The organism is Embleya sp. NPDC055664 (assembly GCF_053618075.1).
In genome coordinates this window covers 114,436-171,872 of record NZ_JBSHGZ010000014.1, presented here as the reverse complement: position 1 = coordinate 171,872, position 57,437 = coordinate 114,436, and the positions used below count along the sequence as shown (strand labels likewise).

At 70.8% G+C, this 57,437-nt stretch carries 52 protein-coding genes (2 of these 52 only partly in view); 37 read left to right on the top strand and 15 right to left on the bottom strand.

Translation table 11 applies throughout. From position 1 onward, the window contains the following. Nucleotides 1-2,379, top strand: partial view of a SpoIIE family protein phosphatase gene (locus ACWGR4_RS23595; protein WP_379999701.1) — the 3' portion only. Its footprint begins 75 nt before the window's first position; 2,379 of the gene's 2,454 nt are visible here — the last part of the coding sequence; its start codon lies beyond the left edge, outside the window; it ends in the stop codon at nt 2,377-2,379. A gap of 39 nt (nt 2,380-2,418) precedes the next feature. On the opposite strand, the gene ACWGR4_RS23590 is transcribed toward ACWGR4_RS23595, so the two are convergent. The 7 genes from ACWGR4_RS23590 to ACWGR4_RS23560 form a co-directional block, all read right to left on the bottom strand. Continuing rightward, nucleotides 2,419-2,679 carry a Txe/YoeB family addiction module toxin gene (locus ACWGR4_RS23590; RefSeq protein WP_452131324.1) on the bottom strand — a complete coding sequence of 87 codons (261 nt, stop codon included), beginning with the start codon at nt 2,677-2,679 and terminating at the stop codon, nt 2,419-2,421. Beyond that, nucleotides 2,676-2,933, bottom strand: a complete 258-nt coding sequence (locus ACWGR4_RS23585; RefSeq protein ID WP_452131323.1) for a type II toxin-antitoxin system Phd/YefM family antitoxin — start codon at nt 2,931-2,933, stop codon at nt 2,676-2,678. Before ACWGR4_RS23585 ends, ACWGR4_RS23590 begins: the two co-directional genes overlap by 4 nt. Nucleotides 2,934-3,110: 177 nt before the next feature. Then, the gene (locus ACWGR4_RS23580; protein ID WP_379999705.1) at nt 3,111-3,869 is read right to left on the bottom strand and encodes a succinate dehydrogenase/fumarate reductase iron-sulfur subunit; all 759 of its coding nucleotides are present in this window, start codon (nt 3,867-3,869) and stop codon (nt 3,111-3,113) included. Then, nucleotides 3,869-5,797, bottom strand: coding sequence for a fumarate reductase/succinate dehydrogenase flavoprotein subunit (locus tag ACWGR4_RS23575; protein WP_452131322.1), 1,929 nt, complete (start codon nt 5,795-5,797; stop codon nt 3,869-3,871). Before ACWGR4_RS23575 ends, ACWGR4_RS23580 begins: the two co-directional genes overlap by 1 nt. Before the next feature lie 66 nt (nt 5,798-5,863). Then, nucleotides 5,864-6,685, bottom strand: coding sequence for a hypothetical protein (locus tag ACWGR4_RS23570; protein WP_452131321.1), 822 nt, complete (start codon nt 6,683-6,685; stop codon nt 5,864-5,866). Nucleotides 6,686-6,689: 4 nt separating this feature from the next. After that, nucleotides 6,690-7,013 (bottom strand): hypothetical protein, encoded by a 324-nt coding sequence (locus tag ACWGR4_RS23565; protein ID WP_452131320.1) that lies wholly within the window; start codon nt 7,011-7,013, stop codon nt 6,690-6,692. A gap of 324 nt (nt 7,014-7,337) precedes the next feature. Further along, entirely contained in the window at nt 7,338-8,045 is a 708-nt protein-coding gene (locus tag ACWGR4_RS23560) for a hypothetical protein (RefSeq protein ID WP_452131319.1), read from the bottom strand. A gap of 302 nt (nt 8,046-8,347) precedes the next feature. On the opposite strand from ACWGR4_RS23560, the gene typA reads away from it, so the two are divergent. The 11 genes from typA (at nt 8,348) to ACWGR4_RS23505 (ending at nt 23,301) form a co-directional block, all read left to right on the top strand. Next, nucleotides 8,348-10,213: a translational GTPase TypA gene (gene typA, locus ACWGR4_RS23555; RefSeq protein ID WP_380000026.1), complete on the top strand. Its 1,866-nt coding sequence runs from the start codon at nt 8,348-8,350 to the stop codon at nt 10,211-10,213. 326 nt (nt 10,214-10,539) lie between these two features. Beyond that, nucleotides 10,540-11,583, top strand: coding sequence for an ABC transporter permease (locus ACWGR4_RS23550; protein WP_379999716.1), 1,044 nt, complete (start codon nt 10,540-10,542; stop codon nt 11,581-11,583). 128 nt (nt 11,584-11,711) lie between these two features. Beyond that, nucleotides 11,712-13,475, top strand: coding sequence for an ABC transporter substrate-binding protein (locus tag ACWGR4_RS23545; protein ID WP_379999718.1), 1,764 nt, complete (start codon nt 11,712-11,714; stop codon nt 13,473-13,475). Nucleotides 13,476-13,567: 92 nt separating this feature from the next. Next, the gene (locus tag ACWGR4_RS23540; protein ID WP_379999720.1) at nt 13,568-14,551 is read left to right on the top strand and encodes an ABC transporter permease; all 984 of its coding nucleotides are present in this window, start codon (nt 13,568-13,570) and stop codon (nt 14,549-14,551) included. 62 nt (nt 14,552-14,613) lie between these two features. Continuing rightward, a complete protein-coding gene (locus tag ACWGR4_RS23535) occupies nt 14,614-15,726 on the top strand; it encodes an ABC transporter ATP-binding protein (protein ID WP_379999722.1) in 1,113 nt (370 codons plus the stop codon). 41 nt (nt 15,727-15,767) lie between these two features. Continuing rightward, nucleotides 15,768-16,901 (top strand): ABC transporter ATP-binding protein, encoded by a 1,134-nt coding sequence (locus tag ACWGR4_RS23530; protein WP_379999724.1) that lies wholly within the window; start codon nt 15,768-15,770, stop codon nt 16,899-16,901. A 509-nt stretch (nt 16,902-17,410) separates the two neighbouring features. Continuing rightward, nucleotides 17,411-19,072 (top strand): peptide ABC transporter substrate-binding protein, encoded by a 1,662-nt coding sequence (locus ACWGR4_RS23525; protein ID WP_452133349.1) that lies wholly within the window; start codon nt 17,411-17,413, stop codon nt 19,070-19,072. Nucleotides 19,073-19,230: 158 nt separating this feature from the next. Then, nucleotides 19,231-20,160, top strand: a complete 930-nt coding sequence (locus ACWGR4_RS23520) for an ABC transporter permease (protein ID WP_452133348.1) — start codon at nt 19,231-19,233, stop codon at nt 20,158-20,160. Beyond that, the gene (locus ACWGR4_RS23515) at nt 20,153-21,166 is read left to right on the top strand and encodes an ABC transporter permease (protein ID WP_452133347.1); all 1,014 of its coding nucleotides are present in this window, start codon (nt 20,153-20,155) and stop codon (nt 21,164-21,166) included. The genes ACWGR4_RS23520 and ACWGR4_RS23515 overlap by 8 nt, the downstream gene beginning before the upstream one ends. Before the next feature lie 16 nt (nt 21,167-21,182). After that, nucleotides 21,183-22,226: an oligopeptide/dipeptide ABC transporter ATP-binding protein gene (locus ACWGR4_RS23510; protein WP_439675347.1), complete on the top strand. Its 1,044-nt coding sequence runs from the start codon at nt 21,183-21,185 to the stop codon at nt 22,224-22,226. Then, on the top strand, nt 22,219-23,301 hold the full coding sequence (locus ACWGR4_RS23505) for an ABC transporter ATP-binding protein (protein ID WP_452133346.1): 1,083 nt from the start codon (nt 22,219-22,221) through the stop codon (nt 23,299-23,301). The genes ACWGR4_RS23510 and ACWGR4_RS23505 overlap by 8 nt, the downstream gene beginning before the upstream one ends. 71 nt (nt 23,302-23,372) lie before the next feature. Here ACWGR4_RS23505 and ACWGR4_RS23500 read toward each other — a convergent pair whose 3' ends face one another. Continuing rightward, a complete protein-coding gene (locus tag ACWGR4_RS23500) occupies nt 23,373-25,505 on the bottom strand; it encodes a prolyl oligopeptidase family serine peptidase (protein ID WP_379999736.1) in 2,133 nt (710 codons plus the stop codon). A 212-nt stretch (nt 25,506-25,717) separates the two neighbouring features. Between ACWGR4_RS23500 and ACWGR4_RS23495 the strand changes: the two genes are divergently transcribed. From ACWGR4_RS23495 to ACWGR4_RS23475, 5 genes are all read left to right on the top strand, one after another. After that, a complete protein-coding gene (locus tag ACWGR4_RS23495; protein ID WP_380000028.1) occupies nt 25,718-25,912 on the top strand; it encodes a DUF2304 domain-containing protein in 195 nt (64 codons plus the stop codon). 90 nt (nt 25,913-26,002) lie between these two features. Continuing rightward, entirely contained in the window at nt 26,003-26,632 is a 630-nt protein-coding gene (locus tag ACWGR4_RS23490; protein WP_379999738.1) for a class I SAM-dependent methyltransferase, read from the top strand. A gap of 46 nt (nt 26,633-26,678) precedes the next feature. Continuing rightward, complete coding sequence (mshB, locus tag ACWGR4_RS23485; RefSeq protein WP_379999740.1) at nt 26,679-27,581, top strand: N-acetyl-1-D-myo-inositol-2-amino-2-deoxy-alpha-D-glucopyranoside deacetylase; 903 nt, start codon at nt 26,679-26,681, stop codon at nt 27,579-27,581. 10 nt (nt 27,582-27,591) lie between these two features. Continuing rightward, complete coding sequence (locus ACWGR4_RS23480; RefSeq protein ID WP_379999742.1) at nt 27,592-27,984, top strand: DUF6113 family protein; 393 nt, start codon at nt 27,592-27,594, stop codon at nt 27,982-27,984. 355 nt (nt 27,985-28,339) lie between these two features. Then, the gene (locus ACWGR4_RS23475) at nt 28,340-31,186 is read left to right on the top strand and encodes a VanW family protein (protein ID WP_452133345.1); all 2,847 of its coding nucleotides are present in this window, start codon (nt 28,340-28,342) and stop codon (nt 31,184-31,186) included. 102 nt (nt 31,187-31,288) lie between these two features. Here the strand turns inward: ACWGR4_RS23475 and ACWGR4_RS23470 are convergent, their stop codons facing one another. Then, nucleotides 31,289-32,008 carry a hypothetical protein gene (locus ACWGR4_RS23470; RefSeq protein ID WP_379999746.1) on the bottom strand — a complete coding sequence of 240 codons (720 nt, stop codon included), beginning with the start codon at nt 32,006-32,008 and terminating at the stop codon, nt 31,289-31,291. 178 nt (nt 32,009-32,186) lie between these two features. On the opposite strand from ACWGR4_RS23470, the gene ACWGR4_RS23465 reads away from it, so the two are divergent. The 5 genes from ACWGR4_RS23465 to ACWGR4_RS23445 all read left to right on the top strand — a co-directional run bounded on the left by ACWGR4_RS23465 (nt 32,187) and on the right by ACWGR4_RS23445 (nt 37,570). Beyond that, a complete protein-coding gene (locus tag ACWGR4_RS23465) occupies nt 32,187-33,137 on the top strand; it encodes an ABC transporter ATP-binding protein (protein ID WP_379999748.1) in 951 nt (316 codons plus the stop codon). An 8-nt stretch (nt 33,138-33,145) separates the two neighbouring features. Continuing rightward, nucleotides 33,146-33,862, top strand: coding sequence for an ABC transporter permease (locus tag ACWGR4_RS23460; RefSeq protein WP_379999750.1), 717 nt, complete (start codon nt 33,146-33,148; stop codon nt 33,860-33,862). A gap of 71 nt (nt 33,863-33,933) precedes the next feature. Continuing rightward, nucleotides 33,934-35,151 carry a sensor histidine kinase gene (locus tag ACWGR4_RS23455; RefSeq protein WP_379999752.1) on the top strand — a complete coding sequence of 406 codons (1,218 nt, stop codon included), beginning with the start codon at nt 33,934-33,936 and terminating at the stop codon, nt 35,149-35,151. Between the two features lie 10 nt (nt 35,152-35,161). Then, complete coding sequence (locus tag ACWGR4_RS23450; RefSeq protein WP_452133635.1) at nt 35,162-35,767, top strand: response regulator transcription factor; 606 nt, start codon at nt 35,162-35,164, stop codon at nt 35,765-35,767. Between the two features lie 210 nt (nt 35,768-35,977). Continuing rightward, a complete protein-coding gene (locus tag ACWGR4_RS23445; protein WP_452133634.1) occupies nt 35,978-37,570 on the top strand; it encodes a glycoside hydrolase family 18 protein in 1,593 nt (530 codons plus the stop codon). A gap of 225 nt (nt 37,571-37,795) precedes the next feature. Here the strand turns inward: ACWGR4_RS23445 and ACWGR4_RS23440 are convergent, their stop codons facing one another. Both ACWGR4_RS23440 and ACWGR4_RS23435 read right to left on the bottom strand, forming a co-directional pair. Continuing rightward, nucleotides 37,796-38,635 (bottom strand): SirB1 family protein, encoded by an 840-nt coding sequence (locus tag ACWGR4_RS23440; RefSeq protein ID WP_395794416.1) that lies wholly within the window; start codon nt 38,633-38,635, stop codon nt 37,796-37,798. After that, on the bottom strand, nt 38,632-39,567 hold the full coding sequence (locus ACWGR4_RS23435) for a GNAT family N-acetyltransferase (RefSeq protein WP_452133633.1): 936 nt from the start codon (nt 39,565-39,567) through the stop codon (nt 38,632-38,634). Before ACWGR4_RS23435 ends, ACWGR4_RS23440 begins: the two co-directional genes overlap by 4 nt. Nucleotides 39,568-39,771: 204 nt before the next feature. Here ACWGR4_RS23435 and fdxA point away from each other — a divergent pair, with 204 nt between their 5' ends. The 5 genes from fdxA to ACWGR4_RS23410 all read left to right on the top strand — a co-directional run bounded on the left by fdxA (nt 39,772) and on the right by ACWGR4_RS23410 (nt 44,735). Further along, nucleotides 39,772-40,098 (top strand): ferredoxin, encoded by a 327-nt coding sequence (gene fdxA / locus ACWGR4_RS23430; RefSeq protein ID WP_020556628.1) that lies wholly within the window; start codon nt 39,772-39,774, stop codon nt 40,096-40,098. A gap of 87 nt (nt 40,099-40,185) precedes the next feature. Next, nucleotides 40,186-41,268 (top strand): succinyldiaminopimelate transaminase, encoded by a 1,083-nt coding sequence (gene dapC, locus ACWGR4_RS23425; RefSeq protein WP_452133636.1) that lies wholly within the window; start codon nt 40,186-40,188, stop codon nt 41,266-41,268. 62 nt (nt 41,269-41,330) lie between these two features. Beyond that, entirely contained in the window at nt 41,331-42,392 is a 1,062-nt protein-coding gene (gene dapE, locus ACWGR4_RS23420) for a succinyl-diaminopimelate desuccinylase (RefSeq protein ID WP_379999762.1), read from the top strand. A gap of 54 nt (nt 42,393-42,446) precedes the next feature. Further along, nucleotides 42,447-43,229 (top strand): LOG family protein, encoded by a 783-nt coding sequence (locus tag ACWGR4_RS23415; protein ID WP_379999764.1) that lies wholly within the window; start codon nt 42,447-42,449, stop codon nt 43,227-43,229. A gap of 99 nt (nt 43,230-43,328) precedes the next feature. Continuing rightward, the gene (locus ACWGR4_RS23410) at nt 43,329-44,735 is read left to right on the top strand and encodes an alkaline phosphatase PhoX (protein WP_379999767.1); all 1,407 of its coding nucleotides are present in this window, start codon (nt 43,329-43,331) and stop codon (nt 44,733-44,735) included. Between the two features lie 154 nt (nt 44,736-44,889). Here ACWGR4_RS23410 and folP read toward each other — a convergent pair whose 3' ends face one another. Beyond that, entirely contained in the window at nt 44,890-45,702 is an 813-nt protein-coding gene (gene folP / locus ACWGR4_RS23405; protein ID WP_452132895.1) for a dihydropteroate synthase, read from the bottom strand. A gap of 202 nt (nt 45,703-45,904) precedes the next feature. Between folP and ACWGR4_RS23400 the strand changes: the two genes are divergently transcribed. Next, nucleotides 45,905-46,555, top strand: coding sequence for a DivIVA domain-containing protein (locus ACWGR4_RS23400; protein WP_452132887.1), 651 nt, complete (start codon nt 45,905-45,907; stop codon nt 46,553-46,555). Beyond that, nucleotides 46,552-47,145 carry a DNA-3-methyladenine glycosylase I gene (locus ACWGR4_RS23395; protein WP_379999771.1) on the top strand — a complete coding sequence of 198 codons (594 nt, stop codon included), beginning with the start codon at nt 46,552-46,554 and terminating at the stop codon, nt 47,143-47,145. The genes ACWGR4_RS23400 and ACWGR4_RS23395 overlap by 4 nt, the downstream gene beginning before the upstream one ends. A gap of 48 nt (nt 47,146-47,193) precedes the next feature. Here the strand turns inward: ACWGR4_RS23395 and ACWGR4_RS23390 are convergent, their stop codons facing one another. Continuing rightward, complete coding sequence (locus ACWGR4_RS23390; RefSeq protein WP_379999773.1) at nt 47,194-47,991, bottom strand: enoyl-CoA hydratase/isomerase family protein; 798 nt, start codon at nt 47,989-47,991, stop codon at nt 47,194-47,196. A gap of 282 nt (nt 47,992-48,273) precedes the next feature. Between ACWGR4_RS23390 and ACWGR4_RS23385 the strand changes: the two genes are divergently transcribed. Continuing rightward, on the top strand, nt 48,274-48,441 hold the full coding sequence (locus tag ACWGR4_RS23385) for a DUF3117 domain-containing protein (RefSeq protein ID WP_078976897.1): 168 nt from the start codon (nt 48,274-48,276) through the stop codon (nt 48,439-48,441). Between the two features lie 125 nt (nt 48,442-48,566). On the opposite strand, the gene ACWGR4_RS23380 is transcribed toward ACWGR4_RS23385, so the two are convergent. Further along, nucleotides 48,567-49,202 (bottom strand): O-methyltransferase, encoded by a 636-nt coding sequence (locus tag ACWGR4_RS23380; RefSeq protein WP_078979442.1) that lies wholly within the window; start codon nt 49,200-49,202, stop codon nt 48,567-48,569. A gap of 496 nt (nt 49,203-49,698) precedes the next feature. On the opposite strand from ACWGR4_RS23380, the gene sigE reads away from it, so the two are divergent. The 5 genes from sigE (at nt 49,699) to ACWGR4_RS23355 (ending at nt 54,773) form a co-directional block, all read left to right on the top strand. Next, a complete protein-coding gene (sigE, locus tag ACWGR4_RS23375; RefSeq protein ID WP_101897113.1) occupies nt 49,699-50,316 on the top strand; it encodes an RNA polymerase sigma factor SigE in 618 nt (205 codons plus the stop codon). 104 nt (nt 50,317-50,420) lie between these two features. After that, nucleotides 50,421-51,041: an anti-sigma factor family protein gene (locus tag ACWGR4_RS23370; protein WP_452132888.1), complete on the top strand. Its 621-nt coding sequence runs from the start codon at nt 50,421-50,423 to the stop codon at nt 51,039-51,041. Nucleotides 51,042-51,265: 224 nt separating this feature from the next. Continuing rightward, nucleotides 51,266-53,188, top strand: coding sequence for a trypsin-like peptidase domain-containing protein (locus ACWGR4_RS23365; RefSeq protein ID WP_452132889.1), 1,923 nt, complete (start codon nt 51,266-51,268; stop codon nt 53,186-53,188). A 238-nt stretch (nt 53,189-53,426) separates the two neighbouring features. Then, entirely contained in the window at nt 53,427-53,867 is a 441-nt protein-coding gene (locus tag ACWGR4_RS23360; protein WP_380000034.1) for a Sec-independent protein translocase subunit TatB, read from the top strand. Between the two features lie 261 nt (nt 53,868-54,128). Continuing rightward, a complete protein-coding gene (locus tag ACWGR4_RS23355; RefSeq protein WP_379999780.1) occupies nt 54,129-54,773 on the top strand; it encodes a hypothetical protein in 645 nt (214 codons plus the stop codon). Between the two features lie 103 nt (nt 54,774-54,876). On the opposite strand, the gene ACWGR4_RS23350 is transcribed toward ACWGR4_RS23355, so the two are convergent. Beyond that, nucleotides 54,877-56,025: an Mrp/NBP35 family ATP-binding protein gene (locus ACWGR4_RS23350; protein ID WP_379999782.1), complete on the bottom strand. Its 1,149-nt coding sequence runs from the start codon at nt 56,023-56,025 to the stop codon at nt 54,877-54,879. 92 nt (nt 56,026-56,117) lie between these two features. On the opposite strand from ACWGR4_RS23350, the gene ACWGR4_RS23345 reads away from it, so the two are divergent. Further along, nucleotides 56,118-57,035, top strand: coding sequence for an amidohydrolase family protein (locus tag ACWGR4_RS23345; protein WP_452132890.1), 918 nt, complete (start codon nt 56,118-56,120; stop codon nt 57,033-57,035). 42 nt (nt 57,036-57,077) lie between these two features. Beyond that, a protein-coding gene (locus tag ACWGR4_RS23340) for a macro domain-containing protein (RefSeq protein ID WP_379999787.1) crosses the window boundary here: on the top strand, nt 57,078-57,437 show its 5' portion. It continues 117 nt past the right edge of the window; the window shows 360 of its 477 coding nt (coding positions 1-360); the start codon lies at nt 57,078-57,080; its stop codon lies off the right edge, out of view.

The following is a 57,437-nucleotide window of genomic DNA, read 5'->3' as shown; positions in this document are numbered from 1 at the left end:
GATCTCGTCCCGTCGGCCACCTGGGTGCTCGACGCCGAGGGCCGGATCGTGATGTGGAGCGCCGCCGCCGAGCAGCTGTTCGGCTACCGGCGCGAGGACATCCTCGGCGCCCGCGCGGTCGACCTGGTGCATCCGCCGTTCACCCCCGAGCAGCAGGCGGCCACGACCGACGCGGTGGCCGGCGTCGACGTGTTCGCCGGGCTGTACACGATGCGTCGCGGCGACGGCACGCTGTGCACGGTCGAGTCGCGGGCCGCCTTCGCCGAGGACCTGGACGGCAACCGGTTCGTGCTGATCACCTCGATGGACTCGGCGGTGGTGCACAAGGTCGAGGCCGACCTCGCGATCCGCGAGGCGCTGTTCGACCAGTCGCCGATCGGGGTCGGCATCTTCGACGCCGACCTGCGCTACGTCGCGGTCAACGACGCGCTCGCCGCGATCAACCGCACGCCGGTCGAGGCGCACATCGGGCGCCGGCTCGAAGAGGTCCGCCCCGGGATGGACACCGAGCGGGTGCGCACCATCCAGCAGCGTGTCCTGGAGACCGGCGAGCCCGTGGTCGACTCGCGCATCTTCGGCCCGATCCCCGTCGACGGCAGCCCGCGCACGGTGTGGTCGATGTCGTACAACCGCCTGGAGGCGCCCGGCGGCCGGATCCTGGGCATCAGCTGCTCGCTGATCGACGTGACCGAGCGGCACTACGCGATGGTCAAGGTCGACGCCGCGCGCAAGCGGCTCGCGCTGCTGAACGAGGCCGGCACCCGGCTCGGCGCCACCCTCGACATCCCCCGGATCGCGGAGGAGCTGACCGCGTCGGTGGTGCCCGGATTCGCCGACCTGGCCGCGGTGGACCTGCTGGAGGCCATCGTGCAGGGCGAGGAGATCCCGCCCGGCGCGCACGCCGAGAAGGCCCGCCTGCAGCGCGTCGCCTCACGCGGCGCGCGCCCGGGGCGGTACACCGACGAACTGCTGCGCCAGGGCAGCACGTTGGTCTACGCGGCCGACTCCACCTTCGGCCGCTGCCTGCGCACGGGCGGCTCGTACCTGATGCGCAACGTGCAGGACGAGATGTACGACGAGCTGATCCACGACCCGACCCGGGCCGAGGCGGCGCGGGCCCTCGGGCTGCACACGATGATCGTGGTTCCGCTCAGCGCCCGGGGCGTGGTGCTGGGCACGCTGCTGCTCGGGCGCGGCGAGGGCCGACCCGCCTTCGACCCCGACGACCTGACCCTGGCCACCGAACTGGGCTCGCGCGCGGCGGTGTCGGTGGACAACGCGCGGCTGTACCACCACCAGCGCGAGACCGCGGTGATGTTGCAGCGCAGCCTGCTCCCGCAGAACCTCCCGGATCTGCCGGGCATCGCGGTCGCGCACCGCTACCTGCCGGGCAGTTCCGTCACCGAGGTCGGCGGCGACTGGTACGACGTGATCCCGCTGTCCGGCGGCCGGATCGGGCTCGTGGTCGGCGACGTGATGGGCCACGGGGTGCACGCGGCGGCGGTCATGGGCCAGTTGCGCACCGCCGTGCGCACCCTCGCGGGGCTGGAACTGCCGCCCGCCGAGGTGCTGGGGCATCTGGACGACATCGTGGTGGGGCTCGGGGAACTGCACTACGCGACGTGTGTCTACGTGGTCTACGATCCCGTGGCGCGTACCTGCGAGTTCGCCAGCGCGGGCCACATGCCGCCGATCCTGGTGCCGCCGACGGGTCGGCCCAGGGTGGTCGACAATCCGCCGGGCACCGTGCTCGGCGTGGGCGGACTGGGCTTCGAACAGGGCGACTTCGCGGTCGAGTCGGGCAGCACGCTGGTGCTGTACACCGACGGCCTGGTGGAGACCCGGGATCGTTCGCTCGACGTCGGCATCGGCCTGCTGTGCGACGCCCTGGCGGGCCCGCCGGGGCCCCTGGAGCGCACCGCCGACCGGATCGTCGCGGACGTGCACGAGGAGCCCGGATTCGACGACGTGGCCCTCCTGGTGGCCCGCCTGGACGCCCTCGCCGAGGACTCGGTCGCCTCGTGGTGGTTGCCCGCCGAACCCGCCGTGGTCTCCCGGGCCCGCGAGCTGAGCCGCAAGACGCTCACCGAGTGGGGCCTGGACGCCCTGGTCGACATCACCGAGCTGCTGGTCAGCGAACTCGTCACCAACGCGCTGCGCTACGGCGCGGGCCCGATCCGACTGCGCCTGCTGCGTGGTCGGGCGCTGCTGTGCGAGGTCGCCGACGCGGGCACCACCCTGCCGCGCATGCGCGAGGCCGACGACACCGACGAGGGCGGCCGGGGCCTGCAACTGGTCAACCAGCTCGCCGAACGCTGGGGCAGCCGAAAATCCGGCCACGGCAAGACGGTCTGGTTCGAACTCCCTTTGCCGGAATAGCCTCCGACCCCTACGCGGTGGGCGTCTCGTGCCGCCCGCTCAGTTCTCGTAGTGGTAGCGGCACTGGGCAATCAGCACCGAGTCGTCGGTGACCTTGTAAATCAGGCGGTGCTCGTCATTGATCCGGCGTGACCAGTAGCCGTGGAACCCGTGCTTGAGTGGCTCCGGCTTGCCGATGCCCTCGTTGCCATTGCGCGCGATGTCGGCGACGAGGGTGTTGATCCGCTTGAGGATCCTGCGGTCCTGGACCTGCCACCACAGATATTCCTCCCAGGCTCGGGAGGCGAAGACGATCTTCACTCCGGGTCCACCAGCGCCCGTACCGTTCCGCCGCCGTTTTCCAGTTCCTCGATGGAGGCCAGGAGCCGGCGGGCGTTCGCGGGGCTGCGCAGCAGGTAAGCGGTTTCCTTGAGGGACTCGTAGTCCTCCAGCGAGACTATGACCACCGGTTCGTGTCCCGCGCGAGTGATCACGATCTCCTCGCGGTCGTCCACCACCGCGTTCAGCACCTCGGCGTAGCGAGCGCGGGACTCCGAGTAGGTCATCGTCTTCATGAGCTCGACTCCTCCATTAGGTACAAGAAATTGTACGTCCTGGATCGTGTCGCGGCAACGACACCGGGTGCGGGTGCCGTTGCCGACCCGGTCGGCTCGCGTAGTGGCGGTCGGCGAGGCCGGCGGGCCGACCGGGCCGGGGGCGGTGGCCCCGGGGGTCGGCCGCCCCGCCCCGTCTCAGTCCCCGGACCCCCGCCGGCGGATCTTGTTGCCCAGCCAGACCAGCGGGTCGTACTTGCGGTCGGCGACCCGTTCCTTCATCGGGATCAGCGCGTTGTCGGTGATGTGGATGTGCTCCGGACACACGTCCGTGCAGCACTTGGTGATGTTGCACAGGCCGAGCCCGTGCTCCTCCTGCGCGGCCTTTTGCCGGTCCGCCACGTCCAGGGGGTGCATGTCCAACTCGGCGATCCGCATCAGGAAGCGCGGGCCGGAGAACGCCGCCTTGTTGTCCTCGAAGTCGCGGATGACGTGGCACGTGTTCTGGCACAGGAAACACTCGATGCACTTGCGGAACTCCTGCGAGCGCTCCACGTCGACCTGCTGCATCCGGTACTCGCCAGGCTTCAGCCCCTCCGGAGGCGTGAACGAGGGCACCTGCCGGGCCTTCGCGTAGTTGAACGACACGTCGGTGACCAGGTCGCGGATCACCGGGAAGGTGCGCATCGGGGTGACCGTGACCACCTCGTCCGGCGCGAATGTGCTCATCCGGGTCATACACAACAACCGCGGCCGGCCGTTGATCTCCGCGCTGCACGAACCGCACTTGCCCGCCTTGCAGTTCCACCGCACGGCCAGGTCCGGGGCCTGGGTGGCCTGGAGCCGGTGGATGATGTCGAGGACCACCTCGCCCTCGTTCACCTCGACCTTGAAGTCGCGCAGCTCGCCGCCGTCGGTGTCGCCGCGCCAGATGCGGAAGTCCGCCTTGTGGGTCATCAGCCGTCCTTCCCGGGAAGCTCCGCGTCGGTCAGGTACTTCGTCAGCTCGTCCCGCTCGAACAGCTCCAACAGGTCGGCGCGCATCGGCACGGCCTCGCTCCTGGTCAGTCGCACGGACAGGGTCTCTGCGTCGGGGTCGACGATCGAGCACGCCAGCACCACCCGACGCCACTCGGCGGACATCGCCGGGAAGTCGTCGCGGGTGTGCCCGCCGCGGCTCTCCTGCCGCTCCAGGGCCGAGCGCGCCACGCACTCGCAGACCAGGAGCATGTTGCGCAGGTCCAGGGCCAGGTGCCAGCCCGGGTTGTACTGCCGGTGGCCCTCCACGCCCGCCTTGGCCGCGCGCGCCTTGAGCTCCTCCAGGCGGGTCAGCGCCTCGGCCATCTCGCCCTCCCGGCGGATGATGCCGACCAGGTCGTTCATGGTCTGCTGGAGCTCCTGGTGGACCGTGTACGGGTTCTCCGCGCTCTCCACGGCGAACGGTGCCAGTGCCTCGGCCTCGGCCGCCTCCAGCTGCTCCTGCGGGGCCTCGCGCCGTGCCTCGCCGATCTCCTCGGCGTAGCGCGCCGCGTGTTCGCCCGCCCGGCGGCCGAACACCAGCAGATCGGACAGCGAGTTGCCGCCGAGCCGATTGCTGCCGTGCATGCCGCCGGCGACCTCGCCGGCCGCGTACAGGCCGAGCACGCTCGGGGTGGCCGCGGTGTCCGGGTCCACCGCGATCCCGCCCATCACGTAGTGGCAGGTCGGACCCACCTCCATCGCCTCGGCGGTGATGTCCACGTCGGCCAGTTCCTTGAACTGGTGGTACATCGACGGCAGTTTGCGGCGGATCTCCTCGGTGCCGCCGGCCATCCGGCCGACCACGGTCAGGAACACCCCGCCGTGCGGCGAGCCCCGACCGGCCTTGACCTCGGAGTTGATCGCCCGCGCCACCTCGTCCCGGGGCAGCAGTTCGGGCGGGCGCCTGTTGTTCTCCTGGTCGGTGTACCAGCGGTCGCCCTCGTCCGGGGTCCTGGCGTACTTCTCCTTGAACACGGCCGGGATGTAGTCGAACATGAAGCGTTCGCCCTCGGAGTTGAGCAGCACCCCGCCGTCGCCGCGCACCGACTCGGTGACCAGGATCCCCTTCACCGACGGTGGCCAGACCATCCCCGTCGGGTGGAACTGGACGAACTCCATGTTGATCAGAGGCGCGCCCGCGAGCAGCGCGAGCGCCTGCCCGTCGCCCGTGTACTCCCACGAGTTCGAGGTGACTTTGAAACCCTTGCCGATCCCGCCGGTGGCCAGCACCACCGCCGGCGCGTCGAAGACGGTGAAGCGGCCCGACTCGCGCCAATAACCGAACGCGCCGGCGATCCGGTTGCCCGCCTCGGAGCCGGCGTCGGGCACGGTCAGCAGCCGGGTGATCGTGCACTCCTGGAAGACCTTCAGCCGCGCCTCGGGGTCGCCGAACTCGCGTTCGTCCTCCTGCTGGAGCGCGACGATGCGCTGCTGGAGGGTGCGGATCAACTCCAGTCCGGTGCGGTCGCCGACGTGCGCGAGGCGCGGATACTCGTGGCCGCCGAAGTTGCGCTGGCTGATCCGGCCGTCGGCGGTGCGGTCGAACAGCGCGCCCCAGGACTCCAACTCCCAGACGCGGTCCGGGGCTTCCTTGGCGTGCAGCTCGGCCATCCGCCAGTGGTTGAGGAACTTGCCGCCGCGCATGGTGTCGCGGAAGTGCACCTTCCAGCCGTCCTGCGAGTTCACGTTGCCCATCGAGGCGGCGATGCCGCCCTCGGCCATCACGGTGTGGGCCTTGCCGAACAGCGACTTGCAGACCACGGCGGTGCGCAGGCCGCGCGTGCGGGCCTCGATGGCGGCCCGCAATCCGGCGCCGCCCGCGCCGATCACGACCACGTCGTACGAATGACGTTCCACTTCGGACACGAGTGCCACTCCTGTACTGGGCTGGGACGTTGGTGCCGGGGGCGAACAACCGTGCGGGGAGATCGCTCAGAAGAAGCGGGGATCGTCGAAGGCCCCGCTCGCGACCAGGTACACGTACAGGTCGGCGAGCGCGACGCCGAACAGCGAGGCCCAGGCCAGTTCCATGTGCCGGCCGTTGAGCCGGCTGACGAAGCCCCAGAGGCGATACCGCACGGGGTGCTTGGAGAAGTGCTTGAGCTTGCCGCCGACGATGTGCCGACACGAGTGGCAGGACAGCGTGTATGCCCAGATCAGCAGCACGTTCGCGAGCAGCACCAGGGTGCCGAGCCCCATGTGCCCCCAGGCGCCGTGCTCGTCGCGGAACGCGATCAGCACGTCCCAGGTCAGGATCACCGCCACCACCGCCGCGAACCAGAAGAAGTAGCGGTGGATGTTCTGCAGGATCAGCGGGAACCGGGTCTCGCCCGAGTACGAGCCGCGCGGCTCGGGGACCGCGCACGCCGACGGCGACGCCCAGAACCCCCGGTAGTACGCCTTGCGGTAGTAGTAGCAGGTCAGCCGGAAGCCGAGCGGGAAGATCAGGATCAGCAGCGCCGGGGACAGGCTCCACCAGTCGCCGAACAGCGGCGCGTTGGCGCTCATCGGCATGCTGTCGCACTTGGACGCCAGACAGGGCGAGTAGAACGGCGACACATACGGCTCGGCGAAGTAGTCGTCGTTCGCGAACGCCCGCCAGGTCGAGTAGACGATGAACGCGGACAGGATGGTCACGGTCACCGCGGGCGAGAGCCACCAGCGGTCCGTGCGCAGATGTCGCGCCGGGATTTGTGCGCGGCCCGGCGCGTTGGTGCCGGTGCTGCCCGCCGGCCCCGTCGTCCCTGTAGCCAAGACGTCACCTTCCTGTCCGGCGCTGCGGTCGCATGCCGCCCACGCCTTCGTCGTCCGCGTCCGCGAAGATGACCGGGTCGTACGGCAGATCGGACATCACTTCGGTCGGCGTCGGGACGGGCACGACCACGGGTTCGGCCTCGGCGATCGCCTCGCCCACGAAGCCGAGACTGCTCCGAGCCCGCTCCACGTCGTCGCAGAGCCGACGGACGCCGTACGTATCGCCGAGAGTGCGGCGCAGAGCGCGCACCGCGCGTGCCAGTTCGTCGAGCCTGCGCCGGGCAAGGGCCAGGTCCTCGTGCGCCCGAGTCGTCAAGATCGCGCTCACCTCCTGCTTTTCCGGCGCCACGTCGTCGGGGGCCGGGGGATGGGGATGGTGTTGCGGACTTGCCATGGATTCCCGAGGTGGGAACGTCGGCAGTCTGGCGCGAACGATCAATCGAAGGAAAGTGTTTCGCGGATCTCGTCGGTCACAGATCGGGAAAACATGATCGGGAACGGAAAGATCACCGGAATTCGATCTTCGGGAAACAAGATCGAATTCCGGTGATCAGGGGGGATGGGCGATAAAGATCTTCGATCGGGCGAGCCGATCGAGGTTTAACGATCTTGTCGATGTCCGCCGATTGCCGGGTTCGGCGATCGGGCCGACTCAGCGATCGTCGAGGCGCATCGTGGCGGCCGGGCTGGATTCCACCCGGGCGCGGGTCGCGGCGATCCGGGGTCGGCCGGGAAGAATACGTTCCGCCTCGGCCAGCGCCTCCCGGGCGGAGACGATGTCGCCTTCGGCGCATACACACAGCGCGAATGTGCACAATGCGTCGGCATGCCCGGCGCGGGATGCCCGCTTTTCGGTGTCCACCAGGCGTTTGGCGGCGCGTACCGCTTTCGCGGCGTTTCCGTGCAACACCATCAGCAGCGGTTCGTCGTCCTCGGCCTCGAAGCGGATCGTCGCGCCCGAGGGGTGCCGGTACGAATCGCCCGGCTTGCGCAGCGCCTCCTCGGCGGCGGCCAGGTTGTCCGCGAGCGGCACCGTGCCCATGATCAGCGCCTGCACCATGACCTCGCCGAACAACGCGCGGGCGGTGTCCCAGGCCGGATGGCTGGGGCCGATCCGGTCCAGATAGGCCCGGGCGACCGCGGCCGCCGCGGCGTCGTCCGCGTGCGCCTCCAAGGACTGGACACGCGCGAAAGTGCGATAGGGCTCACTTTCCGGCCCGTCGGGGATCAGATCCGCCAATTGTTCGACCAGGGCGACATCTCCGTCGCGATAGGCCTCGGTGGCCCGCTCGTACAGCACCCGCGCCCGCCCCTCGGGGGTGCCCTGATCCGACGGGGCGGGCGTTTCGTCCGCCCCCATATCGGCTGGAACGGGCCCAAAGGTTCCGTCCCGCCGTTCCGCGGCCCGCCGGGACCACCGCTTGCGGATGCGTTCGTTGAAGGACTCGCCAGACTCGCTCACACCTACGGATTGTGCCCTGTACGCCCCCCGAACGGCTTCTCGCGGGCGCCGGCACCGAGCGGCGCGCGTTACTCCCCGTACGATTGACCTTGGCGCCGAGGAGGCAGGCCGGTTCGCGCGATGCCCATCGCACGACCGAGGAGGCCCGCGGTCGCCGGCCGTCCGTAGCATCCCCGACCGAAGCCGAGAGACACGCAGCCGTGCCCACGCGCCATGACATCCGCAACGTCGCCATCGTCGCCCACGTCGACCACGGCAAGACCACCCTCGTCGACGCCATGCTGAAGCAGGCGGGCACGTTCAGTGCCCACCACCAGATGGACGACCGGGTGATGGACTCCAATGACCTGGAGCGCGAGAAGGGCATCACCATTCTCGCGAAGAACACCGCCGTCGCCTATCACCCCAAGGACGGTGGCCCCACGGTCACCATCAACATCATCGACACGCCCGGCCACGCCGACTTCGGCGGAGAGGTGGAGCGCGGCCTGTCGATGGTGGACGGTGTCGTGCTGCTCGTCGACGCGTCGGAGGGACCGCTCCCGCAGACGCGCTTCGTGCTCCGCAAGGCGCTCGCGGCGAAGATGCCGGTCATCCTGTGCATCAACAAGGTCGACCGTCCCGACTCGCGCATCTCCGAGGTCGTCGACGAGACCTACGAGCTGTTCATGGACCTGGACGCCACCGAGGAGCAGATCGAGTTCCCCATCGTCTACGCGTGCGCGCGAGACGGTGTGGCCACGCTCGTGCGCCCCGCCGACGGCACCGTGCCGACCGACAGCGACAGCCTGGAGCCGTTCTTCCAGGCCATCCTCGACTCCATCCCCGCCCCGGAGTACGAGGAGGGCGCGCCGCTCCAGGCCCACGTGACCAACCTGGACGCGTCCAACTTCCTCGGCCGCATCGCGCTGTGCCGCGTGCACCAGGGCACCATCCGCAAGGGCCAGCAGGCCGCGTGGTGCCGGCACGACGGCACCATCGAGCGGGTGAAGATCACCGAGCTGCTGATGACCGACCAGCTCGAGCGCAAGCCCGCCGAGGAGGCCGGCCCCGGAGACATCATCGCCATCGCCGGCATCCCGGACATCATGATCGGCGACACCATCGCCGACCCCGAGGACCCGCGTCCGCTGCCGTTGATCACGGTGGACGAGCCCGCGATCTCGATGACCATCGGCACCAACACCTCGCCGCTGGTCGGCAAGGGGGGCAAGGGCCACAAGGTCACCGCCCGCCTGGTGAAGGACCGCCTGGAGCGCGAGCTGGTCGGCAACGTGTCGCTGCGCGTGCTGCCCACCGAGCGCCCCGACACGTGGGAGGTCCAGGGCCGCGGCGAGCTGGCGCTGGCGATCCTGGTGGAGACCATGCGCCGGGAGGGCTTCGAGCTCACCGTCGGCAAGCCGCAGGTGGTCACCCGCGAGGTGGGCGGCAAGGTCCACGAGCCGGTCGAGCGGCTGACCATCGACTCGCCCGAGGAGTACCTCGGCGCGATCACCCAGCTCCTGGCGTCCCGCAAGGGCCGCATGGAGACGATGACCAACCACGGCACCGGCTGGATCCGGATGGAGTTCGTGGTGCCCGCCCGCGGCCTGATCGGGTTCCGTACCGAGTTCCTCACGGACACCCGCGGCACCGGCATCGCGCACAGCGTGCACGAGGGCTACGAGCCCTGGTTCGGCGAGATCCGGACCCGCAACAACGGCTCCCTGGTGGCCGACCGCGCCGGTGTCGCGACGCCGTTCGCGATGATGAACCTGCAAGAACGCGGCCAGATGTTCGTCGAGCCGACCACCGAGGTGTACGAGGGCATGATCGTCGGCGAGAACTCGCGCGCCGACGACATGGACGTCAACATCACCAAGGAGAAGAAGCTCACGAACATGCGCTCGTCGACCTCCGACGAGACCGAGAAGCTGATCCCGCCGCGCAAGCTGTCGCTGGAGCAGGCCCTCGAGTTCTGCCGTGAGGACGAGTGCATCGAGGTGACCCCGGAGACCGTGCGCATCCGCAAGGTCGTCCTCGATCAGAAGGAGCGGGGCCGCTCGGCCTCGCGTGCCAAGCGCTGATCACACGAAGGACGCCGTTCGGCGACCCGAAACGAGCCGGTGACCTGCGGTCGAACCCGCAGGTCACCGGCTTTTCGCATGCTGAGACCAACTCGATATCTTTGCCCGGTTATATTCGTTATGTTTCCAATGCGATTAACATTTTCGAGCAAAAATCGATCAGATTCGAAACTTCTAACAAACCTAAATGGCGAATATCTTTCGCTCTCGGGTTTAGTATGACTGTCCTCTTGACGACACGGTAATTGGGTTGCGAGAGTCCGTGCGGCCACCAAACCAAACGGAATCCGGTCGCACTCGACCGCGACTCGGGGGTATTTGCAGTCATGACCATGCAACCCCAGCTGGTCCCGGAGGCGGGAGGATCCCCGAATCCGGGAACGCCCGACTCACCGCTCTCCGAAGCGGGGGTCGCGGCGGCACCGCAAGAGGTGGTCGGGCGATCGCCCGGCCAGCTCGCCTGGCGGCGTTTCCGCAAGGATCGCAGCGGCGTCATATCCGCGTCGATCGTGATTTTCTTTTTCTTGATCGCTTTCGCTGCGCCATTGATCGAAAAGCTGTACGGAAAGGACCCGTACACACGTTACGGGCAGATCCACCCGGGCCTGCTCAACGAGGTCGGCGCGCCCATCGCGCCCAACGGCGGCATCTCGGGCGAGCACTGGTTCGGCATCGAACCCGCGGTCGGTCGGGACGTGCTGATGCAGCTCGTGTACGGGATCCGTACCTCGCTGCTGCTCGCCGTGGTCGTGGTGATCATCGTGACGGTGGTCGGCACCGTCCTGGGCATCACCGCCGGATACCTCGGCGGCAAGGTGGACTACGTGATCAGCCGGGTGATCGACACCCTGCTGGCGATGCCCTCGCAGTTGTTCTTCATCGCGTTCACCCCGATCGTGCTCGCGCTGTTCGTCAGCGAGCGCGAGACGACACCGACGATGCTCCGGGCGACGGCCCTGATCATCGTGCTGTCGTTGTTCGGCTGGACCCGGATCGCCCGCATCCTGCGGGGCCAGGTCCTGTCGATGCGCGAACGCGAGTACATCGAGGCGGCGAAGGTCAGCGGGGCGGGATCCGGGCGGATCATCTTCAAGGAACTCCTGCCCAACCTGTGGACCCCGATCCTGATCGTCGCCACGCTCGACCTGCCGACATACGTGACCACCGAGGCGGCGCTGTCCTTCCTCGGGGTCGGCATGACCGAACCCACCCCGGACTGGGGTCGGATGATCAACAAGGGTTTCGAAGGCATGCAGAGCGACGTCACCTACCTGGCCTTCCCGGCCATCGCGATGGTGATCTTCGTCCTCGCCTTCAACCTCCTCGGCGATTCGGTACGCGACGCGCTCGACCCCAAGTCGAACCGATGACCGGCCGGGGTCCACGCGCGGGCCGATCGTGCCCGTCGTGACCCCGGAGCCTGCGCAACCGCTCCTGCGTACGTCCCACCGCCGCGGCACCTGGGCCCGGTGAACGGTTTCTTGGATGAGGGGATCACATGACATCGACGGGGAAGCGCCGATTCGTCGCGCTGTTCGCGGTAGGGGCCCTCGCGGCCTCGGCCTCCGCGTGCAGCAGCGGCGGCGGAGACAAGAAGGACAACACGGCGAAACCCTCCGCCAAGACGGCGTCCGTCGTGATCGGCACCGCAGCCGACTCGAAGGGCCCGGCGGCCGAGGTACCGGGCGCCAAGAAGGGCGGCGTGGCCGGCGTCCTCAACCGCACCGGCTTCTCGCACCTGGACCCGGGTCGCGCCTACGTCAGCAACCTGATGACGGTGTCCGAGCTGATCTCGCGCCGGCTGACCACCTACAAGCGCGAGGGTGACAAGACCACCCTCGTCGGTGACCTGGCGACCGACACCGGCACCACCACCGACGGTGGCAAGACCTGGAAGTACACGCTCAAGGACAACCTGAAGTACGAGGACGGCACGCCGATCGTGGCCGCCGACGTCAAGTACGGCGTCGAGCGCATGTTCAACAAGGCGTGGAACGAGGGTCCGGTCTGGATCCAGGGCTGGCTGACCGGCTCGGACAAGTACTGGGAGACCTACCCCGGTCCGTACGACGGCGCCGAGCTGCCGAACGACAAGATCGAGGTTCCGGACGCGAAGACGATCATCTTCCATCTGGCCTCGCCGCAGGGCGACTTCCCCTTCGCCGCCGCGATGGGCACCACCGCTCCGATGCCCAAGTCGAAGGACACCAAGGAGCAGATCGACACCAAGCCGTTCGCCAGCGGCCCGTACAAGATCACCACGCACGAGCCGGACAAGCAGCTGATCCTGGACAAGAACCCGAACTGGGACCCGGCCAGCGACTCGGTGCGCCACCAGTACGTGGACCAGTTCAAGTTCGAGATGGGCATCCCGGGCGCGACGCAGTTCCAGCGGCTGACCGCCGCGGCCGGCAGCGACGCCGCCGCGTTCACCCTGAACGAGCGTCCCGACGCCAACTTCGCCCAGCAGATCGCCACCGACCCGGCGCTGAAGAACCGGGTCACGGACGGCATCGGCCCGTACGCGAACCGGTTCGACATCAACAACCTGCGGATCACCGACGTCAACGTCCGCAAGGCGATGGCGATCGCGTTCCCGCGCCAGTCCGCGCGACTGGCCGAGGGTGGCCCGACCGCGGGCGACTTCTCCACCACCATCGCCTCGCCCACCCAGCTGGGCTACGCGCCGTACAAGAGCCTGTTCGACGGTCTGCCGCCGGACGGCGACCAGGCCAAGGCCAAGCAGATGCTGGAGGCCGCGGGCAAGGTCGGCCAGAAGGTCGTGCTGTGCATCAACACGACCAAGGTCCAGCAGGAGCGCGCGCTGCCGATCATGGACATGCTCGGCAAGGCCGGCTTCCAGATGGAGCGCAAGGAGATCTCCGACAAGGAGTACTACGACGTCATCGGCAAGCTCGACACGCCGTGTGACCTCTACTGGGCGGGCTGGGGAGCGGACTGGCCGACCGGCTCGACCGTCTACACCCCGGTGTACGACAGCCGCCAGGTGCTCGACAACGGCCAGAACTACGCCAAGTACAAGAACCCGGCCGTGGACGCGGAGATCGACCGCATCCTGAAGATCACCGACACCAACGCGCAGGCCGTCGAGTGGATGAAGCTCGACGAGAAGATCATGCAGGACGTGCCGTCCATCCCGTACATCTACCAGCGTCACCGCCTGGTGTACGGCCCGCAGATCGGCGGCGCCGCGCTCAACTCCAAGGGCGCGATCGACCTGAACAACATCTTCATCAAGTAGCCGTCAGGCCCGTCGGCGGTCGATCCGCCCGTCGGTCGGTCGGTCCGACCGGATCGATCGCCGGGGGCACATCGCGGAGGAAGACCGGCCTCATGCTTCGATTCCTGGTCCGGCGGCTGCTCGGCGTAGCGGCGATCCTGCTTGTCGTCAGCCTCATCACGTTCTACCTGTTCTTCGCCGCCTCCGGCGAGGACTCGGTCGTGCGCCTGTCGTGTGGCAAGAACTGCACGCCAGAGATGCGCGAGACGGTCCGGCACAACCTCGGCCTGACCAAACCGCTCCTGGAGCAGTATTGGATCTTCATATCCGGGATCTTCGCCGGCCGTAACATCGGTGAGAAAACCTGCAACTTCCCGTGTCTGGGCTACTCGTTCGCCAACAACCAGAACGTCGCGCACACGGTGGCGGACCGCTTCCCGACCACGGTGTCGCTGGCCATCGGCGCGGTCGTGCTGTTCATGACGCTGGGTATCGGTCTGGGCATCCTGGCCGCGATGCGACGGGGCAAGAAGACCGACAAGGTCGCCACGGGCTTTGCGTTGCTCAGCGGTTCGGCACCGATCTACGTGCTCGGGCCCCTGTTCATCTATCTCTTCGTCCAGCAGTTGGGCTGGATGGATCGACCGCAGTATCACCAGTTCACCGACGATCCGTTCGAATGGGCATCGGGACTGCTGTTGCCGTGGATCTGTCTGATGACCATCCACATGGCCATGTACGTCCGCCTCACCAGATCCACGATGGTGGACGTGTTGTCCGAGGACTACGTACGAACACTCAAGGCCAAGGGCCTGTCCGGACGCAGCGTGTACATCAAACACGCCTTCCGGGGCGCGCTCAGCCCGATCGTCACCGTGCTCGGCGTGGACATCGGCGTGCTGATGAGCGGCACGATCATCACCGAGAGCACCTTCAGCCTGCACGGCATCGGCATGCTCGCGGTCACCTCGGTGACCGACTCCGACCTGCCGATGATGATGGGCGTGGTGGTCATCGCGGCCAGCTTCACGATGCTCGCGAATCTCGTGGTGGACCTGTTGTACGCCGTCATCGATCCACGGGTCCGGCTCTCGTGAGAGGGCGGCGTCCGATGAGTCAGCGTCACCGTCCACCAGCCGCAGGGGCCGAGGAGCAGGGCATGGCCGCGAGTACCGATACCACCGCCGATCAGCCGACCGGCAAGGCCGAGACCGCCGGGAAGGCGGGGGCGTCCGCCCGCGCCGACGGCACCGACGCGTTCTTGTCGGTGCGCGATCTGCGGGTGCACTTCTCCACCGACGACGGCGTGGTCAAGGCCGTGGACGGGTTGTCCTTCGACGTCGAGAAGGGCCGCACGCTCGGCATCGTCGGCGAGTCCGGCTCGGGCAAGTCGGTGTCCTCGTTGACCATCCTGGGGCTGCACAACCGGGAGAAGACGAAGATCGAGGGCGAGATCCGGTTCGACGGCCGCGAGCTGATCACCATGCCGGAGCGCAAGCTGCGCGACCTGCGCGGGCGGCGGATCTCGATGATCTTCCAGGACCCGCTCACCGCGCTGTCGCCGTTCTACACGGTGGGCGAGCAGATCGCCGAGTCCTATCGGCGGCACCTGGGTGCCAATCGCAGCGACGCGCACGCGCGGGCGATCGAGATGCTGGACCGCGTCGGCATCCCGAATCCCAAGACCCGGGTGAACGACTACCCGCACCACTTCTCCGGCGGCATGCGCCAGCGCGCGATGATCGCGATGTCGCTGGTGTGCGACCCGGACCTGCTGATCGCCGACGAGCCGACGACCGCGCTCGACGTGACGGTCCAGGCGCAGATCCTGGATCTGCTCCGCGACCTCCAGGACGAGTTCGGCACCGCGATCCTGTTCATCACCCACGACCTCGGCGTGATTGCCCAGATGGCGCACGACGTGCTGGTGATGTACGCGGGACGCAGCGTGGAGAAGGGCACCGTGCGCGAGGTGCTGAAGAATCCGCGGCACCCGTACACGTGGGGGCTGCTGTCCTCGATGCCCAATCTCTCCGGTGACGTCGACATTCCGCTGCGGCCGGTGCGCGGTACGCCGCCGAGCCTGCTGGCGCCGCCGTCGGGTTGTCCCTTCCATCCGCGGTGCGACTACGCCGACGTGGTGGGGGGCGAGCGGTGCCGGACCGAGCCGCCGGTCCTGGCGCTGTCCGAGGGGCGCGGGTCGGCCTGTCACCTGAGCGCCGAGGACAAGCAGCGGATCTTCATCGACGACGTCCGCCCGCTGCTCGGTTGATCGCCGAGGCTCGGCCGACGGCAGAAAGCAGGAGAACGACGATGACCGAGACGATCAGCGAGACCCCGGCGCCGGCTCCGGACCCCGCGCCGAAGTCGCCCGGCGAACCGCTGCTCGACGTACGGGGGCTGGTCAAGTACTTCCCCGTCAAGGGCGGCGGCCTGGTCCGTCGCAAGATGCTCAACGTGCGTGCGGTGGACGGGATCGACCTGTCCGTGGCGGCGGGGGAGAGCGTGGGCCTGGTCGGCGAGTCCGGGTGTGGCAAGTCCACCACCGGTCGGCTGATCAGCCGGTTGCTCGAGCCCACCGGCGGCACGATCCACTACGACGGCAACGACATCACGCACGCGACCCGCAAGCAGATCGCCCCGATCCGCAGCCAGATCCAGATGATCTTCCAGGACCCGTACTCGTCGCTGAACCCGCGTCAGACGGTCGGCGCGATCGTGAGTTCGCCGATGGAGGTCAACGGGATCAACCCCGAGGGTGGCCGGAAAAAGCGGGTGCAGGAGCTGTTGGAACGTGTCGGTCTCAACCCCGAGCACTACAACCGTTTCCCGCACGAGTTCTCCGGTGGCCAGCGGCAGCGGATCGGGATCGCCCGCGCGCTCGCGCTCCAGCCGCGGTTGATCGTGGCCGACGAGCCGGTGTCCGCGCTCGACGTGTCCATCCAGGCGCAGGTGGTCAACCTGCTCCAAGGCCTGCAGCGGGACATGGGCATCGCGTTCGTGTTCATCGCGCACGACCTCGCGGTGGTCCGGCACTTCTCCCAGCGGGTGGCGGTGATGTACCTCGGCAAGATCGTCGAGATTGCCGACCGCACGTCGCTGTACGCGAACCCGCACCACCCGTACACGCACACGCTGCTCGCCGCGGTGCCGGAGACGGACCCGGACAAGAGCGGAAACCGGACACGGGTGCACGCCTTCGGCGACATGCCCAGTCCGATCAACCCGCCGTCCGGCTGCCGCTTCCGGACCCGCTGCCCCAAGGCGCAGGACGTGTGCGCGAACGAGGAGCCCCCGCTGATCGGGATCGACACGTTGCTCGCGGGCCACCGGGTGGCGTGCCACTTCCCCGGTCCGCTGGAGGCGACCGCCAAGGCGGAGGAGACGATGCCCGAGGAGCGGATCGAGGCGGCGCTGGAGGCCGGCATCACGACCGACCCGGAGTAACGACGCATCGCCGTGACGGCGAATCGTCATACCGCACCCGAGAACGGGATGCCACCGATTTGGTGACATCCCGTTTTTCGTGCTTTCCTGCAGGTCAGCTACGCGCGTTGAACCCGATACGACCAGTCGGTCCGCGCCGTCTCGGCCGAGCGAGTACCGTCACGCTCCGTAGCGTTTCTCGCTTTGTGAGACGAGGTAGGGGCGTCTTATGGGTGTTCGTTCATCGGACTGTATGCTCCGGGCAGCGGTACATGGTGTCCGTTTGATACGGCTTCGTTACTGGTCTCATATGTCTGGGTTTCGAGATTGATCACGGATTTACGTGATCAAACTGAAACCTGCAGGGGATTGGTCACGGCCAATCGGTGACGGATAGTGGATCCGCTTGTGCTCGGAACCTGGTCACGCGCTCGGGGGCGCCGACTCTACGAGCAGCTGTGACGGATGCTTCCCGCTCGGGTGGCCCCGTTGCACTTCACTTCGGTAGTGATTCCATGAGGAGGCAACCCATGCGCGGAACAACGCGCGTGAAGTGGGTCGTCGGTGTGGCCGTTCTGGGCCTGGCCGCGACTGCGTGTGGCAGCAGCAGCGACGACAAGAAGGACGACAAGGGCGGCGGCGGTGGCGGCAACAACGGCCTGCCCGCCGGCTACTACTCGGCCTACAGCACCGAGCCGCAGAACCCTCTCCAGCCCGCGAACTCGAACGAGAACGGCGGCTTCTACCCGCTTCAGCTCATGTTCCGCGGTCTGTACACGTACGACTCCAAGACCGGCCAGCCCGTGCCGGCCATGGCGGAGTCGGTGGAGTCCACGGACTCGATCAACTACACGGTGAAGATCAAGTCCGGGTGGACCTTCCACAACGGCGAGCCGGTCACCGCGAAGTCCTACGTGGACGCCTGGAACTGGGGCGCCGTCTCCACGAACAAGCAGATCAACGCGAGCCCCTGGTTCGAGAAGATCGAGGGCTACGAAGCGACTCACCCCAAGGAGGGTGAGCCCACCAGCAAGGAGCTGAGCGGCCTCAAGGTCGTGGACGACAAGACGTTCACGATCAAGCTGGTCCAGGCGTACTCGTCCTTCAAGGCGAGCCTCGGCTACGTGGTCTACTCGCCGCTGCCGCAAGAGTTCTTCAAGGACCCGGCGAAGTACGGCGAGGCACCGATCGGCAACGGCCCGTTCCAGCTCGACACCGCCAACGGCGGCTGGAACCACAAGAAGTCGCTGACCGTGAAGAAGTACGACAAGTACGCCGGTACGGACAAGCCGAAGTCGAACGGCGTGCAGCTCCAGTTCTACACGTCCTACGACGCCGGTTACACCGCGCTGCGTGACAACAAGCTCGACGTGATCGACCAGATTCCGACGTCGGCGATCGGCAGCTTCAAGAAGGACCTGGGCGAGCGCGCGATCGAGGCCCCGCAGTTCTCGATCCAGAAGATCGGCTTCCCGCTGTACGACGCCGGCTGGGGCGCGCCGGGCAAGGAGAAGGTCCGTCAGGGCCTCTCCATGGCGATCGACCGGGCGAGCATCGTCAAGGCGATCTACAAGGGCGCCGAGCAGCCGGCGACCGACTGGCTGGCCCCGAACATCCCGGGTTACAGCAAGGACATCACCGGCGAGCTGACCAAGTACGACCCGGTCAAGGCCAAGCAGCTGGTCAAGGACGGCGGCGGCATCCCCGGTGGCAAGCTCACCATCGCCACCAACGCGGACGGCCCGCACAAGGAATGGGTCACCGCGGTCTGCAACAGCATCAACGAGGTCATCGGGCAGGGCTCCTGCGAGCCGAAGCTCTACCCCGAGTTCGGTGTCGCGCGCAAGGACATCTCGGGTAAGAAGATGACCGGCGCGTACCGTACCGGCTGGCGCGGCGACTACCCGTTCCCGGACAACTTCCTCGCCGACATCTACCAGACCGGTGCCGCGTCCAACGACGCGGGCTACTCCAGCCCGATCTTCGACGACCTGGCCAAGCGCGCGAGCGCCGCTTCCGACCAGACCGAGGCCATCAAGCTCTGGCAGGACGCCGAGCGGCAGTTGGCGAAGGACGTCCCGTCGATCCCGCTGTGGTACTACGTGACCAAGGGCGGCTCCTCGACCAAGGTCTCCAACGTTCAAATCGACCCGTACGGCAACCCGGTCTGGACCGAGGTCACCGTCAAGTAGCGATCCGGATATGACCCGGCACCGACCACGGTCCGGCCGCACCGCAATCGGTGCGGCCGGATCTTGGCGGTGACGGGCCGGGCCGGCGACGTGCGATCCACGACGCCGGCCTGGGTCCGATCCTCGCTTCGGGCCGACGACGACAGCAGGAGGCTGGCATGGGGCGTTATGTCGTACGGCGACTGCTCCAGATGATCCCGGTGTTCATCGGGACCACGTTCTTGATCTATTACATGGTGTACCAGCTGGGTGGCGACCCCATCTCGGCCATGTTCGGCGACAAGGGTGCCGACCCTGTCTTCGTGCGCCTGAAGCGGGAAGAGTTCCACCTGAACGACCCGCTGATCGTGCAGTACTGGTACTACATCACCGACCTGCTCCAGGGTAATTTCGGGACCAGCTTCAACGGTCGTCCCGTGTCCGAGGAGCTGAAGCGCGCCTTCCCGGTGTCGATCCGGCTCGCCATGATCGCCTTCGCGATCGAGGTCGTCATCGGTGTCGGCCTCGGCCTGTTGTCCGGCCTGCGCCGCGGCAAGCTGGCGGACACCGTGGTCCTCGCGGGCACCCTGGTGGTCATCTCGATCCCGGTGTTCGTGCTCGGTACCGTCGCGCAGTTCTGGCTCGGCAGCGAGTGGGGCATCTTCGAAGCCACCGCGAGTGTGGGCGACCCGACCTGGAGTCAGTTGGTCCTGCCCGGCATCGTGCTCGGTTCGCTTTCGCTGGCCTTCGTCGCCCGATTGACCCGAACCAGCGTCGCGGAGAACATGCGCGCGGACTACGTGCGTACGGCCACGGCCAAGGGTCTCCCGCGCCGCCGCGTGGTCACCCGCCACCTGCTGCGCAACTCGCTCATTCCCGTGGTGACGTTCCTGGGCGCCGACCTCGGCGCGCTGATGGCCGGCGCGATCGTGACCGAGGGCATCTTCAACGTCGACGGTGTCGGCCGCCTGATCTACCTCGCGGTCACCAAGCACGAGAGCTCGACAGTGGTCGGCGCGGTGGCGGCACTGGTGATGATCTATCTGGTCATGAACCTGATCGTCGACCTGCTGTACGCCGTCCTGGACCCGAGGATCCGGTATGCCTGACATGAACAAGCAGCAGCGCGAACAGCTGCCGACGGCGAGCGACGAGCAGCCCCAGTTCGGCTCGATCGAGAACCCCGGTCTGATGTTGGCGGACGAAGAGGGCACGACGCTGGAGAAGCGCGGCGCCTACGCGGCCCCCGATGTCCAGGGCCCGCAGAGCAAGCCCCGCGGCGCGTGGGGCGAGGCGTGGCGCGAGCTGCGGCACAACCCGAGTTTCTACGTCTCCGGCGTGCTGCTGGTGTTCCTGATCTTCATGGCGTTCTTCCCGGGCGTGTTCACCGACATCGATCCGCGGCACTGTCCGATTTTGGACACCAACAAGGATCCGTCGGGAGACCACTGGTTCGGCACCAACGTCCAGGGTTGCGACGTCTATGCCCGCACCGTGTTCGGTGCTCGCGCGTCGATCATCGTCGGTGTCGCCACGACCGCGCTGATCGTGGTCATAGGCGGTCTCATCGGCGCGTTGTCCGGCTACTTCGGCGGGTGGCTGGACACCATTCTGGCCCGCGTGACGGACATCTTCTTCGGCATCCCGCTGCTGCTCGCGGCGCTGGTGTTCATGAGCGCGTTCAAGGACCGCACCGTGTGGACCGTGGTGATGGCGCTCGGCATCTTCGGTTGGATGCAGATCGCGCGCATCATGCGTGGTTCGGTGATCACCGTGAAGAAGTCCGACTACGTGGTGGCCGCCAAGGCGCTCGGCGCCGGCACCGGCCGCATCCTGAGTCGGCACGTGCTGCCCAACGCGGTCGCCCCGGTGATCGTGGTCGCGACCATCTCGCTCGGCACCTTCATCGCCACCGAGGCGACGCTGTCGTTCCTCGGTATCGGGCTGCCGCCCACCGAGATCTCGTGGGGTGCGGACATCAGCTCGGCGACCACCGCGCTGCGCGACTCGCCGTACCAGCTGATCTTCCCGTCGATCTTCCTGTCGGTCACGGTGTTCAGCTTCATCCTGCTCGGCGACGCGGTGCGCGACGCCCTCGACCCGAAGCTCCGCTGAGGGAGGGGACAGACAAGTGACGACGATCGACACGAAGAACAAGCCCGAGGGACCGGGCTCGGCAGCCACCGCGCCGCTGCTCGAAGTGGACAACCTGCATGTCGAGTTCCGCACCCGCGAGGGTGTGGCCAAGGCGATCAACGGTGTCTCGTACGACGTCAGCGCCGGCGAGACGCTCGCCGTGCTCGGCGAGTCCGGTTCGGGCAAGTCGGTGACCGCGCAGACGATCATGGGCATCCTGGACATGCCGCCGGGGCACATCACCGGCGGCGAGATCCGGTTCCACGGCAAGGACATGCTCAAGATGTCCAAGGAGGAGCGCCGGAAGATCCGCGGCCAGAAGATCTCGATGATCTTCCAGGACGCGCTCTCCGCGCTCAACCCGGTGTACTCGGTCGGCTTCCAGCTGGCCGAGATGTTCACCGTGCACCGCGGCATGTCGCGCAAGGACGCCAAGCTCAAGGCGATCGACCTGATGGACCAGGTGCGCATCCCGGCGGCCAAGGATCGGGTGAACGACTACCCGCACCAGTTCTCCGGCGGTATGCGCCAGCGCATCATGATCGCCATGGCGCTTGCGCTCGACCCCGAGCTGATCATCGCGGACGAGCCGACCACCGCGCTCGACGTGACCGTCCAGGCGCAGGTCATGGACCTGCTCGCGGAGTTGCAGCGCGAGCGGAACATGGGTCTGATCCTGATCACCCACGACCTCGGCGTGGTCGCCGACGTCGCGGACAAGATCGCGGTCATGTACGCGGGTCGGATCGTCGAGCAGGCGCCGGTGCGGGAGCTGTACCGCCAGCCCACGCACCCGTACACCAAGGGTCTGCTGGAGTCGATCCCGCGCCTGGACCACAAGGGTCGCGAGCTGTACGCGATCAAGGGTCTGCCGCCGAACCTGATGCGTATCCCGTCCGGCTGCGCGTTCAACCCGCGCTGCCCGTACGCGCAGGACATCTGTCGCAGCGACGTTCCGCCGCTGCACGAGATCTCGGTCGGTCGGGGCAGCGCGTGCCACTTCTGGGAGACCGTGATGGAGGGAGAAGTCCGTGGCTGAGTCCCCGAACGGCGCGACCGCCGCCGATGTGCGCAAGGCCGTTCAGCCGGTGGCGAGTGGCGAGCCGATCCTTCAGGTGCGGGGGCTGGTCAAGCACTTCCCGATCACCCAGGGCATCCTCTTCCAGAAGAAGATCGGCGCGGTCAAGGCCGTCGACGGCGTCACCTTCGACCTGATGAAGGGCGAGACGCTGGGCCTGGTCGGCGAGTCGGGTTGTGGCAAGTCCACGGTGGCCCGACTGCTGATGAACCTGGAGTCGATCACCAAGGGCAGCGTCCTGTACAAGGGCGAGGACCTGGCGAAGTTGTCGGGGCGCGCGCTCAAGGCGGTGCGCCGCAACATCCAGATGGTCTTCCAGGACCCGTACACCTCGCTGAACCCGAGGATGACGGTCGCCGACATCGTCGGCGAGCCGTACGACATCCACCCGGAGGTCGCCCCCCGCGGCGACCGCAAGCGGCGGGTGCAGGAACTGCTCGACCTGGTCGGGCTGAACCCGGAGCACATCAACCGGTATCCGCACCAGTTCTCCGGCGGCCAGCGCCAGCGCATCGGGATCGCCCGGGGCCTCGCGCTCAACCCGGAGATCATCATCGCGGACGAGCCGGTCTCCGCGCTGGACGTGTCGGTGCAGGCGCAGGTGGTCAACCTGCTGGAGAAGCTGCAGAACGAACTGGGTCTGTCGTACCTGTTCATCGCGCACGACCTGTCCGTGGTGCGGCACATCTCGGACCGGGTCGCGGTGATGTACCTGGGCCGGATCGCCGAGATCGGCACCGACGCGCAGATCTACGACCACCCGACACACCCGTACACCCAGGCGCTGCTGTCGGCGGTGCCGGTGCCGGACCCGGACGGGCGCGAGCACCGCGAGCGGATCATCCTCACCGGTGACGTGCCGTCGCCGGCGAACCCGCCGTCGGGCTGCCGGTTCCGCACCCGGTGCTGGAAGGCGCAGGACATCTGCGCCGAGCAGGAGCCGCTGCTGCAGATCCGCACCGGCCTGGACGGACTGGCCGCGCACGACAGCGCGTGCCACTTCGCCGAGGAGAAGGACATCGTCGGCGCGGCCTGAACCGCGCGCCGACCCACGACGCCCGCCGTTCCCGATTCGGGGACGGCGGGCGTCGTCGTGTGCGGCGGGTGTCAGTCGCTCGCGGGGTGGGCGAGCGAGCGGTGCAGGAACTCGACCTGGAACAGCAGCAGGTTCTCCGCGACCTGCTCCTGCGGGGTCATGTGGGTGACCCCGGACAGCGGCAGCACCTCGTGCGGATAGCCGGCCGCGAGCAGCGCGCTGCTCAGCCGCAGCGTGTGCGCGGCGACCACGTTGTCGTCGGCGAGGCCGTGCACCAGCATCAGCGCCCGTCGGGTCGACGCCACCTCGCCCAGCTCGGAGCCGGACACCAGTGAACTGCGCCGGTACGCCTCGACCTGCTCGGCGGGCATGCCGTAGTAGCGCTCGGTGTAGTGCGTGTCGTAGAGCGCCATGTCGGTCACCGGCGCGCCGGCGACCGCCGCGTGGAACACGTCGGGGCGGCGCAGCACGGCGAGCGCGGCCAGGTAGCCGCCGTAGGACCAGCCGCGGATGCCCACCCGCGTGGTGTCCAGCCACGGCCGCTCGGCGGCGACCGCCTCCAGGGCGTCCACCTGGTCCTGGAGGCTGATCGGGCCGAGGTCGAGGTGGACCGACTTCTCCCACTCGGGGGAGTGGCCCGGGGTGCCCCGGCCGTCGGCGACCAGCACCGCGAAGCCCTGGTCGGCGAACCACTGCGAGGTCAGGTGCGGGTTGCGCGCGGCGAGCACGCGCGGGCCGTGCGGGCCGCCGTACGGGTCCATCAGGATCGGCAGCCGCTCGCCGGAGGCGGGGTCGAACCCGGTCGGCAGGATCAGCGCGCACGGGATACCGCGGGCGCCGGCGCGGAGCAGTTCGACCCGGGGGGTGAGCACCGGGGTGGCCGCGTGCGAGGTGACCGTGGCGATCTCGGCGCCGCCGCGCAGCACCGCGACCCGGGTGCCGAAGCGCTCCGGCGTGGCGGAGACCAGGACCGTGGTGTCGCCGGCGCGCACCGCGGTGTGCACGCCGGGTTCGGCGCTCACCCGGGTGACCCCGTCGGGGGCGACCCGGTAGACGTGGATCTCGCCGATCTCGGGCGCGCTCGCGTCGGTGCCGGCCGACGCGGTGATCAGCACGTCCTCGTCGGCCACGTCCAGGATCGAGCGCACGAACAGGCGCCGGTCGGTCAGCTCCTTGTCGGCGACCACCACACGCCGCGCACCGTCGGCGTCGACCAGGCGGACCAGTCGGCCGTCGGGCGTCCACGCGGGCACGCCCGGAACCAGGTCGATCCACACGTCGTCGTGCTCGCGGTGCAGCTCGCGGGTGGTCCCGGCGGCGACGTCGACGGCGAGGGTGAGCAGCACCTTCTGGTCGCGCGGTTGCAGGCTCAGGAGCGGGTCGCCGCCGGCCGACCAGTGCACGCTCGCCAGGTAGGGGTAGGCGTCGTGGTCCCAGGTCAGCTCGGTCCGGGCACCGTCGAGGCCGATCAGCCACGCGGTGACCTCGGCGTTGGCGGTGCCGGCCGCCGGGTAGGCCACCTCGCTCGGCGCCGCGGCCGGGTTGGCCGGGTCGCTGATCCACCAGCGGTCCACGGGCGCGTTGTCCACGCGTGCGGCGATCAGCGCGGAGCCGTCGGGGGCCCACCAGTAGCCCCGGAAGCGGTTCATCTCCTCGGCGGCGATGAACTCGGCGAGGCCCCAGGTGACGTCGTCGCCGTCGGGCTCGGCGAGCGCACGATCGCCCGAGCCGTCGGCGGCCACCACCCGCAGCGTGCCGGCGGACACGTAGGCGATCCACTCGCCGGTGGGCGAGGGGCGCGGGTCGATCACCGGACCGGGCACGGCCAGCTCGCGCGGCGCCTCGCCGGCGGACAGGGACACGGCGAACAGCCGGCCCGAAAGGGTGAATACCGCCAGATCCCCGGCATTGTCGAGCGCGTAGCCGACGATGCCGGCCGCCCCCTCGCGACTGCGCTCGCGCCGGGCCCGCTCCTCGGCGGACAGGTCCTCGGCCGCGCCGCCGAGCAGCGTCGCGGGGTCGGCCACCAGGCGCTCGTCGCCGGTGTCCGGATCCAGGATCCACAGACAGGTGGTGGAGTCGTCGGCGGCTTTGGACCGCAGGAATGTGATCCGGCCGTCGGCGAAGCCGAAGCTGCGTGGAGCGCCTTGGGTGAAGCGCTGCGTGCGGGCGTATTGCCGGGGAAATGTGATCTCCGAGCTCATGTGCCACAGCGTACGGGGACGTACGCACACGGGGAGGGGAGACCGGGGAGAGTGCGGACAGCCGTACGAACACCACCTCGCGCCCGCTGAACGAGTGAACGCGACTCGTGACCGTTGGCTTACAGTCTGTGTGTAGACATGTCCCTTTGGGCCCACAGGCCGGCTTCCCCGAGCACGAACTGCGGGTCCCTGCGCACAGGAGGTGCGTGACTGTGGTGGTGTCTGTCTCCGCCGTGCTGCTGCTCGGTGTCACCGTCGTCTTCTTCGTCCGGAAGTCGTCGCTCAAGCCGATGCACGCGATCATCTGCGCCCTGCTCGGCTTCTATCTCTCCGCGACGTCGATGGCCCCCTCGATCCGCGACGCGGGCACGAGCTTCGCGGGAGTGGTGAACGGGATTCATTTCTGAGGGTGCCCTTCGAGCGGGAGCCGCGTCGGCGTGGGGCCGTGAGGTCGCTGCCGGGTCGGCTGTGGGCCGGGGTTTGTAGGCTGGTCTGTCATGACCAATCGATGGCTGGCCAATACCGGTGGCACCCGAGGGCCCGAATACGCCGAGCGGTTTCGCCGGCTCGCGGCCGAGGGGCGTGACCTGCACGGCGAGGCCCGGTTCTGCCACGACCTGCTCCCCGAGCCCGCCCGCGTCCTCGACGCGGGATGCGGCACCGGGCGGGTGGCGATCGAGCTGGCCCGGCAGGGCCACGAGGTGGTCGGCGTCGACCTGGACGCGTCGATGCTGGCCGAGGCCGAGGCGGCGGCGCCCGGTCTGACCTGGGTGCTCGACGATCTGGCCGACCTGGACCCGCTGCAGCTCGGCGGGCGCGGCAGCTTCGACCTGGTCGTGGCCGCGGGCAACGTGATGATCTTCCTGACCCCCGGCAGCGAGGCCGAGGTGGTGCGCGCGCTGGCCGCGATGTTGCGCCCGGGCGGGATCCTGGTCAGCGGATTCAGCCTCGCGGGCGGCCCGGACGGGGTCGGGGCCACGATCACCGCCGCCGAGTACGAGGACGCGTGCGCGGCGGCCGGCCTGGTGCGCCGCACCCGCTACGCCGGATGGGACCGCGAGCCCTGGGTGCCCGGCGGCGACTACCTGGTCGCGGTGCACGCGGCGCCGCCCGGGCGCGGGACCTGAACGGGCGGTCCCGGGGGTGTCCGCGGGCGCGCGTAGGCTGTCGCGCATGACCGAACGCACTACCGAGAGCCCGCTGCGACTGCTGCTCGTCCATGCCCACCCGGACGACGAAGTGATCAACAACGGCGCGTCCATGGCGCGGTACGCGGCCGAGGGTGTGCACGTCACGCTCGTTACCTGCACCCTCGGCGAGGAGGGCGAGATCCTGGTGCCCGAGCTGGCCCATCTGGCGGCCGACCGCGAGGACGGTCTCGGGGCGCACCGGATGACCGAGATCGCCGACTCGATGAAGGCGCTGGGCATTTCCGACCAGCGGTTCCTCGGCGGTCCGGGTCGCTACCGCGACTCCGGGATGATGGGTGTGCCGAGCAACGCGCGGCCCGACTGCTTCTGGCAGGCCGACGTGGAGGAGGCCGCCGCGCACCTGGTGCCGGTGATCCGCGAGGTGCGGCCGCAGGTGCTCGCCACCTACGACGAGCGCGGCGGCTACGGCCACCCCGACCACATCCAGGCCCACCGGGTGGCGCTGCGCGCGGCCGAGTTGGCTGCCGACCCGACCCACGCCGAGGGCGAGGGCGAGTCGTGGACGATCGCGAAGATCTACTACAACGTGATGCCCCGGTCGATCCTCAAGGCCGGCATCGAGCGCATGATCGAGGCCGGGCAGGACGTACCGTTCACCGCGGTCGAGGTGGACGAGTTGCCGTTCGCGGTCGACGACGACCAGGTCACCACGGCGGTGGACGCGGGTGCCCACCTGGAGGCCAAGTTCGAGGCGCTGCGCGCCTATCCCACCCAGGTCTCGGTGGAGGACGGCTTCTTCGCGCTGTCCAACAACATCGGCCAGAGCATCATGGCGGTCGAGCACTATCGACTGGTCCGCGGCGACCTCGGGCCCACCGGCCCGGACGGCCGCGAGGACGACCTGTTCGCCGGACTGCGCCCGTAAGGTAGCCCTCGTGCCAGAGAAAGCCGGCCGCGTCGCGGCATACGTCGTGCTGTTCCTGCTCGGCGTGGTGATCGCCTTCATCGGGGCGTTCACCCAGGCGGCCTACCCGCCCGCCGGGTTGATCGTCGCGCTCGCGGGCAGCGGCGGCCTGTTCGTTGCCGGCGGCTCGCTGCTGAAGGCCAAGGCCGGGGCCGCGGTGCCGGTCGGCGCCTGGATGCTCACCGTGTTGTGGCTGGCGAGTTGGACCAAGCCGGAGGGCGACTGGATCTTCGTCAGCGGCTTCCTCTCGTACATCTACCTCCTGGGTGGCACCATCTTCGGTGTCGCCGCCGCCACTTACCCCTGGGGCGGTATCAAACCCGTCCTTCTTTCGGGTGAATCGGTGAAGACGCGGACGAGGTGAACCCCTTGCGCAGCCATGCTTGCCGACGGCGCGTGCCGGGAGGCACGCGACGGTGCGGGGTAACGGTGTGGCAGGAGCGCAGTATTGTGTGTGCCGAGGTGCGGTACGTGTCATGCCCTGTCCATGGGGCCGTCGCGACCGACTCCTCCGGCCCGTCGTACCGGGCAACCTCGGTGGCCGAGTTCGCCCACGTGCCTTCGGCGGGGAGCACCAGATCCCTCGAAGGCCGTGTCACGACCCGCACGCGGCGGGTGTCAACGCACCGCCGTCGCACTTTCCCGGATACCGTCCGATCCCGGGCGGGGGCGGCCGTGCGCCGCCACGCAACCTTCAGCTGTCGGAGAGCTCGTTCTTCGTGAGTAACGACCAGCCCCCCACGCCCGACGACCCGGGCGCGCAGCCGCGCCGCGACGATCACGATGGTGATCCGCATCCGTTCTTCGGACGCGGGCGGCCGTCGTCGGCGGCGCCCGCCGCCCGCGAGCGATCCGCCGCGCCCGCGTCGTCTCCGCATCCGTCTCCCGATCCGTTCGGGGACGACGACGAGTTCGCGTCGTGGTTCGACGACGAACCGCCCCGGCCCGCGCCCGTCGCGGGGCCGCCGGGAGGTTCGTCGTGGCCCAGCGCGGACGACGATGTGCCGCCCGTCGCGCAGCCGCCCCGGCAGCCGGCCGCGCCGCCGCCGGGACCGGGCGGCCTGCCGCAGCGGGTTCCCGGCGCCTCCGGAGCCAGGAGCCTGACCACCGAGGGCACCGGTGCGCCCGGACCCGTGCCGTTCGCGGACGCGCCGGCCACGCCGTATGTGCCGGGACAGCCCGGACCGGCGCCGGCGCACGAGCCACAACGGCCGCTACCGCCGAACACCGGCTACGGCGTCGCGGGCGAACACGGCGCGGGAGCGTCGGGGCCGGGCCCGGACGAGGTCGGCCGCACCGGCGGCCGGCCGGTCGTACACCCGATCGATCCGGGCGCCTCGGATGCGGCCCGGTCGGCGCCCGAGGGCGGCGCGCTGCCGAACCGGGTGGGTCGGCGTCGGTTGATCGCCGGCTTCGGCACGCCGGAGGCCGGCCCCGCGCCGACCCCGCCGGCCGAGGCCGGCACGGACGCGGAAATGCCCGCAGACGCGGGCGATTCCGGCGACCAGACGATGACCACCCGGGTCAGCATCAAGATCCCGGGATCGCGGCCGATCCCGCCGGTGGTGCTGCGCGGTCAGGCCCCGCTGCCCTCGCAGGAGGCACCGCGGTGGACCCTGGACGGCGACTCGGACGGGCCGTACGAATACCGCACGATGCAGGAACAGGACGCCGCCGACCACGGGTTCCCGCAGTACGGCACGACCGACGCGGCCGGGACCGCCGCGGAGCACCCGGTCGGCGCCGAGGAGCGGACCGACGAGGCGCGCCCGGCCCCGGCCCCGCCCCGGCGGCGCAGGCCGAAGGCGCTGATCGCGTGCGCGGCCGGGATCGCGGTCCTCGGCGGGGTGTACGGCGTGTCGCTGGCCTACGCCGGCGGCGGGGTGCCGCGCGGCACCTCGGTGCTCGGCGTCAACATCGGCGGCCAGTCCCGTGACGAGGCGGTGCGTACGCTCGAACAAAAGCTCGGCGACCGCACCACCAAGCCGATAATGCTCGACCTCGGCGGCAAGGAACTGCGGCTGGAACCGGCCGCGTCCGGGCTGCTCCTGGACGCGCGCGCGACCGTCAGCGAGGCGAGCAAGGGCGGGATGAACCCGCTCACCTCGGTGCCCGCGATGTTCGGCAAGACCCGGGAGACGCAGCCGCGCACCGTGGTGGACCCGGTCAAGCTGGGCGCCGCGCTGGAGGCGCTGGCCGCCGAGGCCGGCGGTGCGCAGGTCGACGGCGGGATCTCGTTCGCGAGCGGCCAGGCCACCGCGGTGCCGCCGGCCAAGGGCAAGGTGTTGGACACCCCCGCCGCGATCAAGCTGGTCGAGGCGGCCTTCCTGCACGGCGGCGGTCCGGTCGCGTTGCCGACCAAGGCCGCCGATCCCAAGGTCACCCAGGCCGAAGTGGACCGGGCGATGCGCGAGTTCGCGGTGCCCGCGATGTCGGGGCCGGTGACCCTGACGGCCGGTACCAAGTCCTTCAAGCTGAACCCGCCGGCGCTGGCCAAGTACCTGACCATGGTCCCGGACGCCGCCGGGAAGTTGCAGCCCAGGATCGACGCGAACGGTCTCCAGGAGGAGTTGGGCCAGACCTTCTCCTCGGTCGGCGAGAAGCCGAAGAACGCCACGTTCAAGGTGGAGGGCAAGCTCACGGCCGGCGCCAAGGTCACCGTCGTGCCGTCCGTGTCCGGCAAGGGCGTCTCCGGCGCCACGGCGGCCGACGCGGTGTTGTCCGTGCTGACCAAGTCCGGCGCGGCGCGCACCGCGAAGGTCAACCTCGGCCCGGTCGAGCCCGCGCTGACCACGGAGGCGGCGAACAAGCTGGGCATCACCGAGGTGATGTCGACCTACACCACGAACTACCCGTACGCCGCGTACCGGTTGACCAACATCCACCGGGCCGCCGATCTGATCACCGGATCGGTGATCAAGCCGGGCGACACCTGGAGCCTGAACAAGACGGTCGGCGAGCGCACCGCGGAGAACGGCTTCGCCAAGGGCACGATCATCAACAACGGGCGCTTCCAGACCGACTTCGGCGGCGGCGTCTCGCAGGTGGCCACGACCACGTTCAACGCGGTGTTCTTCGCCGGGCTCAAGGACGTGATGCACCGCCCGCACAGCTTCTGGATCGACCGCTACCCGCCCGGTCGCGAGGCCACGGTGGCCTGGCCGTCGCTGGACCTGAAGTTCCAGAACGACTCCGGGAAGAACGTCTACCTGGAGTCCACGTACACCGATTCCACGGTGACCGTGACGCTGTTCGGCACCCGCAAGTACGACGACATCAAGGCCGAGCCCGGCACCAAGTACGACGTGGTCAAGCCCAAGTCGGTGGTGGACAAGTCGGCGGGCTGCGTGGAGCAGGCCGCGTCGGACGGGTTCAAGATCGACGTGACCCGGGTGTTCATCCAGGGCGGCAAGGAAACCGCCCGGGAGAAGTTCCACACCAAGTACGACCCGGCCGACAAGATCACCTGTGACAAGTCCGGCGGCGCGGGCGAGGGCGAGGGTCAGGGCCGCACGGCCGACTCACCCCCGCCGGGCGCACTGCCGGTACGGATGTCGGACGACTAGCGGCTGCCGAGGCGGCGGACGCACGAGGCGGGGCCGGATCGCACCTACGGGCGATCCGGCCCCGCCTTCGCCGTGTCGGCCCGGCCCCGCGAAGCCCTCGCCTCACGGCCCGGCGCGGCCCACGTCCCGTGACAGGTCGAGGGCCAGGAACCGGTCGACGTGTGCCAACGCCTCGAAGCGTGCCCCCGGCGCCACCTTCTCGTCGCGGGCCAGCTCGACCAGGAGCCGGATCGCCGTGCGGGTGTCCAGGTCGGCGTCGAGCGCGGCGTGGATCGGCCCGATCGCCGCGGCCGGCATCGGCGCGGACGGGGACTCGGCGCACGTGGCGGTCCGGGCGCGCAGTTCGGCGAGGACGGCCGTCGCGTCGGCCGCCCCGTGATACCCGGCGTGGTCCGCGCGCAGCGGCTCGTCGGCGGCCAGCGAGAGCAGGATCAGCCGCAGCACGAGCGGATCCTCGGGGTGCGGGACCGGCCGGCGAGGCGCGGCGTCGACCACCGCCGCCGGATGCAACACGTGCACCCGGGCGCGCGGCCCCTCGTCCCCGTCCTCGCCGAAGTACAGGTCGATCGCGCCGTCGGGCTGCCCCGTGGCGGGCAGCGGCATGTTGTACCGGCCGTAGCCCGCGGCGTCCGCCACCTGCGCGCGATAGGGCAGGTGGTGGACGGTCACGGTCAGGTGGTGTCGGCCGGCGACCCGGCGGAAGGTGTCGGCGATGATCGCCGCGCGCAGCGAACGGCTCGGGTAGGCCACCCGCACCCGCCTGCCGATCGAGGTGGTCACGAGTTCGGACTTGCCGGTCTGGGAGTCGGTCAGTCGCACCATGGCGGCCACGCTAGTCCCGGGAGCGGGCGGGGGCGGCGGTTCGCGGGGGTTGGACACGGTGAGGTCCGGACGGGCGCGCCGGTTCCGCGGCCGGGGTGCGGCGCCCATGACATCTGTCATGCCCTGATCAGGAGGTTTCCCACTTCGCCGGCCGCGGGCGGTCGGCCAGGCTGGGGGCATGACGATCACGGCTGGGAAACAGACGACCGCGCCGGCCGTCGCGCTCGGCGGGGTGAGCAAGTGCTTCGGTGAATTGCGCGCCGTGGACGGGCTCGACCTCGAACTGCGCCAAGGGGAGACCGTCGCGCTGCTCGGGCCCAACGGTGCCGGCAAGTCGACCACGCTCGACCTGTTGCTCGGGCTGAGCCGGCCCACCGAGGGCACGGTCGCGCTGTTCGGCGGCGATCCGCGCGACGCGATCCGGCGCGGTCAAGTCGGCGCGATGTTGCAGACCGGTGGCCTGATGCCGGACGTGACCGTCGGCGAGATGATCGGCCTGGCCCGCGACCTGCATCCGCGCCCGCTGCCGCGTGCGGACGTGCTGCGTCGCGCCGGCATCGAGGACCTGGTCGACAAGAACGTCGACAAGCTCTCCGGCGGCCAGGCCCAGCGGGTGCGCTTCGCGATGGCGATCGCGGGTGAGGTGGACCTGATCGTCCTGGACGAGCCCACCACCGGGATGGACGTGGACAGCCGGCAGCGGTTTTGGGTCAGCATGCGCGAGCAGGCCGAACTGGGCCGCACCGTGTTGTTCGCGACGCACTACCTGGAGGAGGCGGACAACGTCGCCGACCGGGTGCTCGTGCTGCACCGGGGGCGGTTGCTCGCCGACGCCAGCGCCGCGCAGATCAAGGCCCGGGCCGGGCTGCGCCGGATCGCGTTCGACCTGGACCGGGCGGTCGAGCAGGACGAGGCCGTGCTGCGCGCGCTGCCCGGCATCGCGCACATCGAACTGAGCGGCCACACCGTGCGCATCCGCAGCGGCGACGCCGACGAGACGGTGGCCGCGATCTACGCCGCCGGCCTGCGTCCGCGCGGCCTGGAGGTCGCCGGTCTCGGTCTGGAGCAGGCGTTCCTGGCGATCACCCAGCAGGCGGACGAGGCGGAAGGAAAGGGCATCCCGGCATGAGGACGTTGATGAGACTCGAAGTGCTGAGGATGTTGCGCAACCGGCGCTACCTGCTCTTCACGCTGGCGTATCCGGTCGCGATGTACCTGATCTTCGGCAGCCAGTCGGGAGACGTGGACGGCACCGACGTGTCCGCGTACGTGATGGTGTCGATGGCCTCGTTCGGCGCGGTCGGCGCGGTGCTCAGCGCCGGTGTGCAGCGGATCGCGGCGGAGCGGCAGAGCGGCTGGACCCGGCAGTTGCGGCTGACCACGCTCACCGGGCGGCAGTACGTGATCTCCAAGCTCGTCTCGGCGGCGGTGGTCGGCCTGCCCGCGATCGTGCTCGTGCTGGGCACCGGCTTCCTGCGCGGGGTGCGGCTGGACGCGTGGCAGTGGGGCGTGATCGTGATCGCGCTGTGGTTCGGCTCGTTCGTGTTCGCCGTGCTCGGGATCGGGCTCGGCTACCTCGTCGCCCCCGACTCCGCGCAGCCGCTGTTCATGCTGGTCTACCTGGGCATGGCGGTGCTGGGTGGCATGTGGGTCCCGCTGAGCGGGTTTCCGCAGGTCCTCCAGGACATCGGCCACGTGATGCCGACGTATCGCTACGGGCAACTGGGCTGGGAGGTACTGGCCGGGCATCGGCCCCGCGTCGCCGACGTGGTGGTGCTCGCCGTGTACCTGGTCGCGTTCACCGCGCTGGCCGCCTGGCGCTACCGTCGCGACGAGCAGAAGGTGGCGGCCTGATCCGGGGCCGCTCGCCCGACGGGACGGTCCCGAGGCGTGGTGGGACCTGTTCCCGAGAAGGAGCGCGTGACATGCGGTGGTCGGACGCGACACGGCAGGACTCGACGCGTGGGCGGGCCATCCGGATGTCGTGGTCGTTGCTCTGGTTGTTCTTCCTGACCCCGGTGGTGCACGACCTGGCCACCGGGGGGTACGGGCCGGTGCGCCTGACGGTGGGCTCGATCGGGCTGCTCGTGGTGGTGGTCTGCTACGTCGCGCTGGTGTTCGGCGGGGTCGGCTGGTTCGGCCTGTTCGGTCGGGTGGAGGCGGTGCTGCGCCGGGCGCTCGACACCGAGCGGGCCCAGTCGGGGGCCTGTCTGCTGCTGTGGGCGGTCGCGGTCGGGCTGATCCTGACCTTCGACGACGCCTGGCTCGGCCTGATGGTCTACGTCGCGGTGTCGGTGGGGGCCGGGCTGCGCTTCCCATGGTCGATGTGGGGGATCCTGGGTTGCGCGGCCTCCGGGCTCGGGCTCGGGGTGCTGCTCGGCGCTGCCGGCAACGACCTGCTGGTCCTGGCGTTCGTCACGGTGCTCACCGGCGGGGTGATGATCGGGGTGCGCCGACTCCTGGAGACCCTGGTCGAACTGCGCGAGGCCCGGGAGATCGTGGCCCGGCTCTCGGCCAACGAGGAACGCCTGCGGATGGCCCGCGACCTGCACGACGTGCTCGGCCACTCGTTGTCGCTGATCACCCTCAAGAGCGAACTCGCCGGCCGCTTCCTGCCCGAGCACGTGGACCGCGCGGCCGAACAGGTCGCCGACATCGAGCGGGTCGGCCGGCAGGCGCTGGTGGACGTGCGCGAGGCGGTGAGCGGCTACCGGCGGCCGACCTTCGCGGTCGAGCTGGCGGGCGCCCGGATCGCGGCGCGCGCGGTGGGCATCGAGCTGACCGTGGTGCCCGAGCAGTGGCCGCAGTGCCCGGACCCGGAGGCGGAGGCGGTGCTCGCCTGGGCGCTGCGCGAGGCGGTCACCAACACGATGCGGCACAGCGGCGCGCGGCGCTGCACGGTGCGCCTGGACACCGGCGCGATCTGGCGACTGGACATCCGCGACGACGGGCGCGGTGCGACGGGTGGTGAGGGCAACGGGCTGACCGGGCTGCGCGAGCGATTCGCCCTGGCCCACGGCACCATCGAGGTCGGCGGCGGGGAGCACGGGCGCGGGTTCGGGTTGACCGCTTCGGTCCCGGTGCTTCCCGGAAAGACCGCCGAGCGCCGGATTGCCCCCGGAGCACCGGAAGCGACCCGCTAACGTTCGGGCCGTGATCAACGTACTGCTCGCCGAGGACCAGGCCATGGTGCGCGAGGCGCTGGCCGCGTTGCTCGGCCTGGAGGAGGACATCCGGGTTGTCGCCCAGGTCGCGCGCGGGGACGAGGTGGTCGATGCGGTGCGGGCGAGCGGCGCCGACGTGGCGCTGCTCGACATCGAGATGCCGGGACGCGACGGTCTGGCCGCCGCCGCCGAGTTGCGCCGCGCACTGCCCGGTTGCCGGATCGTCATCCTGACCACGTTCGGCCGCCCCGGCTATCTGCGCCGGGCGATGGAGGCGGGCGCGGACGCGTTCCTGGTCAAGGACGCACCCGCCGCGCAACTGGCCGACGCCGTACGCCGGGTGCTGCGCGGCGAGCGGGTGATCGACCCCACGCTCGCGGCCACCGCGCTCTCCGTCGGCGCCGACCCGCTGACCGAGCGCGAGCGCGACGTGCTGCGCGCGGCGTCGGGCGGCTCGACGGTGTCCGAGATCGCGACCCTGCTGCGCCTGTCCGAGGGCACCGTGCGCAACCACCTGTCCTCGTGCATCGGCAAGACGCACGCCCGCAACCGGGCGGACGCGGTGCGCATCGCGCACGACAACGGCTGGCTCTGACCGGCGCCGGTACGGGTGTCCGGATCGCGCGGTTGCCCCGGTGGCGTACGGGTCGCCGACGGAATGTGGGACCGGCATCCCCCGTTGTGGGACAACGGATCTTTCCCGCCGGCGCCCCGGGAGGATCGATGGGACCGGGGCCCGAAGGCCGGTAGAGTCCTCGTGCCCGGCGGCCCGAGTGCCGTCGGAGAGGATGTCGGAGGAATGGGCATGGGGTCGCACCGGGCAGGCGGTCCCGAACCGGGCACCCGTCGTCCCCGTCGGGAACGCATCCGCTGGGCCGTCGCGAGTGCCGTGCTCGCCGCGTTGCCGGCCGCCTTGGTGGTGGCGCTGTCCGGGGACTCGTCCGACGCCGATCACCTGCTCAGCGCCGACTACGTGCGCACCGGATCCTGGCCCAGCGGCTACAGCGGCCAGTACGTGCTGCGCAACGCCGGCTCCGACACGGTCGAGGGCTGGACCCTGCGCTTCGACCTGCCGGCGGGCACGCGGATCGCCACCGTATGGAACGGCCGGCTCGAACCGGCGGCCGGCCGCTACACCGTGCGCAACGAGAACTGGAACCGGGCGCTGCGGCCGGGTGAGAGCATCGTGGTCGGCTTCGAGGTCCGCCGGGACGGAGTCGGCGTGCCGACCGCGACCGAGCCGGTCCGCGCCGACGGGCCGACCGCCTGCACGATCAACGACAAGCCGTGCGGCGGGTCGGCCGGGCCCGGACCGGACGAGCGGACCGGCCCGCCCGGGTCGACGCCGGCCGCGAGCCCGTCCGCCGGCCTCGACCGGCACACCGGGACCCCGACCCCGACCGGCACCGGCCGGGGCGGCGCGACGACGTCGCCCCCCGCGGCCCCGCCGGTGACCGCGTCCCCGACCGATGCCACGCCGCGCTCGGGCACGATCGAACACCTCGCGCCCTACCTGGACATGACGCTTGACCCCACCCGGGCCGGATCGTCGGGCGTGCGCGACCGCACCCTCGCCTATGTCGTGGACGGCGGTGGTTGCCGGCCGATGTGGGGCGGGGTGACCCGCCTCGACGACCCCGCGACCACCGCCCGAATCGCCGCGCTGCGCGAGACCGGCGGATCGATCAGGGTCGCCTTCGGCGGCGCCGGCGGCACCGACCTCGCGGTGTCCTGCGGCAGCCCGGAGGAGCTGGTGGCCGCCTATCGGCAGGTTTTGGACGCCACCGGGACCGACGCGATGGATCTGGACATCGAGGGCCGCGCGCTGGTCCGCCCCGATGTGGTGCAGCGGCGCAACGCGGCGCTGCGGTTGCTCCAGGAGGACGCGCGGCGGGCGGACCGGCGGGTGGACGTCGGCTACTCGCTGCCGGTGCATCCGCTCCAGGGCTTGGGCGACGAGGCCAAGGCGCTGCTGCGGGACGCCGCTGCGCGGCAGGTCGAGGTCTCCTACGTGAACATCAAGGCGATGAACTACGGCGCCGGGGTCGCGCCCCGGCCGCAGGGACGGATGGGCCGCTTCGCCGCCGACGCCGCGCACGCGCTCCAGGCGCAGATCCGCGAGGTGTGGCCGCATCTGACCCAGGAACAGGCCTGGCGGCGGGTGTCGGTGACGGTGATGATCGGCCGCAACGACGTGCCGGGTGAGGTGTTCACCCTGGAGGACGCGCGCCGGTTCGCCGACTTCGCCCGGCAGAACCACCTGGGACGGGTCGCGTGGTGGTCCGCCGCGCGGGACCGACCGTGCGCCGACGGCACCGCGACCGAGACCGGCGCCGACCCCACGTGCAGCGGGATGGCCCAGGAGCCGGAGGCGTTCCTGCGCGCACTCGGCGGCTGAGCGCGGGCGGACCCGGGCGTGGCGCCGGCCACCGGCCCGGTGCGGTCGCACGGCACTCGGGGCGGCCCCGCGCCGGGCGGGGTGTGGCCGGTTCCGGTGGGTCGGGTGGAGGACTGGGTTGGTCGCTGCCGGGTGCGTGCGAACCGAAGAGGCAACCTTATGGTTGTTCGGTTCGAGTGCTTTCTCGATGCGGCGAGCGCGGCGAGGAGTCCCGCCGGACAGGGCCTAGTTCAGCCGGGCCCGGGCCGCCTTCGCCTCGGTGAGCATGCCCTCCGCGGCCTTGGGGTCGATGTGCTTGACCAGTTCGGCGTACTCCTCCAGCTGCCGCGCGCCCGCCGCGAATTGGCCGGTCCTGGCGAGCAGTGTGCCGCGCTCGTGGCGCAGCGCCGCCGGGTGGCGCGGCAGCAGCAGGGACAGCTCGACGGCCCACAGCCGGGTCCAGGCACCCTCGATCCCGCGCTCGGGCTGCGCCGCCCAGGCGCGGATGTTGTTCAACATCCGGAGCAGGATCGCGGTCGGCCGCGCCGGTTGCAGCAGCGTCGGATCGCCGGGCCGGCCACCCGCCTCCGCGGCCAGTCGGCGGGCCCGGGACACCGACAGCGGTACCCCGCCGTGGAACGGGTCGGCCAGCTCGAACTCGCCGTCGGGATCCCCGATCCCGACCACGAAATGTCCCGGCAACGCGACGCCGTACACCGGCAGCCCGGCCCGGCGGCCGACGTCGATCCACACCACCGACAGCAGGATCGGCAATCCGCGGCGGCGGCGCAGCACCTCGTGCAGCAGCGACGAGCGCAGGTCGGCGTAGTCGGACTGCTGCCCGAGGAATCGGGCCCGCCCGCCGAGCACCCGCGCCAGCGCCGCGGCGGCCCCCGGCGGGTCGAAGCCGGGCCCCGCCTCGGCCCGCACTGCCGCCGCGAGCCGCTCCAACTCGGCGATTCCCACGGCCGGATCGAACGCCGGATCGACCTCGACGCCCATCAGCAGCGCGGCCTCGGCCAGATCCACCTCGTCGGCCCGCACGACCGCCGCGAACCGGTCGCGGGGATTCCCGGGAGCGCTCACGTGGCGGCCGGGGAGCGGCGGTAGTGGTAGCCGTGGTGGTCGGTGTAGCCGAGCGCGTCGTAGAGCTCGCGCGCCGCCCGGTTGTCCGACTCCACCTGGAGCCAGCCGGTGACCGCGCCGCCCGCGAGCGCCCGGTCGGTCAGCGCCTTGACGATCGCCCGCGCGTGGCCGCGTCTGCGGTGCGCCGGGTCCACCTCCAGGCCGGCGAAGCCCGCGTAGCGGCCGAGTACGCACACCCGGCCGATGGCGACCGGCCGGCCCGACTCGGGGTCGGACACGGTCGCGAACAGCGTCCCCGGGGGCCCCTGGAGCACGTGCCGCTCGGCGCCGCCGGCGTGTCGCGCGACCCGGTGGTAGAGCGAGACCCACCCGTCGGTGAGGGTGGTCCCGACCTCGACCCGGCTCGCGTCCACGTCGCGCAGCACGTCGGCCGCGCGCACCAGGCGCCCGGTGCGCATCAGCGCGTCGCCCTCGGCCGGCCACCCGGCGGCGTCGAGGAAACGGTCGAACGGGTCCTCGTGCGCGACCTGGAACAGCGTCGGCAGGTCGCGTGCCGAATACCAGGCATTCACTCGATCGAGTGCCTCCGGGAAGGGCATGTCGGGCTCGCCGAGGACCAGCACCGAGTTGGCCCGCCGGGTGAATCCGCCGGCCGCGCGCAGCAGCCACTCGCCGAAGGCGGCGACCTCGGGGGCGGGCCAGGACCGACTGGCCACGTCCTGCAGGCGGGCCGGGGTGAGCCGCCGTACGGGTGGCGGGACCACCTTGGCGGCGACGATGCTCGCTTCCGCCACCCGGGCGATACTGCCGTCCCTGCGGGTGATTGTCAGCACACCGTCGCGCCAGTCCACGAGGTCGCCCACGACGTCGGAATAGCTCGCCTCGGCGTCCTCGGGCGGCAGTTCGCGGCGCACCGACACGCGTCTGCCCACATCCCGCGGTGTGATCCTCTTCACCTGTCCGGCATCCCCGATCCGTGCTGACCTCGTCCGCCCACGTCTGCTGACATGTTCCCGGCCCACAGGTAAGGGCCACCTGCTAGGAGTAGGCCCCGGCCCACCGCGATACTAGTTGTGGGCACCGACGTTGCCGCGCTCCCGCGCACCCTGTACCGCCCGCATGAGGAGGAACCCGACGTGACCTACGTCATCGCGCAGCCCTGCGTCGACCTGAAGGACAAGGCATGCATCGAGGAGTGCCCCGTCGACTGCATCTACGAGGGTGAGCGTGCGCTGTACATCCACCCCGACGAATGCGTCGACTGTGGAGCCTGCGAGCCGGTCTGCCCGGTCGAGGCGATTTTCTACGAGGACGACACCCCGGAGCAGTGGAAGGACTACTACAAGGCGAACGTGGAGTTCTTCGACGACCTCGGCTCCCCGGGCGGCGCCTCGAAGATGGGTCTGATCGCCAAGGACCACCCGCTCATCGCCGCGTTGCCGCCGCAGGCGACCGGCGAGTAGAGCGTCGTGACCGCTTCGCACAACGGTGCGCGGCCGCTTCCCGACCCCGCCGACGCGCGGGGCCGGGAAGCACGTCGCGTCACCGACCTGCTCCCCGTTTTCCCCTGGGACCGGCTCGAGCCGTTCGGCGCGAGCGCGCGGGCCCATCCCGACGGCGTGGTCGACCTGTCGGTGGGCACCCCCGTCGACCCCACGCCGGAGCTGATTCGCGCCGCGCTGTGCGCCGCCGCCGACGCGCCGGGCTACCCGACCGTGTTCGGCAAGCCGGAGCTGCGCGAGTCGATCGCCGGGTGGTTGCGCCGCCGGCTCGGCGTCACCGGGGCGAGTGCGGACGCCGTGCTCCCGGTGATGGGTACGAAGGAACTGGTCGCGGCACTGCCCAACCAGCTCGGGCTCGGCCCGGGCGACACCGTCGCGCACCCGGCGCTGGCGTACCCCACCTACGACGTGGGCGCGCGGCTGGCCGGGGCCACCCCGCTGCCGGTGGTGGACGGCACCCTGCCCGATCCCGCCGGGGTGCGGATGATCTGGCTGAACTCGCCGGGCAACCCGCACGGTGCGGTGCGCACGCTCGAGGAGACCCGCGCGATCGTGGCGTGGGCCCGTGAGCACGACGTGCTGGTCGTCTCCGACGAGTGCTACATCGAGCTGTGCTGGGACACCCAGGCGGTGTCCGTACTGCACCCCGACGTCTGCGGCGACTCGCACCGGGGTCTGCTCGCGGTGCACTCGTTGTCCAAGCGCAGCAACCTGGCCGGCTATCGCGCCGGGTTCGTCACCGGCGACCCCGCGGTGATCCGCGAGCTGCTCGCGGTGCGTAAACACTCGGGACACATCGTGCCCGGCCCGGTACAGGCGGCGATGACCGTCGCCTTCGCCGACGACGAGCACGTGGCCGCGCAGAAGGCGCGCTACGCGGCCCGGCGCGCGGCGCTGCGCGGCGCCCTGGAGTCGGCGGGCTTCCGGATCGAGCACTCGCAGGCGAGCCTGTACCTGTGGGCCACGCGCGACGAGGACTGCTGGGAGACCGTGGCCTGGTTCGCCGAGCGCGGCATCCTGGTCGCGCCGGGCGACTTCTACGGGCCGCTGGGCGATCGGCACGTGCGGCTCGCGTTCACCGCGACCGACGAGCGGATCGCGGCGGGCGTGAAGCGGCTGCACGAGGTCTGAGCGAGCGGTCGCGGACGCTCGGAGCCGAGGGTCGCGTTCGGGGACGGCGATAGGCTTCCGGCATGACCGTGAAGCTCGATCTGTCCCAGGACGCGGCATCGCTCACCGCGCAACTCGTCGACATCCCGTCGGTCAGCGGCGACGAGCGGGTGCTCGCCGACGCGGTGGAGGAGGCGCTGCGCGCCTTCCCGCACCTGACCGTGTACCGGGACGGCGACTCGGTCGTCGCCCGCACCGAACTCGGGCGCGCCGAGCGCATCCTGATCGCGGGTCACCTGGACACCGTGCCGATCGCGGACAACGTGCCGTCCCGGATCGAGGGTCCGCTGATGTACGGGTGCGGCACCTCCGACATGAAGAGCGGCGTCGCGGTGCAACTGCGACTCGCCGCGCACCTGCCCGAGCCCAATCGCGACGTGACCTACGTGTTCTACGACTGCGAGGAGGTCGAGGCCGCCCGCAACGGGCTGCTGCGGCTGGCGAACAACCACCCCGAGTGGCTGGTCGCCGACTTCGCGGTGCTGATGGAGCCCACCGGCGGCGCGGTCGAGGGCGGCTGCCAGGGCACGTTGCGGGTCAAGGTGACCACCACCGGCACCCGCGCCCACTCGGCCCGCTCGTGGCTGGGCGACAACGCGATCCACGCCGCGGCGCCGATCCTGGCCCGGTTGCAGGCGTACGAGGGCGCGCGGGTGGAGATCGACGGCCTCGAATACCGCGAGGGATTGAACGCGGTGAAGATCGAGGGCGGGGTCGCGGGCAACGTGATCCCGGACGTGTGCGCGGTGACGGTCAACTTCCGCTTCGCGCCCAATCGCAGTGTCGAGCAGGCGCTGGCGCACGTGTGCGACGTGTTCGCCGGGTACGACGTGGTGCTCACCGACGAGGCCGCCGGCGCCCTGCCCGGTCTGGACCGGCCCGCCGCGGCGGCGTTCGTGGCGGCGATCGGGACCCCGCCGCGGGCCAAGTTCGGCTGGACCGACGTCGCGCGCTTCTCCGCCCTCGGCATTCCGGCGGTGAACTACGGGCCGGGCGATCCGAACCTGGCGCACAAGCGGGACGAGCACGTGGAGATCGCGCTGATCGGAGCCGGCGAGGAGCGGCTGCGGCGCTGGCTGGGCTGACCCGGGCGGGCGGAAATGCGATCGGGCCCCGGCTCGGCGTGACAGGGTGGCCGGATGGACGCGCGATTCGCTCCGGAGGAGCCACCCGAGTTCGCCTCGCCCAGCGAGGTGGAGGAACAACATCCCGGCATGGGGCACCTCGGCACCGAGGCGTGGCGGGTGTTGCGGATCCAGACCGAGTTCGTGGACGGGTTCGGCATGCTCGCCGACCTCGGCCGCGCGGTCAGCGTGTTCGGCTCGGCCCGGACCAAACCGGGCTCGGCCGAGTACCGCATCGGCGAGCGGGTCGGGCGGGCCCTGGCGGAGGCCGGCTACGCGGTGATCACCGGCGGCGGCCCCGGCGCGATGGAGGCGGCCAACAAGGGCGCCCGGGACGCCGGCGGACAGTCGGTGGGCGTCGGCATCAAGCTGCCGTTCGAGTCCGGGCTGAACCCGTACGTGGACCGCGGCATCACCTTCCGCTACTTCTTCGCGCGCAAGACGATGTTCGTCAAGTACGCGCAGGGCTTCATCGTGCTGCCGGGCGGGATCGGCACGCTGGACGAGTTGTTCGAGGCGCTCACCCTGGTGCAGACCGGCAAGGTCACACACTTCCCGGTGGTGCTGATCGGCCGCGACTACTGGACCGGACTGGTCGACTGGGTGCGCGACGTGGTGATCGCCCAGGGCAAGGCGTCGCCCGCCGACCTGGACCTGATCCGGATCACCGACGACGTGGACGAGGCGGTGCGGATCATCCGCGACGCCGATCTGGAGTGCTCGAAACTGGAGGCCGAGGCACGCGCGGACAAGGCCGCCGCCGAAGGACGCGCCGCCGGCGGGGCGATTGCCACCTGACGGGCATGCGGGAGCCCCGTCGTGTTCACTCGGGCGACACCGACGGGCGAAAGCGTAGGGGCGTCCCGATATCTCCCGCCTGTCACAGGAGAAAACCAGATGTCGCTGTCCCGTAGGGGTTTCCTCGGTCGCACCGCCACCACCGGTGCCGGTGTCGCCCTCATCGGCAGCACCGGCATGCTGCTGGCGCCGAATGCCTCGGCCTCGTCCCGCCCCGGCGACCGCCGCCCGCCGGCCCAGGTCGGCTACGGCCCGCTGGTGGACGACCCCGCCGGGCGCCTGGCGCTGCCCAAGGGTTTCTCGTACCAGATAGTCACCGAGGCCGGTGTCACCAAGCTGGAGTCGGGCGAGGCCACCCCGAGCAACCACGACGGCACCGGCGCGTTCAAGCTGCGCGGCGGCGGCACGGTCCTGGTGAACAACCACGAGCTCGGCGGTTCGTTCAAGGACACCCCGCTGCCGGTGCCGCACCTCGCGGGCCTGGTCTACGACGAGGGCCTGCCCGGCGGTTGCACCGTGGTCGAGGTGAACCGTTACGGCAGGCGCATCCGCGAGTACGTCGGCGTGGCCGGCACCGCGACCAACTGCGCGGGCGGGGTGACCCCCTGGGACACCTGGCTGACCTGCGAGGAGACCGAGCAGCTGGCCGGTCAGGGCACCGCCACCAAGGACCACGGCTACGTCTTCGAGGTCGACCCGTACGACCGCCGCGCCAACCGCGACCCGAAGCCGATCAAGGCGCTCGGCCGGTTCGCCCACGAGGCGGTCGCGGTGGACCCGCGCCGCGGCCACCTGTACCTGACCGAGGACGCGAGCAACCCGAACGGACTGCTCTACCGCTGGGAGCCGCCGCGCCACTGGGACGGCGGGCGGGGCCGGCTGCGCAAGCTGGCCGACGACGCGGGCACCCTCGCGGCGATGCGCTGCGTGGACGCGAGCGGCAAGCACGTGGACGACCTCTCCCGGGCGACCGAGGTGGGTACCACCTACGCGGTGAACTGGGTGACCGTGCCGGAGCGCGACGCGCGCACCACCTCGATCCGCAAGCAGTTCCAGAACACCGACATCACCCGCGGCCGCAAGATCGAGGGCATCTGGTGGGGCGACGGCGGCGCGTACGTGGTCACCAGCTTCGCCCGCAAGGAGAGCCCGGGCACCCCGCACGACGGGCAGATCTGGTTCTACGACCCGCGCCGCGGGCGGCTGACCCTGAAGCTGCGCTTCGGCGTCAACACCACGCCGGACGTGGACGGTCCGTTCGACGGCCCGGACAACATCAGCGTGTCGCCGCACGGCGGCGTGATCATCGCCGAGGACGGCGAGGGCGTGCAGCACCTGCTCGGCGCGACCGACGACGGCAAGACCTACCCGGTCGCCCGCAACGACGTGGACGGCGACAGCGAGTTCACCGGCCCGGTCTTCTCCGAGGACGGCCGCACGCTGTTCGCGAACGTGCAGACCCCGGGCACCATGTACGCCATCCAGGGTCCCTGGAAGCGCTGCTGAGGCACCGAGTCGGCGGCCGTCGCCGTCGTCGAAGCCCACTTTTCGGCGCCCGCGCCCACCTTCGCGGTGGGGGCGGGCGCCGAAAGGCGTTCTCCGGGAAGCGCGCTGGGGGCGGGGTCTTCGATCGGGGGCTCGAAGACCCGCCCCGGGCCCGTCAGGCCAGGGCGCGACGGGCCACGGCGGGCTGCCGGGTGCCGTGGATCGAGGACACCATGTCGAGCACCTGGCGGGTCTCCGCCACCTGGTGCGCGCGGTACACCCGGGCCCCGAGCCACGCGCTGACCGCGGTGGTGGCCAGGGTGCCGAGCAGCCGTTCGTTCACCGGCTTGTCCAGCGTCTCGCCGACGAAGTCCTTGTTGGACAGCGAGACCAGGACCGGCCACCCGGTGTCGACCATCTCGCCGAGCCGGCGGGTGGCCTCCAACGAGTGCCGGGTGTTCTTGCCGAAGTCGTGCCCCGGGTCGATCAGGATCGCGTCTCTACGCACGCCGAGCCGCGCGGCGCGCTCGGCCAGGCCCACCGTGACGTCCAGGATGTCGGCCATCACGTCGACGTAGCCGATCCGGTGCGGCCGGGTGCGCGGCTGCGCCCGGCCGGCGTGCGTGCACACGATGCCCGCGTCGAATTTCGCGGCCACCTCGGCCAGCTTGGGATCCACCCCGCCCCACGCGTCGTTGAGCAGGTCGGCGCCCGCGTCGCAGACCGCCTCGGCGACCTCGTGGCGCCACGTGTCCACGCTGATCACCACGTCGGGGTGGCGGCGGCGCACCTCGGCCACGAAGGACACCGTCCGGCGGATCTCCTCCGTGACGTCCACCTCGGCCCCCGGACCGGCCTTCACGCCCCCGATGTCCACGATTCCCGCGCCCTCGTCGATCGCGCGGGCGACCGCGTCCAGGGCCGGCCGATCGTCGAACGTCGCGCCCTTGTCGAAAAACGAGTCCGGTGTCCGATTGATGATCGCCATGATCACCAACTCGTCCCCCTCGAACTCCCGTCGTCCCAGCCTCAGCGTCGTCACCCCGTCGACCTCCGCCCACACCCTGCACGTGCCACCTGACCCCCTGATCGTGGCACGATCGTCCCGTGCGACGAGCCGGGGGCTTCCCGAAACGGCCCGGAGCCGACACCGTTCCAGCGCCTGCACCACCGTCGAAGGGGAGCCGTCCGTGTTCTGGATCCAGCTTGTCGTGGTGATCGGGGTGGTCCTCGTCATCGCCGCGGTCGTGCTCGGGGCGGGTGGCTCCCTTCCCGACGCCTACCGCGAACAGCCCGAGCTGCGGATGCCCGGCGACCGCCCGCTCACGAGCGCCGACGTCGACCACATCCGCTTCCCGGTGGTCTTCCGGGGCTACCGGATGAGCGAGGTGGACCTGGTCCTGGATCGGCTCACCGGCGAACTCGCGGCTCGCGACGCGCGCATCCTGGAGTTGGAGTACAGGATCGCCGGCACCACGCCGGTCGGTGTCGCCTCGGCGACGCCGGGCGTGGCCGCCGCCGGGGCGAGCGCGTTCGGCGCGAGCGGGCACGCCCCCTCCCCGCGCGGCTCGGGCACCACGCTGTCGCTGGAGAAGCCGGAGCGGGCCGAGGCCGCGGGCTCGACGCGGGTCGACACCGAGGCCGCCGAACCGGGGGTCGAACCGGCCGCCGACGCGGACGAGACTCCGGAGTCGAACGTGGACGCGTCGGCTGGGGAGGCGGCGCCCGAGGCCGTTGTGGACGAGGCGAAGGACGAGGCCGAGGACGTGCCGAAGGGCGACGAGCCGAAGGACGACGAGGCGAGCAAGGGCGACGAGGCGAAGGGCGAGCCGAAGTCATGACCGCCGCCACCGCCCCCGTCGTCGGTGGTCCGGTTCCGGGGCCGGACGGACTGCTGCGCTGCCCGTGGGGCGCCACCGGTCCCGAGGACTACCGGGAGTACCACGACACCGAATGGGGCGTCGCGGTGCACGGTGACGACCGGCTGTTCGAGCGGCTGTGTCTGGAGGCGTTCCAGTCCGGTCTGTCGTGGTTGACGATCCTGCGTCGGCGCGAGGGTTTCCGGGCCGCCTTCGCCGACTTCTCCATCGCGCGGGTGGCGGCCTTCGACGACACGGACCGCGCGCGGCTGCTCGCCGACGAGGGCATCATCCGCAATCGGGCCAAGATCGACGCCGCGATCGCCAACGCACACGCGGCACAGGCCCTCCAGGGCGGCCTGGACGCCCTCGTGTGGTCCTTCGCACCTTCCGGCCGCCGGAAGGCCCCCGAGGCCCTCTCGGACGTCCCGGCGGTCACCGACGAGTCCACCGCCCTGGCCAAGGAACTCAAGCGCAAGGGTTTTCGCTTCGTCGGCCCGACCACGGCCTACGCGATGATGCAGGCCTGCGGCCTGGTCAACGACCACCTCAGGACCTGCATCTCCCGCTGACCCGTGCCCACCCCGGCGGGCCGCGTGCGCCCCGCCGGGCGGTGGGGGTCAGCGGCCGAGGAAGGTGGGCTTCTCCTTGGCGACGAAGGCCGCCACCGCGATCCGGTGGTCCTCGGAGGAGCCCGCTCGCAGTTGCAGTTCGTCCTCCTTGGCCAGGGTGTCGATCAGGGAGTGGGAGGCGCCGTAGGCGACCGATTCCTTCAGGGCCGCCAGGGCCACGGTCGGGCCTTCGGCCAGGCGATGGGCCAGGTCGCGGGCGGTGTCGAGGACCTCCTCGGCCGGGACCACCCGGTGGGCCAGGCCCAGCTCCAGTGCCTCGGCGGCCTTGATCGTGCGGGGCAGCATCAGCAGCTCGATCGCCCGGGCCTGGCCGACCAGGCGCGGCAGGGTCCAGGACGCGCCCGAGTCGGCGGTCAGCGCGACCCCCGCGAAGGCGGTGTTGAAGCCGGCCGTGTCCGCCATGATCCGGAAGTCGCAGGCCCAGGCGATCGCCGCGCCGGCCCCGGCGGCCACCCCGTTGACCGCCGCGATCACCGGCTTGGCCATCGTCGCCAGCGCCGTCACGAGCGGGTTGTAGTGCTCGCGCACGGTCGCGAAGGTGGCGTCGGGGCCGGTCTCCAGCTGCCGGATGTGCGCCTTCAGGTCCTGGCCGGCGCAAAACGCCCGACCGCTTCCGGTCAACAGCACCGCCCGGACGGCCGGATCCTCGGCGGCGCGCAGGACCGCGTCGCGCAACGCGATCTTGGTCGGCTCGTCGAGCGAGTTCATCGCCTCGGGCCGGTTCAGGGTGACGGTCGCGACTCCGTCGGCGAGGTCGTACCGCACAATCTCGGCCTTGTCGGTCATGACTTGCCTCCACATCACATACATCGCCGCAGGTGGGATGTGCACAGCATGCCGGAAGCCGGATCCGGCCCCCGCCCCGCCCCTGACGGACCGTCAGCCGCATTTCCGAGCCGGGACGGACCATCCCATTCCGCGCCGTACGGACGGGGTTGGAGAGGTCGACGGGACCCGATGTTGCTCACCCCACCGTTCGATGCGGGATAATGGTCCCTGATCAATGCTCTCGAAGACCGGTGGCCGGTTTGAGCACCGGTGCGTCGATATGCAGGAAGGGGAACGAGCATGGCGGCCATGAAGCCGCGGACGGGCGACGGCCCGCTCGAGGTGACCAAGGAAGGGCGGGGCATCGTCATGCGCGTTCCGCTTGAGGGCGGTGGACGGCTCGTGGTCGAGCTGTCGGCCGATGAGGCCGGCGCCCTGAGCGAGGCGCTGAAGAACGCCGTGGGCTGACCCCCTGGGGCGACGCCCTCGACGAAAGTCGTGATGCGACGGCCCCGGCACGGACATGGAGACTCATGTTCGTACCGGGGCCGTCGGCATGTGCGTGGGCGGGTCGCATGTCGGCCCGGTCGGGCTCAGCCCCGACGGGCCGCACACAGCAGGCCGTCGCCGACCGGGAGCAGCGCCGGCACCAGCGACTCGTGCTCGCGGATCACCCGCAACACGTCGCGCACGGCGGCGGTCTCCGCGTCGCGGTGCGCCGGATCGGCCACCCGGTCGCGCAGCAGCGCGTTGTCGAAACAGACCACGCCGCCGGGCCGCAACAACCGCAGCGCCTCGGCGAGGTAGTCCAGGTATTCGAGCTTGTCCCCGTCGCAGAACACCAGGTCGTAGCCGCCGTCGGCGAGCCGGGGCAGCACCTCCAGGGCCCGGCCCGGGATGAACCTGGCGCGCCCGCTGGGAAAGCCCGCCTCGGTGAAGGTCTCCTTGGCGAGCCGCTGGTTCTCGGGATCGGCGTCGACCGTGGTGAGCACCCCGTCGGAGCGCATGCCGCGCAGCAGGTAGAGGCCGGACACCCCGGTCCCGGTCCCGATCTCGGCGACCGCCTTGGCCTCGACCGCGGCGGCGAGGAAGCGCAGCGCGGCGCCGCCGCCGGGACCTATCGGGAGCACGCCGACTTCCCGGGCGCGGGCGCGGGCGCCCGCGAGGACGGCGTCCTCGCCGACGTACTCTTCCGCGAACGCCCAGCTCGCCTGGCGATTGCCGGAAATGGCTTCCTCCTCTGTCCCGGCCGCCCGTTCGCGCTCGAGACGGGTCGGCCACCTGAGCGCAAGCGTATTACCGAGGCGTCCCCCCACCGCCCGGGGAGCGCCGCACGATTGCCCGACCTCCCCGGCCCCGGCCCCGCCGACGCCCCCACCCCGTGGCGCGTCAGCGCCCACGACCCGGGCCGACGGTCCCCGCCCACCCGCTCCCGCCGCGGACCCGCCCGTGGCGAGCCGGCCCGCGCGACCAGCCCTCGGCGAGCCGGCCCCGAGCGCCCGCCCCGGGAACCCCGTATGGATGTGGTTCGTTGGCCCCCACGGAAGACAGGTGAACACGAGGCTCGTGGTCTCGCGGCACCGGAGGTTGGGTCGGACCGGGGCTCGGCGCCCTTATCCGGGCTTAACAGGCAGGACGCTTATGGTGGTTGCGCTACTCGGAAGAGGAGGTGTGGCAGTGGTCGACCGTCGCGGGGAACAATCCTGTACTCGCGAGCCGTCGCCGATGCCGGATCACGTGGCCGAAGCCGCAAACGCAACCAGCAGCCCAGCCCAGGCCGAATGGGTCCCGCCGACGTGGGAGGACATCGTCCGCACCCACTCCGCGCGGGTGTATCGGCTCGCCTACCGCCTCAGTGGCAACCCGCACGACGCGGACGACATCACCCAAGAGGTGTTCGTCCGAGTGTTCCGATCGTTGTCGAGCTACACGCCCGGCACGTTCGAGGGTTGGCTGCACCGCATCACCACGAACCTTTTCCTCGACATGGTTCGGCGCCGTCAGCGCATCCGCTTCGAGGGTCTGGGCGACGACGCGGGCGAACGCCTCGCCGGTCGTGAGCTCTCGCCCGCGCAGGCATACGACGACGCCCACCTGGACGCGGACGTCCAGCAGGCGCTGGACGCGCTCGCGCCGGAGTTCCGCGCCGCGGTCGTACTGTGTGACATCGAGGGCCTGTCGTACGAGGAGATCGCCACCACGCTCGGAGTGAAACTCGGGACCGTGCGCAGCCGCATCCACCGCGGCCGGTCCCAGCTCCGTGCGGCGCTGCGGCACCGTGCTCCCCGGAACAAGGCAGGCCAGGAGACGGCTGCGGAGGTCCGGACCACGGTGCGGAGATGAGGGACCGTGAGCAGTGAGCCCGGCGACCGCTTGGGCAGGGGGGTAGTGAGTGCCACACGGCTGGGGCGCGCCGCGACCCGATGTGGGGCATGCGAGGTGGGGACATGAGCCACCCCGAGGACAAGCTCGCCGCCTATGTGGACGGCGAACTGGGCCATGAGGCCCGGGAGAAGGTGCTGGCGCACCTCGCCGAATGCGCGGACTGTCGCGTGGAGGCCGAGGAGCAGCGCCAGGTGAAGCAGTTGCTCGGCAACGCGCGTCAACCCGGCCCCTCCGAGGACCTGATGGCGCGGTTGTTCGCGCTCGGGGAATCCGCCGAGGAGCCGCCCGCGCCGCCCGCGGGCGGCGATCGATTCATGTTCCCGGCCGCCGGGCGACCCACGGGCTCGACCCGCGCACGTTCGCGGTCGACCGGCCCGCGGGCGGGCCGGCCCGGCAACATGCCCGAGCGGGTGCGCCCGCCGGTGAGCCGGCGTCGGCTGACGTTCGCGGCGGCCGGCGCATTCTCGATGATGGCCGTCGCGCTGAGCAGCGCCTTCGTGCCGGGCGGGACCAGCGGCGGCACCGAGGGCCGACCCGCGGCCCCGGCCGTCGAGCGCTACCTGGTGGAGCAGGCCGCGAGCACCGGCGCGTTGCCTGCGGGCAAGTCGGTCAAACGCTCCGAGCCGGTGCTCGCGGGGGCGTCCATGACGGTGCCGGTCCACACGATCGAGGCCCGGCACTAGCTGCCGCGCCGCAGGCCGTACCCCCGGTCCCGGGCGCCGATGCGCCGGGTCCGGGGCGCCCGCGCGGATCCGCGCGGGCGCGCTGCTTTCGGGCGGGTTCGCGTGTGGGATGTGACGGGTATCCGCTGCCGCCGGGACGCCGGCGAGCGGCACGCGCAAGACTGTGGCCGGGCCGGAGAAGCAGCGGATGCCCCGGCACACCGGGAGCGGTAGGAAGGCACACGATGAGCGACGCATACGGCCGTGGGGGAGCGGAGCCGCCGCGAGGCGACGACGCGCCGGCCGGACCGGCACCCGAGCACGACCTCGGCGCGGAGCCGGCGGCCTTCCCGCCCGGTGGCCCGCGGGTGTCGACGGACCCCGGAGAGGACACACCCGACGGCGCGGCCGCGGGCCCCGCGGCTTCCGGCCGGGCGGCGGACGAGGAGCCGCCCACCGAGGTCCGACCGGTGTCGGGGGCGGAGGACTCCGCCGGGGACGACTCGCGGGCTTCGGACACGGGCGCCGGGACGGGTCGCGGGGACGCGGCCGACGGCGGCGCCGAGCCGGGTCACCGGGGCGCGACCACCGAAGGCTTCGCCGCGCCCGGCGGCTCGCACGCGGCCGATGCCGAGCCCGCCGCGTTTCCCGTGCGGACGTCGTTGGCCAAGGAGCCGCCGCCGGCCGATCCCGCCGCCGAACCCGATGCGTTCGGGGTGCCGACGCCCGATGTCCGGGACGCGGTGACCGCCGAGGTGCCCGTGGTGCACGGCACCGCCGAGTTGCCGGCCGCGGACGACCCCGGCTACGACCCGTTCGCCCCGCCGCCGCAGCCGCCGCCCGCCGGGCCACCCCCGCAGCAGCCCACCGGGCAGTGGCCGGGATATCCGGGGCAGCCCGGTGCCTACGGTGTGCCGGCCGGCGTCGCGCATCCGGGCTACGGGCCCTACGGGCCGTACCCCTCGTACGCCCCGCAGACCGGCTACGCGCCCTATCAGGCCGTGCCGTACGGCTATGCCGTCCCCGGGGACATGACCGGCGCGGGCGGGCCCACGGAGGACCTGGGTCGGCGCTACGGGCGACGGCTGGTGGTGTGGGCCGCGGCCCTCGCCCTCGTCGCCGGGTTGATCGGCGGCGGCATCGGGGCCTGGATCGCCGATCGGCACGACACCAGGATCCGCCTGGGCGACCCGCCGCAGAGCGGTCCGGCCCGGGGCAAGGACACCATCGCCGGCCTCGCGGACCGCACGCTGCCCGGCGTGGTGTACATCCACGCCAAGACCGGTCGCGGCGAGGCCACCGGCACCGGCTTCGTGCTGGACACCGCCGGCGACATCCTGACCAACAACCACGTCGTGGACTCGGCCGCGTCCGGCGGCACGATCACGGTGACGTTCAACGACGGGCAGCGCACCACCGCGACCCTGGTCGGCCGGGACGCCGGCTACGACCTCGCGGTGATCCGGGTGTCCGGCGTCCAGGGGCTGCACCCGCTGCCGCTGGGCAACTCCGATGCCGTGCAGGTCGGTGACCCGGTGATCGCGATCGGTGCGCCGTTCAACCTGGAGGGCACCGTCACCTCCGGGATCATCAGCGCCAAGGACCGCGCGGTCAGCGCCGGCTCCTCCGGCAGCGATGTCTCCTACATCAGCGCGTTGCAGACCGACGCGCCGATCAACCCCGGCAACTCCGGCGGGCCGCTGATCGACGCGGCGGGTTCGGTGATCGGGATCAACTCGGCGATCCGCTCGGCCGGCGGCGGTGGCCAGGGCAATCCGTTCGGGGCGCAGCAGGAGGCGGGCAGCATCGGCCTCGGCTTCGCGATCCCGATCAACCAGGCGCGCCGGGTCGCGCAGCAGTTGATCGACACCGGCAAGGCCTCGCATCCGGTGATCGGCGTCTCGCTCGACGTCGCCTACACGGGCGACGGCGCCCGGATCGCGTCGGAGGACGTCAAGGGCACGCCGCCGGTGCGTCCGGGCGGACCCGCCGAGCAGGCCGGGCTCAAACCGGGCGACGTGATCAAGGCGATCGACGGTCGCCGGGTGCACGACGCGAACGAGTTGATCGTGGCGATCCGGTCCAAGGCGCCGGGCGGCGTGGTCAAGCTCACCATCGAGCGTGACGGCGCGGAGCGCTCGGTCGACATGACCCTCCAGGCGGGCTGACCCGGGGGCCGGCCGTCCCCGAGGGGCCGGCCGGCCGCCAAGCAGGATGACTCGGACATGACGTACACATGGCCGGGTGATCACATCTTTTGCCAATAGGCGCCAAGCGACCGGTTCGGTGCCGCCCGCGACCTTCCGTTCGGGGGGTCGACGACTACTCTGAGGGGGTTCGGTCACCCGACCGAACCCCCTCGCGCAATCTCGTGGAGTCCAGGTGTTCGACGTCGGTGCACCCGAGATGGTCGCGCTCGTCATCCTCGCGATCGTCATCTTCGGTCCCGAGAAGCTGCCGAAGATGATCGGCGACGTGGCGCGCACCATTCGCAAGTTCCGCGAGTTCTCCTCCGGGGCCCGCGCGGACCTGAAGAAGGAACTGGGTCCGGAGTTCCAGGACATGCACCTGGAGGACCTGAACCCGAAGACCTTCGTCCGCAAGAACCTGATGGGCGACGGCGACGACGATCTGGGCATCCGGGAGTTGCGCGACTCGCTCGGCAAGGACTTCGACGACATCAAGGGTCTGGCGAGCGGCAACCTCTTCGAGCCGGACGTGCCCGACACCTCGCACCGCCCGTCGGCCGGGCAGTCGTCCGCGCCGAAGACCTCGCTGCACAAGAACGGCGGCGCCGCCCGGGTCGAGCCCGGCGAGCGTCCGCCGTACGATGCCGACGCCACCTGAGGGTCGACCCCGCCCGTCTCCGGCCGGGGATCCGCGGCCCGCATTCGGGCCGACCGGCGCCGCACACGGCGTCGGAGCACCCGCGCGTTCGGGCACTATGGAGCCCGAGTACACGGGCGGTGTGTGGTCGGTGACTCGGCGGATACATGTATCGCACGGCTCGTCCACCCGGCATCGCTCGGGGGAGTGGCCGCCCGACATGGCAGACCGAGGCAGCCGGCGCGGCGCCGTCGCGCCGCGCGAGAGGACCTGAGGCGGAGCATGGACACAATCAGCCACGCGGGCGAGGCGTTGCCCGCCGAAGGGGCCGGCAGGCCCGATCTGCTGGCGGAATACCTGAGCTCGGACTTTCCCTGGTACGGCCTGGACGAGGGCTGGAACGGGCGGCGTTGGTTGTCCTCGGTGTGCCGGGGGCGGGGCACGATCGAGTACGGCACGCTGGGCCACGGCGACCTGCCCAGCCGCCGGCCCGGTGACCCCACGCCTCGCCGGTTCGTGTCCGTGGTGACCGTCCCGCAGCGGCCCAAGCGGCCGGCCGGCGACGGCACGGGACAGATGGAGGCCACGTCGAAGGCGAGCGCGGCGTCACTCGCAGGGGTGGCGTTGCTCGCGGACAGTTGGCCGTGGCAGTTGGACCGCGCGACCCGTGCGGAGTGGCTGGATCAGCAGACGAACATCGCATGGGACCTGTCCGACAATCTGCCCGGACCGGGGTGGACGGACCTGGCGATCCCGGTCGACGGGGTGCCGGCGCGTTTCCGCTACCGGGAGTCGGCGTACGGCTGGGTGCTCGCGGGGGAGAGCGCGGGGGTGTACCTGGGGGTGTACGGCCGGGGCGCGAGCGCGTACGGCCTGGGCCTGTCCCGCTCGGTGGATCTGCGAACGTACGCGACGCCGGACGCGTGAGCGCCCGGCGCGGCCCCGGGGTCACGGACGCGCCGCAACGGGCGGGCGTGCCCCCGGGATCGGCGCGCCGAGACCCCGAACGGGTGCCGGGGCCGGACAGGGTCTAGAAGTTGCGCAGCGGGGTCAGGCCGAGCTGGAGGCCGGAGAGGCCGCGCTCGCGACCGCCGAGCTTCGCCGCGACCGCGCCGAGCGCGACGGCGGCGGGCGAGTCGGGCGCGTCGACGACGACCGGGCGGCCGGTGTCGCCGCCCTCGCGCAGCCGGGTGTCGATCGGGATCGAGCCGAGCAGCGGCACCTTCGTGCCGGTGGCCGCGGACAGGCCGTCGGCGACGCGCTGTCCGCCGCCGGAGCCGAACACGTCGACCATCTCGCCGCAGTGCGGGCAGGGCAGCCCGGCCATGTTCTCGATCACGCCGGCGATCGTCTGGCGGGTCTCGACCGCGATCGTGCCGGCCCGCTCGGCGACCTCGGCGGCGGCCTGCTGCGGCGTGGTCACCACCAGGATCTCCGCGTTGGGCACCAACTGGGCGACCGAGATGGCGATGTCGCCGGTGCCCGGCGGGAGGTCCAGGAGCAGGACGTCGAGGTCGCCCCAGTAGACGTCGGCCAGGAACTGCTGGAGCGCGCGGTGCAACATCGGCCCGCGCCAGACCACCGGCGCGTTGCCGGGGGTGAACATGCCGATCGAGATGACCTTCACACCCAGCGCCGACGGCGGCATGATCATGTTCTCGACCTGGGTGGGCTTGCCCTCGGCGCCGAGCATGCGCGGCACCGAGTGGCCGTAGATGTCCGCGTCCACCACGCCGACCTTCAGGCCCTGCCCGACCATCGCCGCGGCCAGGTTCACCGTCACCGAGGACTTGCCGACGCCGCCCTTGCCGGAGGCCACCGCGTAGACCCGGGTCAGCGAGCCGGGCTTGGCGAACGGCACCTCGCGCTCGGCCTGGCCGCCGCGCAGTCGGCTCGCCAGCTCCTTGCGCTGCGTGTCGCTCATCACGTCGAGTTCGACGCCGACCGAGGTCACCCCGGGCAGCGCGGCCACGGCGGTCTCCACCCGGCTGATGATCGTCTCGCGCATCGGACAGCCGCTGACCGTCAGATAGACCGCGACCTCGACCCGACCGTCGGCCAGGATGTCGACGGATTTGACCATGCCCAGTTCGGTGATGGGCCGGTGGATCTCGGGGTCCTGGACGGTCGCCAGGGCATCCTGGACGTCGTCCGCCGAGGGCAGGGTTGCAGAAGCCATACCGTGAGCTTACGACCCTCGCGCCGGAATCCTTTGCGAGCATCGGGATCCGGGCCCGGAGCGGGGGCTGCGAACCGACGGGGAGGTGCCGCGTGACGATATCGGCCGAGCGGACGCGAGTGGCGGAGTTCCGCCGGGCCCTGGGCCTGGCGACGCTGATCGACGTGCACACGCACTTCATGCCCAAGCAGGTGCTGGACAAGGTGTGGGCGTACTTCGACGCGGCCGGTCCGCTGATCGGCCGGCCGTGGCCGATCACCTATCGCCTGGACGAGGACGCGCGGGTCGCCACGCTGCGCGACTTCGGCGTCTCGGCGTTCACCTCGATGTTGTATCCGCACAAGCCCGCGATGGCCGCGTGGCTGAACGCGTGGTCGCGCGAGTTCGCCGCGCGCACCCCCGACTGTCTGCATACGGCGACGTTCTTCGCCGAACCCGACGCGGCCAAGTACGTGCGCGAGGCGATCGACGCGGGTGCGGTGGTGTTCAAGGCGCACGTCCAGGTCGGTGGCTGGGATCCGACCGATCCGCTCCTGGACGACGTGTGGGGCACGCTCGCCGACGCCGGGGTGCCGGTGGTCGCGCACTGCGGGTCCGGGCCGGTGCCCGGGGCGCACACCGGGCCGGAGCCGATCGCCCGGGTGCTGGCCCGGCATCCGCGGCTGGCGCTGATCGTCGCGCACATGGGGATGCCGGAGTACGGCGCGTTCCTGGACCTGGCGGCGCGCTACCCGAGGGTGCACCTGGACACCACGATGGCGTTCACCGAATTCGTCGAGGAGGCCGCCCCGTTCCCGTCGGCCGACCGGCCCCGGCTGCTCGACGCGGCGGATCGCATCCTGTGGGGCAGCGACTTCCCGAACATCCCCTACGGCTACGCCGACGCGCTCGCCGCGCTCACCCGGGTCGACCTCGGCGACGACTGGCTGCGCGCGGTCTGCCACGACAACGCGGCGCGGCTGTTCGGCCTCGCCCGGGGCCTTCCCGGGGTCTCGCAAGCCCGCCCGTAAACCCGTGCCGGCGCGTCGGTGCGGCCGGCTACCGTGCCGGGGGTGGAGAGGATCGGGTACGTCCGGGGAGATGCCACCACGCCGCTGGGCAAGGGCGTCAAGGTGATTGCGCACGTGTGCAACGACCGGGGCGGCTGGGGCAAGGGCTTCGTGCTCGCGCTGTCCAAGCGGTGGCCGGAGCCGGAGGCCGACTACCGGCGGTGGTACCGCGAGCGGGCGGGCAACGACTTCGGACTCGGCGCGGTGCGGCTGGTCCGGGTGGACACCTACCTGTGGGTGGCCAACCTGATCGGCCAACACGGCACCCGTACCGGCAGCAAGGGCCCGCCGGTGCGCTACGACGCGATCGACCGGGCCCTGGGCACCCTCGGCGAGCGGGCGCTCGAACTCGGCGCGTCGGTC

Bases quoted from the DNA above. Each gene is read 5' to 3' on its own strand.
- ACWGR4_RS23365 (WP_452132889.1), top strand. From the start codon at position 51,266: ATGAGCGACGCATACGGCCGTGGGGGAGCGGAGCCGCCGCGAGGCGAC.
- ACWGR4_RS23460 (WP_379999750.1), top strand. From the start codon at position 33,146: ATGAGACTCGAAGTGCTGAGGATGTTGCGCAACCGGCGCTACCTGCTC.
- ACWGR4_RS23350 (WP_379999782.1), bottom strand. From the start codon at position 56,025: ATGGCTTCTGCAACCCTGCCCTCGGCGGACGACGTCCAGGATGCCCTG.
- ACWGR4_RS23360 (WP_380000034.1), top strand. From the start codon at position 53,427: ATGGTCGCGCTCGTCATCCTCGCGATCGTCATCTTCGGTCCCGAGAAG.
- ACWGR4_RS23415 (WP_379999764.1), top strand. From the start codon at position 42,447: ATGGACGCGCGATTCGCTCCGGAGGAGCCACCCGAGTTCGCCTCGCCC.
- ACWGR4_RS23525 (WP_452133349.1), top strand. From the start codon at position 17,411: ATGCGCGGAACAACGCGCGTGAAGTGGGTCGTCGGTGTGGCCGTTCTG.
- ACWGR4_RS23580 (WP_379999705.1), bottom strand. From the start codon at position 3,869: ATGACCCACAAGGCGGACTTCCGCATCTGGCGCGGCGACACCGACGGC.
- sigE (WP_101897113.1), top strand. From the start codon at position 49,699: ATGCCGGATCACGTGGCCGAAGCCGCAAACGCAACCAGCAGCCCAGCC.
- ACWGR4_RS23535 (WP_379999722.1), top strand. From the start codon at position 14,614: ATGGCCGCGAGTACCGATACCACCGCCGATCAGCCGACCGGCAAGGCC.
- ACWGR4_RS23550 (WP_379999716.1), top strand. From the start codon at position 10,540: ATGACCATGCAACCCCAGCTGGTCCCGGAGGCGGGAGGATCCCCGAAT.
- ACWGR4_RS23470 (WP_379999746.1), bottom strand. From the start codon at position 32,008: ATGGTGCGACTGACCGACTCCCAGACCGGCAAGTCCGAACTCGTGACC.
- ACWGR4_RS23410 (WP_379999767.1), top strand. From the start codon at position 43,329: ATGTCGCTGTCCCGTAGGGGTTTCCTCGGTCGCACCGCCACCACCGGT.
- ACWGR4_RS23385 (WP_078976897.1), top strand. From the start codon at position 48,274: ATGGCGGCCATGAAGCCGCGGACGGGCGACGGCCCGCTCGAGGTGACC.
- ACWGR4_RS23540 (WP_379999720.1), top strand. From the start codon at position 13,568: ATGCTTCGATTCCTGGTCCGGCGGCTGCTCGGCGTAGCGGCGATCCTG.
- ACWGR4_RS23355 (WP_379999780.1), top strand. From the start codon at position 54,129: ATGGACACAATCAGCCACGCGGGCGAGGCGTTGCCCGCCGAAGGGGCC.
- ACWGR4_RS23520 (WP_452133348.1), top strand. From the start codon at position 19,231: ATGGGGCGTTATGTCGTACGGCGACTGCTCCAGATGATCCCGGTGTTC.
- ACWGR4_RS23395 (WP_379999771.1), top strand. From the start codon at position 46,552: ATGACCGCCGCCACCGCCCCCGTCGTCGGTGGTCCGGTTCCGGGGCCG.
- ACWGR4_RS23545 (WP_379999718.1), top strand. From the start codon at position 11,712: ATGACATCGACGGGGAAGCGCCGATTCGTCGCGCTGTTCGCGGTAGGG.
- ACWGR4_RS23465 (WP_379999748.1), top strand. From the start codon at position 32,187: ATGACGATCACGGCTGGGAAACAGACGACCGCGCCGGCCGTCGCGCTC.
- ACWGR4_RS23455 (WP_379999752.1), top strand. From the start codon at position 33,934: ATGCGGTGGTCGGACGCGACACGGCAGGACTCGACGCGTGGGCGGGCC.
- dapE (WP_379999762.1), top strand. From the start codon at position 41,331: ATGACCGTGAAGCTCGATCTGTCCCAGGACGCGGCATCGCTCACCGCG.
- ACWGR4_RS23445 (WP_452133634.1), top strand. From the start codon at position 35,978: ATGGGGTCGCACCGGGCAGGCGGTCCCGAACCGGGCACCCGTCGTCCC.
- ACWGR4_RS23500 (WP_379999736.1), bottom strand. From the start codon at position 25,505: ATGAGCTCGGAGATCACATTTCCCCGGCAATACGCCCGCACGCAGCGC.
- ACWGR4_RS23370 (WP_452132888.1), top strand. From the start codon at position 50,421: ATGAGCCACCCCGAGGACAAGCTCGCCGCCTATGTGGACGGCGAACTG.
- folP (WP_452132895.1), bottom strand. From the start codon at position 45,702: ATGGCGATCATCAATCGGACACCGGACTCGTTTTTCGACAAGGGCGCG.
- ACWGR4_RS23530 (WP_379999724.1), top strand. From the start codon at position 15,768: ATGACCGAGACGATCAGCGAGACCCCGGCGCCGGCTCCGGACCCCGCG.
- ACWGR4_RS23390 (WP_379999773.1), bottom strand. From the start codon at position 47,991: ATGACCGACAAGGCCGAGATTGTGCGGTACGACCTCGCCGACGGAGTC.
- ACWGR4_RS23515 (WP_452133347.1), top strand. From the start codon at position 20,153: ATGCCTGACATGAACAAGCAGCAGCGCGAACAGCTGCCGACGGCGAGC.
- ACWGR4_RS23490 (WP_379999738.1), top strand. From the start codon at position 26,003: ATGACCAATCGATGGCTGGCCAATACCGGTGGCACCCGAGGGCCCGAA.
- ACWGR4_RS23585 (WP_452131323.1), bottom strand. From the start codon at position 2,933: ATGAAGACGATGACCTACTCGGAGTCCCGCGCTCGCTACGCCGAGGTG.
- mshB (WP_379999740.1), top strand. From the start codon at position 26,679: ATGACCGAACGCACTACCGAGAGCCCGCTGCGACTGCTGCTCGTCCAT.
- ACWGR4_RS23560 (WP_452131319.1), bottom strand. From the start codon at position 8,045: ATGGGGGCGGACGAAACGCCCGCCCCGTCGGATCAGGGCACCCCCGAG.